Raw genomic sequence first — 53,081 nt, forward strand, 5'->3', positions numbered from 1 at the left:
AAGCTATTTATTTTTTCCATTTTTAATTTTACTTACGAAGTCATCATTGATATATTTTTTATTCAACGGATGTGTACTCCTTACCCTATTGAGCATATCTTCATCTAAAATATGAGTATAGATTTCCGTTGAATTTAGAGAAGTGTGGCCAAGTAATTTTTGTAATTCGACAATATTGCACCCATTACTCAAGAGCAGCGTTGCGAATGTGTGCCTTAGCTTATGTGGGCTCAATCCTTTCTTATAAATCCCACTTCTTTTCGCAAGGTCGATTAACAGCATATACATCCCTTTCCCGGTTTCATCAAAAGGCTTTCCATACTTATTTAAAAATACAATATTTGTACCCAATTTAGGAACCCTGCCCTTTTTAGCGGGGTCTTTATTATCTCCACAAGATAGATACAGTTTTAGAGCCTCCGCAGCACTCTCTGTCAGCGCAACCAGTCTCTCTTTGCGCCCTTTCCCGTATAGCTTTATTATCCCCGCGTGGAGGTTTACTTGATTCAGCTCTAATTTGGCTATTTCTGTGAGCCTTGCTCCTGTGCTAAGAAAAACCTGAAATATCGCGTAATCTCTTGTAGCGTACCTACTGAAAAACTTGATCCCATAAAGAAACTGCTCACATTGTTCTGCAGATAAAAATATCGGTATCGTCTTTTCTACCTTCTGTCCCTTTATATTGAGCATTGGTGTAGATTTAATTTCCGGAAATTCCTTCGAGATAATCAGATGATTAAAAAAGCCCCTTAAAATTGTTGTCTTCCTATTAACCGTTCTGGCCTTATTCTTGTTAACTTCCACTAACTTATAGAGGTATTTTTTAATCACTTCCTCATGTTCGCAAAGATATACTATGTCTTGTTCCGGCCATTTTGACTTAAAAAATTCCATAAAAGCTTCGATCTCTTTTTTATAATTTCCTATAGTTCCCTTTGATAAATTACGTTCGATTGAAATGTGATAAATATAAGACTCTAAATACTTTTGCATAATACATCAACCTCCTATGCCCAAAATTATAATCGTATTTCGGGTATAGGAAAGCATAATGCTATTTTTTTGACTGAAAAAAGGTACTAAACGATTTTACCCAGTAAGTATAGGGACTACCGGCTCAACATTGCTGTCTTCAATGTGAACATGCGCCGGATTATTAACTAAATTGCATAACCGCACAATATCCTTTTCCCTAAGGATTGAACAAGGTACTTTACAAGTTTCAAAGGCTGTCTTGAGACTGTTGACTCTTCGGGAAATATCTTGTTCGCAATCCGGCTCATACTTTTGCCAGATGGGTAAATAGAACTGCCGTTCAATCACTTCTCCGGATAAAGCATAATTAGAAAGTGATGAAATCTCCTTGCGGAGCAATTCTTTTTGTTTTTGATTTGTAGTTGAACCTAATAAATCAGTGTATTCGTTGATTAGAGGAGAGATATCTACCGGACGGGACACTGCAATTAGTTTGATTGTCTCCTGATCTCCAGACAGCTCAGCAGTGAGCCTTCGTGTCAGGGATTCTTTTTCCCGCTGACTGAGGAGATCAATGCTGACCGGATCGATTTTTAGATATTGAAAAATAAAGTGGTCACGTGTATACAGATATTTGTCCCGAACGTCTTTGACGTTAGTAAATTCTTGAGCCGTTACTTGATCTTGAGTCTCCGCTTTACGTTGTTGCTTCTCCTTTTTATTAAGCACAAAAAAGACCGCCCCTGCGATGAGTACGGTCAGTAAAAGAATCCATATGGATAAAATGGGGTTCATCTTAAGTTTTCACCTCTCTATACTTTTACTACATCATTCTATTATATATCAGCTTATTGCTTTTATAGTATAACTAAAGCAAATTTGGTAATAAAACACAGAAATTTTGTGATAGACTATAAGAAACTAAAGGAGTGTGTTGAATTTGCTAAAAATGTCACGGCCATATTTTTCACGAAGGATCAGTTTGTTGATCGTAGCCTTTATCAGTCTAGTATACTATCTTTTTTTACCTCTTCTTATTTCTTATCTCTTTAAAGTAATCCCTCCTCAATTTTTACAAATAGTTTATTGGGGAATTGCTCTTTCAATTTCATTTTTTGCTGTTCTAATTGGTCTCTACTTCCCAACATATCGTGCCTCACAGCTATTTAACCTAGAAAAGATAAAAGGGGAGCTTACATTCTGCATGCGACCTATCTCTTTTGCTCGTATGGGGAGAAAATGCAAGGGAGATAGAGACGAGATAGCTAAATACTTTCTACGGGATTTTACCAACGGAGCCGTGAATGCTGCTGAGAAATTCCCTCCTGGTACAACATTCCATACCACGACATGGTTATTTGATGAGCTGAAACAAAAATTCTTGATAAAGAAAGGCTTTATTGTAGAGAAAGCAGATCAAGGTAAGGTTTCACGCTTTGTAATCGGCCTCTCCGCATTTATGGTCTACGGAAATTGGAACGAGTTGAGAAAAATTCGGGAAACTCAATTTTATAAATTTACTTGGACTAAAGAGACATTAAAGGGCTTGAGAATTACCAATACACCTCACTTTTGCCGGTCGCCCTGGCTGGCAACGTTATCGGCCATGAGCCAAAGGGACCGAACCCAATATCAAAATCATGAGTTAAAGTTATTGTAAACTCGTCCCCAAATTGAATTCGGCTCCCATCGATAGTGTTGGCATCAATGTGTACGTTTGGATTCAATTTGGTATCCTCTTTAAGGGATTGTATTTCCGCTTCCATTTTGCTCCCTGTTTGTCCGGTAATTTCCACTTGCCGTTTCAAATCATCGGCAAATCGATTCAGCTCAAATTTGCCAATGACTACAGGATATACGGCCAGAGCTAATGCCAAAACAATGCAGGATGCTAAAACTTGAATGGCCGTATCCAAATAACCTTCCCCTCGTTTATCTCGTAATACCTTCATATTACATTCTCCTATACTAGAAAAAGTTTCCCAGAGTAGTGAACAAATGCATGCCGATGGCCACCACAAAGATTGTGATAAAGCACCCCAGTAAAGCAAATGAATATTTCCGCATCTGACCCGGCCGCTTCTGAGCCGCCATCTTCAAATGCTGAAATTCAATGTGTTTAAAATCATGGGCCAGACGTTGAAAATACATAATATTATCATCCCCCCGGAGTACACCAATCAGTCCGCGAATGACCTCAGAGAGCATAGGACTCCCTACCCGAGCGTCAAGCCTGGTTAATGCTTCCTCCGGATTCCCGGTTTTCATATCGGCGACAGCAATCTTTAACTCTTCAGCTAATCCCTTGCCTGCCTTTTTTCTATGTTTATCCAGTATAGCAATCACATCCCGGGAAGCTTTCAGCTCTTGTTCAATATTGAGAACGAATCGTGGTAATTCACTATCAATTCGTTCTCTTTTTAATTTTAATAGACGTTCCACTCTGCCAATTTCGTTAAAGTAAAGAACAATCGCGAGAACCACAAAACCCAAAGCAAGGGGAGGAAATACCACTAAAGCTGGGATGATGCCTAAAAGGCATATCCCAGCTTTAACAAGTGCCTGAGCCAAATACGCTTCCGGAGTCAGAGGAATCCCAGCCGATTTGAGGGAACCCTTAAGCTGGCGTTGCCGATACTCATTAATTTTAATCCTGGTGGATAGATGAGCAACCAACTGCCAAATAATAACTTCAGTCGCTTTAGGTTTCTTAACCCCTTGCTTTTTATAGCTTAATATGGCCTTTGTTGCTGAATGACTGGGAATCTCCAATTGAGCCGACAGCAAAAAGTAAATACCGGCCGAGACCATACCGGCAAAAACGACAATGACATTTATCAATTCAATCACCTACCTTTTGTACTCAATCGGCCTGGACGAACGTACCATGCCGGCCAAAGCCCAAAATATGACCAGGACAACCCCCGCCAAGGTCGCTTTCCCAATACTGGTATGCATAATATTGTTGTACCAGCTTTTATTAAGAAAAAAAAGCAAAGGAACGCTGCCCAAGACCAATGCTGTCATGGAGACAAAATCCTTTATCGGACCGTATATGAGATACTCCAGATCCAAGCCCACAGTCCTTATATCCGATAATTTTTCTACGATGGGATAAAGGGTAAACTTAAGACTTTTATCTTGCTGACAAGCGATCACCTGATCGACCCATTCCTTAAAGACCTCATTGTCAATTTTTTCGCGTAGGCGCTCTAATGCCAGTTTAACATTAGAGGTAATTAATTTGTTTTCATTGAGGAAAGCTCTAAAGGGATCAACCAGGGGAGGATTCAAGATGTTTATATTTTCCTCAACGGCTCTGATGAAGTCATTTGACCGGACATAAGAAGTCGTTATGATCGACAGTCCTGTTTCAAGTTCTCCATTAAGCTGTTTTTTGTAAGCATTGGCTGTAAAGATCACATACCAGAAAGGCAACAAGAAAAATCCGCAGGAGAGGATCGGGATGAGAAAATAGTTCTTGGTCATCAGCCCGATCAGTATTCCTGCGAAGAAAAAGATGACAGCCAACAGAGTTAAAATTGAAAACATATTCGTCTTCTGTGTAACCACAAGAATATCCCAGGTTTCGTTAATAAGTTTCCTAACCCCGCGCTTCCGCTTTCCTTCTGCAGCTTCAACCATCCCTCTAAGCGTCTTCTTTTCGGTCTGCAGCTTCTGAATGATATCAGCGGCCATTTCCCCCAGCGACAATTTTAGGAGCAAAAAGCTCCCCACCACCAACGCTAGAAATGCTATTAAGGACAGTATCATAAGGCGTTCCTCCTCCCAAGAAAAATTGATTAAGCATTGATTGAGTCATTCCATTTTGGATCAGGCGTTTTTGCATTTTCTCAGAGATGGTTTCGGCTTTTTCAAAATCCCCTTTAATGACCGTTTTTCCATCCTCAATAAGGTTCTCTTCCACATTGAAGCGCCATAAAGTATGCAATTTTTTTTCTCCATTGCGAAGAACCTCGCATTCGGTAATCTCCATAATTTTCCGGGACTTGTCTTCCAATTGTTTTTGGAAGGCCACAATCGGAAATCCTTCAGCAATCATTCCATCAAGAGTTTCGTCTTTAAGATCATACTTCTTCTTGCATAGAGTTCTTATTCTTGGATAAGTCGCTTCACAGGAATTAGCATGAGTCGTCGTAAGGACGGCAGTTCCCGTGTTTGCCGCTTCCTGGGCACCATAAGCCTCTGAGCTTTTCATCTCTCCGATACAAACAATATCCGGGTTGCTTGTGAGGGCATACTCCAAAAGTTTTTCCACATCGATAACCCGCTTTGGATCATCACTGCGCCGAGTAACCGTATGCACTACATTGGTTATAGTTTTGCCATGCTCATCTTTCTCAACCAAATCGAATTCCCGGTTCTCTACCTCGATGGTAAAAATACGTTTATGCCGCCGTACTGCTTCCAAGAGCAAGGATAGTGTGGTTGTTTTTCCACAGCCAACTGAGCCAGAAATGCAAATGCTGATACCATAGCGAAGGAATAAAATTAGCTGTTCCAACATCAAAGGCTCTGCTGTACCTTTCCTGACAAAATCGTCTTTGCTTAAGTGTTGCGGATTGATAATACGAATGGATGCCGCCACCCCTGCTTTAGCGTCGATAACCGGAGGAGCATAAGCCGTAATCCGTATATTGTTGCGTAAATGGCCTCTTACCATAGGGGACTCATCATCTAAAATCGCGCCTGATGGCCTTAATAAACGCTTAATAACATCTAAGGCATGTTGAGGTGAATTGAAATGCTCATCGAGAGTATGGATATCTCCATCCCACTTGGTAACTTTAATATCGTCCCAGGCGTTCATATTGATCTCTTCGGTCTCTTTAGAATCAAGGTATTCCGTCAAAAAGGAAGCCTCTTTCATCTCGGAATAGATCTTATCCACCAATTGCATTGTGGTCAGATCCTGAACCCCAAGATTCTTCTCCTCCAAGTATTGCTTAATATAGAGCTTAATCTGAGCCGCTTTTCGAACACTGTCTCCTTCAAAGGCCGAGGCATACCTGGTGGACATGTACTCCTGGACTTCATCTAAAACCAACTTATAATCCCTGATATTACTGGTACGTTTAAACGGACTACTCATCAAATACCTCCTTCGCCAGCTTTTTAATTCCTTCCATAAACAGCTTTCCTTCCTTGCTTTTCACGGGTTCAAGCAACTCACCGCCCCAAAATTGATGTTCAAGTTCCGCTGCATAGGGAAACTGAAAGTCTACCCCACCATAGGCTTCCGCAACCTCAGCTTTCGGAGAAAATGGCTTGTATGCGGATATCGCTTTGAGATGCTTATCTACTCCATAGGTATGATCCATGGCCATCACCGGCAATTGAGCATCAAAAAAGGACAGTCCCTTTAAATCGGCTGTCCCGCATCGGAGTACTTGGTCCGCATTACGCAAGGCGGCAACGGATAAATTATCATCGGTTAGATCACTGGAACAATCCACAATAACATAATCTACCCGGTGCCGTAACAAAACCAACAGATCCAAAGCCTGTTCCATCAGGTATTGGGGATAGGTGATGAAGTTTTCTCCTTTCTTATAGCCTACCACTCCTAAATAATCCCCCTGGGGCAGGGTTAAATGAGCAAGCAAGGCACCCTGATCCAAATCTGGATTACTCAACAAAGCCCCTAAAGACTTCTCCTTAGGATCGACCTTCGGTAAAAGCACGGGAAGACTCGGGCATAAAAGATCGCAAAGAACTAATACCACAGTTTTCTGTTTACCGGCCAACCATCTCGCCAGCTTAGCACTGATCGTGGTTTTTCCGCTGCCAGGACTACCCCATACAGCAATCAACTGATTATTCATGATCGTCTCCCTCCTGCACTCCATCATCATTAGCCTTTAGAGTCTGTTCGAAATACTTTTCTTGAGTTTCCAACAACTGACTCTTCAGTTCCTCATTTCCCCGGCATACCAGAGTCATATGCAACTTGCCATTCTCTTCGTACTCAGCCAACTTCAACGCTTGGGTAGGATTTACAGATAAAATAGCCGTGGCAATTTCATCTTGCTCCTTGGAATCCGACTGATCCTTTTGGGTATTATCTATCCCCTTTTTCGTTACCGCTGCCAAAACCTCGACATAGGTTAGCTCAGGCAGCTGCAGGGCCTTTTTTTCTGCACCCTGTCCATCCAAGGCAATGATGGAAATGATATCTCCGTTTTGCAACTTTCCGGAAAGCCCATTGGCCTGACTTTTGAGGGATACCGAAATCGCCACTTTACCTTCAGGAAGGTTATACAAATAAGGGCTATTGAAAAAAGAGTCTGAAGAGACCTTGGAGCTGAGGATATAATCGCCTTTTTTTAAGCCCATTGTCGCGTACTGCCCTAACACTTCCTCAGTGCTTTTGATGACATTGTCCGGAAGATTATATCCTCCTACCGTCACCTTCTCAAGTTTATCGGCAGTAATTCTTTCCCCTGCTTCAATATCCTTGCTGATCCTGACAATCGTCGTCTGAGCCGTAGCTGCTTTGTTGATCAGAGGCGACAGCCCAAAAACGATCATAAAGGCAAGGGCAATACATGCAATCCCTATAGCCGTCCGGTTCTTGAACTGATCCAGGTTCAGCTCCAACTTGCCCTTTGGTTTCGATTCTTGCTCCGACTTGAACTTCGCCTTTTCCCTCCCCGATGATGGCTCCTTTTGCACCTTTACAACCTCTTTGTCTTTCTTTTTAAATATCTTAAACATCACACAGTTCCCCCTTATAAATCTTCTGCATCAGTGTCCCTTCTCGATTTAAGGCATAAATTTTTATTGTTCCTTCCTTATCAGTGAGCTCAACACAACAATCCGCGCAATATGACCGATTTTTGCTAATAAGACCAATTGCCCGGCTTTGACATACCGGGCAACATCTCATTCTATTTTTCTTTTCAACATCCTCCTTCACAGAATTCACGTTCAACCATCTCCCTTTAAAATTTGGCCATATAATCTGACGAAACCACTAAATCAGTCATCATTACATCCACTTGATTTCCCATAAACAAGACCGGGACTTCTAGGGTAATCCGTGACATAATAAAAAGAGTCTTGTCCCTCTCAGTGTGCTCCGGAGTAAATGGAGCGTTCACCACATCGACCATCAGCCCGTAGACTTCAAATTCCTTCCAGTCATCAGCTATTTTGACATGGTGCCCTCCCTGCGGTTTTGTACCAAGAATCCGGTCTATTTCTGCGTAGATATCTCCCGTATTAAGACTAGGTAACCATACTGTATCTGAACGCGCATACCCGCCTGAATAACCGTTTTTTATACCACCATAAGCCATCTCAGCATTATCATTAGCTACAGTCAATGTTGCTGCTTGAACCGCATTGCGCACTCCGGAAGCTATAATCTGTATCCGCATGTATTCATAGCCTACCATCATCAGCATCATGAGCGACAACACTATGGCAGCGACCAAAGGATAACTTAGTCCCCGTTTATCTCTAATCAGCGTTCTCAACTTCGACAAAAGCTCCCCCCTCCTAACGTCGCTTCAACATATCAGCCGGGTCGGCTGGTTTAATATGCCAGTCGTTAATCGCTGCACCTTTCAACACAATCGTGTTGGATTGGGCAGCTGTCAGCATCCCGGCCGGGGTCCACATATCCAGGATAACAACTTGCGGCTCGTAGTTATCCATATTTTTCGGGAACCAAATAGGCGTGTAATGGACCCGGTCTGCATAGTGGCTGTCCGGATTGACCTTAAACCAAAACTCCGCATTAAAGCCGCTTATCTTTAAATCCAACACCCGATTGTATTGGGTGTAGTCAAATTCCGGGAAATACATCATGGCATTTTGGGCTCCTGTTACCATGTTGGAATTTCCTGTGTAGTAACTAATGGCCCTCAGCTCCAAGTCGATACCGTATCCGGCCGGCATTTGCCACTTATCAAAATAGGCTTTAGCCGTCGGGCATCGTTTGTTGGGCAAAATATCTAACGTAACATCCAGCTCAGCCGAATATGTCAGCCATTCATATTCCCAATCACCCAGATCCACCCAGAAACCGCCCCCATCTTCTGTAGCGAAGAAGACCCAATTAGGGACCCAATAGCAATTCCACTCACCCCATGTTGCAGCCTTTCGCTCATTTCTTAACGGAGGATTCATCGGCCTCCACCAATCCGGTGTGCGGGCTTCTCCTTCCGGATTCAGATCAAAAAGCTGAGTATCTGGAGGTGTCTTCTCCTCCAGTTCCACCACATTAGCCTGAATCGTCGCCGATGAGCTGCCGGCGATTCGTGCCGAGCTGTTTCCCGAAATGGATATAGAAATCGTGACATTCTGCGGTGTACTGGGTGTCCTCCACTTAAACCAGGCCAGCTGAGATCCTCCCGCCGGAATGACCAAAGGATGAGTGCCACTTTGGCCAGTGCTCGTAGTGAAATGAACATAAGCCCTAGTATTTGGAGTTATGCGGTCAAAGGCACGAACCTCTACTGAGGTAATAACATCCGTATTTGTTCGGTATTCCTTATCATAGCTGGTGGGCGGGGATTCTGGCTGTCCGGTAGCATTAGCGGAAAGAAAACGCATCCCCCAACCTCCCCCCATGATGATCCGTTCATTAGCCCAATTCACTCCCTCGGCCAAAGGCGGTGTGACCGGAAAACCAAACCAGCTGTATTCCAAGGTGATGGAATTAGGCAAGCCCCGGTGAGTCATAGCGGTAATCATTTGCCCATCTGTTCCGCCGCCAAAATTAAAATACCCCAGCTTTTGAGCTAGGGCATATTCCGTGGCAGTAAAGGCCAATTTAGTTGTGCCGTCCTTAAGGTAAGCGATAATGACCGGTTCATAGACCACCAACCAGGGCACTTCGTTTTTGTAATTGCCGTTACCATCTTTGACCGGAAGAATACGATCAGGGGAGCCGGTGACTGTTTCGCCTTGGATAGTGAATTGGAGGCCAGAGACTAGACCTTCCCGGGTAGTGCCTTTTTGGTCGGCGAAGGCATCTATGAACGCATTAAGAGTTTCGGTATCACCAAAATAGTCTTTAACTGCGTTTATATTGCCTCCACTGACAACCGGTGGTGCTGGTGGATTATGAGCTATTCTATGTGGCGAAGATGTTGGAGCAAGTGCCAATCCATTTTGATAATCTATTTTACTGCCATTTCCGTACATTATTCCGCTAACTGGGGGAGTGAAATGACTTGGCCTAACATAGATCGGAGCATTGCCGATCATTTTAAATCTTGACAAGGTTGAATCAGAGGTTTTTACTTGGTCAGACAAACCCACATAAATAGAGACCTTATACATATACTCACCAGAATTGTAATGGGCATAGCCTTCTTCAGAACCACCAACCCCTCCCTCCCCGCCCTCGGCATTATCATCAGCTAAAACTACTGAGGGGATAAACAAGCATAAGCTCAGCAAGGCAAATAACATTGATAACCGTCTCATTACAAGCCTCCTTTACATAAAAATAGAGACAGCCCTTATCAGACTGTCTCTCAAAATATAGTTTTTAAAATTTATCTCCTGTTCCAGGGATATGATCACTAATATCTTCTATTTTAACATCTTTCACATTCGTTGCTGCTGCTCCAGGCTGTAGGAACGGATTCTGCTCAGGAGGAACTAAGTTGCTACCGCCATCATTCCCACCGTTGCCATTATTACCATTATTACCATTATTACCATTATTACCATTATTACCATTATTACCATTATTACCGCCAGTATTTGAGCTGTTATCATTATTATTGTTAGAGCTTCCACCATTGCCCGTATTGCTGCTGTTTCCACTATTATCGATGATATAACCGCCGTTGTTTTCTGCTTCCTTCAATTGCTCTTCAGTCGGCATAGGTGGAGGATTCTTGGCTGCTTCTTCCCTGGACTCATATCGTGGCGCATACTCTATTTCAGGCTCAGGAGTCGGCTCATTGACCAACTCTACTTCTTTCCCATCAACAGTTTTGTATTCATCCTTTTGTGCCTTTACTAAACTATTAAGGTACTCTGTATATTTATCTGCAGACTTATCGTTTGATGCTCCAGATTCAACAGGAACTGTAACCGCATCTTTGCTTGTATCATCTAAACTCAAATTCTTGTCAGGGCTGTTCAAAGAATAGATTCCCAACCCCAAGGCAATACAAAGAACCATGGCCACACTACCTAAAATAACTTTTGTCCGTTTCATTGGCTAGACCTCCTTTGATAGCAAAGTCTATTCCCTCAATACTATTATACCCCATTATACCATGAAATGTCAAGCAATAGAGAGCATTGATAAGATATTGAGAGAAAATCCTTCATAATTAAGATTTTGTTTTCAGTATCACGATAGAAAAAAGACAGCCCCGCCTGACTGTCTTCCCAAGTATTTTAATTAGTTAGCTTATATTTCCTAATCTTCTTCGAGTTCATTTGCAGGTTGTTCTAATAACATACTGTTTTTCAATGATACTGACACAATAATCTTTTAATTCTTGAATCCTCTTCGTTGAGGTATTCCATAGAACGTCAACATCAATTTGTCCATATTGGTGAGCAACAATATTTCTCAATCCTTTAATGCTTTTCCACGGGGCACCATCATAGGCTTGCCTGAAATCATCCGATAAGCGACCTGATAATTCTCCAATCTGAAGAACACATAAGGCAATTGCATTTTTATAAGCCACATTAGATTTAAATGTCTGAAATGACCTGGAGAAATGTATATGCGTTTCGTCTACTTCATCGCAATACTGAATAATATGCCTCAAAATATCTATATTTCTTTTGTCACTGCTCATAAAGTAGAACCTCCTCTCCGCGAATCCTTTGCAGAAAACTATCACTTAAAGAACCAGTGGTTAATAAATCAACTTTAGCATTTAATTTCTCTTCTAACTCAAGCCTCAATCCAGCTAATTCAAAGTAATCTTCAATCCGTCCTCTATCAATCCTCAAATCAATGTCGCTACCGGGCTCAGCTTCTCCCCTTGCATAAGACCCAAAAAGGACAACCCGTTCCACTCCATACTGTTTGGCAACATCTGAGACAACGGCCTTGATTTCATCAATCGTATAGCATTGTGTTAACACAACGATCACCCTTTCTACAGTCTTCATTCAAAACCCATTCTATGGAAATAGTATACCACAGATTATTGAACATTTCCCATGGTGAACGTTATTTCTTCATATTCATTCTCAGCGTTCCCACTCTTCTGTAGATTGTGTTTCGTCCTGCTGAATCTCAAGATTTTGGATTTGTTCACGTAATTGCCCGTTTATGTGGCGAAGCTCGACAACCTGCTCCCGGAGCCCGGCATTTTCCGTAATCAGCCTTTGCCAGTTCTCAGACATAGCATAGATTTTATCCACGGCCTCCTTCACTGCAAACTGCTGAGGGTCCAGTAGACGCTCTCTTGTTTCCCGAATCTCCTTTTCCATCTCAGCTCGTTTGTCGATTGCAGTAACGACTTTTTGCACCTCACCGAGAGCTGCCTTATTATCCGCGGTCCTCTCAAGCAGAATTTTTTGTTCTGCAGCAAGTGTCTTATGTTCTGCCGACAGTGTTTTATTCTCTGCCAACAATACCCTTTCTGCCTGGTCTGTACGATCGACCGCTTTTGTTGAAATACTATTGTTTTTAAATAAAGTAAACACTGCTCCTAGCAAAGTAATCGCCGCAGAAATGGCTATAATCATGCTGCCATAATCCATCCAAAACTCTCCAATCCAATCCAACATCTTTTACACCCCCAGTGTAGCATTTCTTTACTTATTATGACAATATGACATATTCTCCTTATAGCGAATTAAAGCCATCTCTGTTGCCGAATAGCTTGGATCGGCATAATCGGAAATGTCTTCACCTGCAACTAAACCTGATAAAATCTGCTCCATCTGCAATTCATCATATTCCGGCTTGGCATAAATACTCACGTCTATTCCATGTATTAAACCTTGCTGAATCTGCAACATTTGCTCCAATGAAAATTTCGGATTCGCATAGAGAGAAACATCCAAACCCTGATTTAAGCCTTGCCTAATACGAGATAACTGAAAACGGTCAAATAGATTTTCATCAATAACACAATTCTCATTAATTTTTAAGAACTTAGGGGTTTTTAGCTCAGAAAGTTCGGGAATCACAGAAGGCTCAGAACGCTTCAAAACTTCTTTTCTTTTCTCTTTCCAGTCATAATAATGCTCAGCTATTGTTAGGATGGTCCAATTAAAAAGAGAAGCTGCCACAAACGTCGCAAGAAAAATAAGCACATAGATAAACACTTCCATAAGCAACCTCATTCTCTATCCATGCTATGCAAATACAAACATTATCATTGCCCCTGCAGCCAAATAGGGACCAAGGGCAAAGGATTCTCTTCGTTTACCCTTTAACAAATTGACTAAAATAGCAACGCTTAACCCTAGGATTCCTGCGCTTAATCCCCCTATCACACCCAAAACACTGCCTATTCCGGCCATGAGTTTCACATCCCCACCACCCAAGGAATCCTTAACGGCAACCGCGACTATGAGAAAAGGCAGCGGTACAAGTATAAGCCCCCACAAGGAATCCCAGGTCCATCCCAAAAGACTGATAAGAATAAGCAGGACATGAACCTTATCCGGAATAATCTTCGTCCTCGCGTCATGAACTGCAGCGTAAAGTAATACCAAAAAGAAAAGCCCTCCTTTAAGAACAACAAGGGTATCCATCATTTCCATCATTTGAATCTCCACTCATCTAAGGCCACATAAGGATATTCCTTCTGTGACTTTGCGTAATGGAGCATATTTTTCATTTGATCCACAGCCGATAGATTCGTCCTATCTTTGATCGTCATCATCACGCTCCCTGCAGCAATCACCATCATGGACACAATGCTTACCGAAATATTCCCCGTGACCAGAAAAAACACAATATCCACCACTCCCCCTACCAGGCTGATGAGGCCAGCCTGTTTCCGCTCATCTTTGCCGAAGCCGTCAAAGTATTCCGGCTTACTTTTAATCCCCACAGGGATGTAGAGTGTGCTTTTAGCATTCTCCTTCTCCATAAATTACCTCCTATTTAAAGTAGTAAAAAACAATATCTCTCAGCTGCCAGACCGACTCGGCAATGATATAAAAGATAGCCGCATTAATGGCTCTTTTTCTGTACATCGGCCCATCTTCTTCGTTACCCATCATGCGAAAAAAACAAAAGGCAATCCTCATAATAACGCCTGCTCGGATAAGGACTATAACGGCTACCGTCAAATCATCGATCTCCACTCAATAGACCTCCCTACCTTTTGAAAATCCGTATCATCTGTGTAGCATAATAAGCCTTACCCATCACATTTCCCCCCGGCCCGCTAGGAATAACAAACTCTTGCAAAAATCTCGGCGTACTATGAGCCATCATCATAGCTACTATAGCCCAGATGAGATGACCAGTCACAATAAGGATAAAACTGAGTTTCAGTAAAACAATCTGGAGCATAACAGTAATTATAGCTTGAAAGAATTTTTGTATATATGTCTTAAAAACTCCTTGGTCCGAATCAATTAACCCCACACAGGCTATAGGGACACCCAGCTTCAAAATCAATATTTCTAATGACGTTTTTAAGAATTTGATATAGAAATAAAGAAGACTGCCGAAGTAAATCAGGCCCATAATAGCTGTCAGAAGCCCTGCCGCCATAATGGATTCCACTATCAGTTTAAAATCGACCAGAAGACCCTGGTTGAACGCGTCTAAAAGATTATCTGTCAAACTTTGCATAATCGTAGCTAACCAGCCATAAAGAGTAGGAAAGGAAATAGCTACCACTAACGCTTTAATAAAATAGGTGAGAATTACAATCGGATCAGTATCCGCATCTCCGTCAATCCATAAAACATAGGTGTTAAACCCTTTTTGCACAAACTTCAGAATGATGAGAGATATCCCAAACATGAATAGAATTTCATAGAGTTCTGACAACACATTGAAACCCAACATGCTATCCAAAACATTTTCTGCATAAAAAGCTGTAGGTATTAGATTTATCAGAAGTAAATCCATATATTCTAAAAAGCCTGATAATAAAGCCTCAATCAACACCATTAAAAGAGCTTCCAAAGCAAGACCCTCCCCCCTCTCCTGGCTTGCAGGGAATTTCATCCCCCTGCAAGCCAAAAGATGCTTTTATCCACCGTAGTTAAACATGCTTTCAATCCTTGACTTGAGATTAGGTAAGACGGTCCCGCTAAATAGTGCATATAGACCAGCAAGAACTAATCCACCCAACACCACGGAAGTGAGAATTTTTACAGCCGCCGAAGTACTGTCGGATTCTCCAGCCCCCCGTTGGTCAGATAACACAGCGATCAGTTTTTCTTTTCCCATTCTTCCTTGAATATAGAGCCTTATCGTTCCCTCATTTACCTTGTCCATTATTTTTTTCATGCAATTTTCCTCCTCATGCGTAATAATACAAAAAAACGTTAATCAGAACGGACGTAAGTTCTACACCAACGATGGATATCAAAGCCACTATAATGCGTTTATTCCAAGTCTTCTGATCCATCTCATCAGCCGCCCCGCGTCGAAACCAAAAGTAGGCTACAATAGGTACACCGGCTACTGGACCAAGAATCATCAACGCTTTACCTACATCCTCCAGAAATTTCATGGAGCCGGTGAAAATTTTGCTACTTTGAATGTCTTCAGCCAATGCACCAGGAACTAAAACCAATAAAAAAACAGCCATTAACATGACTGTCAGAACGAGGATCTTTTTTTTACTTTTCATCTGCGTTTTTCACCTCCCTTCAATTAAATAAACCCATTCGTACTCTGTGGAGCCGAATGGGCACAAGCATATTGATATTGCTTCCAAATTCCCCATAACTCGATATCCTTAGCACTGGTAATACGCTGCGGCCTGTTTTTCTCCCGCATTTCTCTGACCCAGGTATTATGGTCCATATCTCCCAGCCCAAACATAGCATTAAAGGATGTCTGGGCTAAATCCGGAGCATACATGATCGCCGGAAAACTTCTGGATGTTATCAAACTGTAAGGACGTGTTATCCTTCCCACTTCATCCGAAGTTAATAAGGCCCGGCTCATCAGACTCATGCTTTCCGAATTTGAGGGAGATGAATATTTCCCTTGGGAAGAGCTAAGTGAATATGACGATACAGTATAGTTACCCAGTTTTTCAGATATCTCCTTTCGTGTCTCACCATCATCGGCCTGCAAGTAAATCCAGGTCTCACAATTCCCTCTTATTGTTCTAGCTACCTCCCTACCATATTTTTCTTCTAACTGAGCAAAAGATTGCAAAAATAAATGAAAACGAATTCCTCTGCCACCTCCCACGGTAAGTTTATTATCAAACGCTGGGATTTTAACAAAGTTCCCAAACTCCTCAAGAAAGAAGTTGACCCTGCGTTTTAACCTCCCCCCTCTTTCATCGGCGACCTTCACCAATTGCTCATAGAGCTGGCTCACCAATAAACTGGCCAGAGGATAATACGTTGTTTTTTCATCCGGAAGAATGATAAATACAGCCGTCTTCTTTACTCCTATTGCCCTCGTGTCCAACTCATGGCCAGAAGTCATAGCGTGAATTGAAGGGTTATTGGCAAAAAGCCGCAGCGTACTTAATGCAGCTGTGTAAAAGCTGCCACGGGTCCGGGATGGGGCAATTTCCGAAATAGCGATCAACCCTTTGGCCGGATGATTATCCGGCAGGCGACTGACATACTCCGTCAGTGGCAACTTATTATTAATTGTCTTGGTCATTTCACCGATAAAAGAATTCACATTGGTTAGATTGCGATACTTCTGGTTCTTCTCACTTTTATTGTCATAGACTACCGACATAATCGCGGCAGCTATGGTAGAAGCCTCACCATCGTTCCAAATCCGTTCCCCCTTGGGTTCGCCTACTAAATTCGCGGTTAGATCCCACACTGAATCCACCGCTGCAGCAAGATCGTCTCTATCCACTGCCTCGATGATTGTCTGCAAAAAATTATACTGATTACTTTTCAATGGATTTTTGAAGTCAATAGTGTAAACCTCATAACCCAAACGTCTTAAGAATGGAGCTGTATACTGGTAAAGTTCACCTTTAGGATCGGAACATACCATACTTTCACCGGCAAGCCCGGTTAAGCCAATTGATTCTAAAATGACTGTGCGGGTCTTCCCCGACCGAGTAGCTCCAATGCATTGAGTGTGTGTGTCTTCCCCTACAAAACGAATTTTTTCTGTAAAATTTCTAAAACCAACTTTACGTTCTATTCCCAGGGCAACTCCACCTTTAGAGAAGTAAGTTTGATCAAAAACAATATCTTTAGGCTGGTTACTAAGATCGTCCAGACCTAATGACATAAGACTTTTTATCAGATTATCCTGAGACCTTAATATGTGACGATTAAAGTAACTGTCTTTTTCCCGGTCTGTCATCCAACGCGCCGAACCGTGCTGCTTTTGCCCGGCCGGAACAGGAGTTTCTATGGCTGGCGTGACCTGCATCATGCGGCTTTGATAAGGCTTGTTATAGCTTAGGAGTAGCGATGCCACAAAAAGCAGCCAAAACCCTTCAAAACATAAAAAAAGCATCAGGTGCGCTCTTTCCGATAGAAGACTTTGAATGCATTCCTTGAAACTTGGAAATTCGAATGCCGTAAACTTTGTACTTAGAAGTAAGTGAACTACGGTTGAAAAATACACGCTGACAAACCACCCCAAAACAATGGCAACTCCACCTACAGCCAACCTTCTCCTTATGTTCAAAATAGCCCTCCCCCCCTTTTTATAATTCGAGTTGATCGAATTCATGATCATTTGAATTTAAACTATTAAACTGTTTTTCCTTAGGAACAAGACAAAAACTAATCTTGTTCAAAACGCTTCCAATGGCTTTTAACTCCTCGAACGTTACCTGAGATGGAGTCATGCTTATAAGCTGGGTTAAACCAGAGCGAATGACTAGCATTTCTGATTCGCTGAAGATCCTATCTTGATCGATTAATCCGGCCCTCAGCGCAAAATCTTCGCATGCTTTTACATAGTCGCTGAATCTTTTGTCTAGAATGTAATAATTCATCGTTAAAATTGTGCGATACCCTGTTGCAAATTGATAACCTGATCCATGTATTGACCTCGCTGCTAGAACCTGATCGTTAAAAGCCAAAAGCTTCCGAAAGCCCCTCAGCCGTCTGCCCGAAATGCTGCACTTTATAGGGGATGAAGTTCTATGAGTAAATACATACTCTGCGGTTTCTTCAGCAATTTTCTTAACGATTTTACCACTCCAGTCACCGCTCAAATCCTTATTCTGATCAATCTGGCAAACCAATGCTTCTTCCCAATAGATATTGGCATAGATATCATTGTCGTTGACCAGCTTGACACTATACCCTTCTTTCCGGAGCCTCCTAAAAAGTTCATCATACCAAGCTTGAGTAAAATCCTCTTTTAACTCATCATAATTCATCAGCAAACCTCCTTTCTTCTTAATGATGAACATCTACCAATAGATTAAACCTCCATCTCCCATTCATCTATTGGGTTGGGTTCATCTCTTGCTCTTTTTTCAGGATCATTTGGTCTTTCACCTCGAATCATCTCTTGGTTCCTCATATAACACACTGGCTGCACAAATCCGGCTCTATCCAATAGCATCCCCCTGGGCAACCATGACGCCAAGTGCAACCACAGACTCGGCACCTTTGGACCCTTCTAGACTTTATCTTGTATTTCATCTTTTACCCCCCGATAGTTCTTAACGTTCATAATCCCATTCGGGTTCAATTTCCTCATCATGCTGAATTGGATTTCCCGATAATAGAGCCAATCTTCGGCTCTCCATCTGTCTTGCATTGTATTCCGGATTAGCATAAGAGCTTACGTCAAAACCATCCTCCAGGCCCCAGCGGATCTCCATGAGTTGGTCCACATTGTATATCCCCAGTTTTTCATAATCCTCTATGGTTTTGGGATCGTTTGGTTTCTCATCGCGAATCATCTCTGTTGTTTTCATGATTCTCACAATGTCTGATGCAATCTCAGCCGGCTTCTTATCGTACCGAATACGATCATGCTCCCAAGTTCCCCGGGTATGATTGATCCCATTAAGGAGTTTTATTCCCCTGGCCGGTGGCTGCCATAACCTCAGGTTGTGAGTGTAATCATCCAAGAGACAATCCGTTTCCCTTATGCCTCCAGGGATAAAGTCTTTTTTGTCACATCCACAGGGAGAGAAAACACGATGGGCTGCATCAACTTCCGGTAAATACTGATCCAGCCATTGATTTTTTTCCGTTATGGCATAGGGGTTACCGGCCAAATAAGCTGACAAGATATTGACATCAATCTCAGGATTATTCTTGATCATATGTTTTATAGCATCTACGACATTGTCCATAGGTTTAAGGTTAAAAAAATAACCCCTCTCATAAAGGGTTTCCAAGGTATCGACATGCTTAAATTCAGCAAGAGTGCCGTCCATATCAACAAATAAGCGCTGCTTTTCAATGTGTACCGACATTGACTTAACCTCCAGTAAACGGTAAGTGGTGCTTTTTCGAATTGAAATAGGTCCTATGATTTATTTGCTCTTAAACGCTCACACGTTCTTTCCCAGCGAATCTCATTACAATCCCTTAACTTTTCACCGGGGCATAAATAAAGGGGGATATATCCCTTATTCATTCGAGAAAGAAAATAAGCTACTGGAAGCGCACTTTCTGAGATAGGCTTTTTGATAAGTTTTGCCTGAGTTTTTGTTATCAGGCCATCGGGAACCTTTTCCCGCCAAAAAAATAAGGAAGCCCAGTTGCTTCTACTTCAGCACGATTAAGCGTCACCTTTCTTTCTTCGGACAAGCAAATCACCTCCTTGCTTTATCTCAATCAACTTTGGGAGAAACCCTTATGGCCTCATTACTTAACTCCCATACACCGATCATTCAAGTTCGATTTGAGAATAGCACTATGAAACCCAATAATCATTTCCATTTTTGTGTGTCAATATAGACTTATCTTCTCTTTCCCTACATGTTATCTCCAATTGGGCAATATAAATATTTTCATTTTCTACATCTTCCTTACATTGCGGTATACTATGAAGTCTTCGCAATTCGGCCATTGCCTGATCGACTTGATGGTAAATATCTTTAAACTCAAGTATCTTTCCCCACCCATACCCGTATTCATTTCCGTCATCCCTAGAAAGATAAACAAATAGATTTTTCTTTCCTTCAGGTTTTCTTTTGATTATATACCCATCAAACATATAATCCACTCCTCTAAGCCGTATCACATCCAGATCATAGGCATTGCAACTCACGGATACTAGTCAGTATCCTCTGCAAAAAAATCAGTTCTACTCTACTGAAAAGTTGTACCTCATCTGTCCGAAGTGGTAGGATAAAATCATTTAACAATTTCACTGCTTCTTGAAAAGAAGTTACTTGAAAGCAGAAATCACGAATAATATATATTTCCTGACTCGGGCTGAGATAGTCTCGTAGTTTGCCTTTGTGCGTGCCAAGATTCAAATCTTTGAGCTGTAATAATTCTTCGAAATCTTGCACAGCAGTAAGTACGTCATCATATGGACATTTATTCTCAAGTAGTGTATTAGTTCGATCAAAAATGGACCATCTGATGTTAGATGCCTTTTTTTCGACAGATGAATATATCTCCCTGCATTGGTAAACTAGCTTCATGCACTGCTTACGATCATCATAGTCCTTTGTATACGATAAAATGATCTCGATCTGTGATTGCAATCTATACATTTCTTCAATAAATGTATCCATGTGAAGAATGAGGTCTTCACTTGCAGCCAATGTTTTCAAAGATTTAATACAATCTAAAAGTATGTTGTCTTCATAATGCTCATTGGTTCCCCATAAAGTACCTTGGATCAGTCTCCCGATTGAGTAGGCCTTATATTCTTGCGGGCTAAGTATGCCCCTCAAAAAACTACTTCTTTTTCCTCTGCTGAGCAGGTCGGTATCGGGCAAGCGTTTCTGTTCTATGGCATCCCTCCACATCATTTGCTCGTATCGTTCGTAATCACGGTGAGCCTGGTATGCTCTGATAAGCCGGGTAACGATATTCACGATATACTCCTTTCCGCCCTATATCCCAAGCCGGGTTAATGATTGGATTGAACGTTCTAAAATGAACTAATCTTTAGTAAGGGTATCCAGCTATCCGAATACCCTACCTCTGACGCTTCTTCTTTTTATCTATCGTATCCTTGACCCTTATCCCACTTCATGTTACTACCAAGTTTGAGTTCAAGAATCTTCTCCTTCAGAGCATGTCCTTCAAGTCGTGACAAAGGATACTTGGATGTATTTTGATGATGATTCCCGCTAGTCAATGAAGACATTAGCTGCATGAGATATGGGATATTAATAGAATCCATTTCCTTTAAAAACACCTGGGCTAATTCATTGCCTTGCTCTGCCGATAGGGTGAAATAGTTTCTTGCCAGCTCCTTATCACGTGGGACATCTTTTCCGGATAGATACACGATGCCTAGTTTGAACTGCGCAAATTGGTTTCCTTGTTCTGCCGACTCATTGAGAAGCTGTAAGCCAACTTGAACATTCTTAGGAACATCATCACCCTCGATATAGAGCTTTCCCAACCGGTATTGTGCGAACTGGTTTTTCTGTTCGGCCGAAGCAATCAAATAGCGTAAACCTGTCTGAATATCCTTGGTCACGTCTTGGCCATCAAGATAAAGCTTAGCCAAACTATACTGTGCAAAAGAATTTCCAAGATCAGCTGAGGTCGTTAACCATTTAATCGCTATAACTATATTTTTGGGTATTTCAGTCCCATCTAAATGCATCTTGCCCAGAGCATATGCTGCAAATTGATTCTTCTGCTCGGCCGATGAGTTCAGTAGTGCCAATGCTCTGGTAATATCTTTTTCCACATGTTTCCCTTCAATGAGTATTTTACCGAAAGCATACTGGGCTTGAGCATTGCCGCCGTGTGCAGCTTTCTCCAATAGCATTAACGCTTTACGAATTTTATCAGGCTGAGCATTCTCTGTTTCCAAGTAAATTTTTGCGAGTAAATATTGTGCATTGACATTACCAGTATTCGCTGATTTTTCTAAGTAATTAATGGCTCCGGGTATGTTCTTATCCGTGCCAGTTCCTGTATAAAGCATTTGCCCTAGCCGATATTGTAGCTTATCGTCACGGCTATCTTTTTCCATTGCGGAAAAGCTCGCAAAGGCACGTCGGAAATGCTCGTCAGCTTTACCTGTATCTTTTTCAGTCCCGATCCCGTCCCGTAACATTTTTGCAAGCTCATAATCCGCATAAGAATTACCCTGGATAGCAGATTGGCGGTACAACTCGAACGCTGATCCATAATTCTGGTCAACTCCCTGACCGCGATAATACAAACCGGCTAACGTATATTGAGCATATTTATGATTTTCTTCAACGGCTTTCTCTAACCAACTTGCCGCTGCAGAATAGTCCTGAAGGGTTCCCAATCCTGTAGCATACATTTTACCTATGCGGTACTGAGCATAGGTCTTTATATAAGGCCTACTTTCCTCACCCTCCACGGCGTTAAACGCGGTGAAGGCTTTCTCGTACCATACTTGAGCCTGCGCAAGATCAATTTCTACTCCAAGCCCATCTGCATGCATCCGGCCCAGGTCATGCATGGCTAAGGCATTGCCAGTAAGTGCTTCTTCCGTGAATAATTGATGTGCCTTGCCAAAATCCTGCTTAATTTCATTTTTACCGTAAAGGTATGTTCGTGCCTCCTTGTAACGAGCACTCCAATCAATACGGTATTCCTTGTATGCATTATCACTATGACTGCTTTCTGGATGAGCCTGAACGTGTATATCCGAATCCCCAACCTCAACCGGCTCTGGCTCGCAACTACCTTCCTCGATAGGAACCTCTTCTTTATTGAGCTCAGCCTTGCTGCCTTCATCCCTCAGTTCCATCTTTCCAATTTCGGCGGCCATGACCTCCCTGTCCTTATGCTCCTTGTTAATCTTAAATGCATCTGTAAGGGCTTCCTTGGTGAGATTCTGATCCAACGTGCTATTACGACGCTTTCGGCCCTCTGGTGTTATGAATGTTATGTCTTTCCGTGTATCTCTCCAGTTCACCTCATAGCCTAATTTCCTCATATTTACTATGAAGTCAGCTCGGCCAACCGAATTTTCCATGCAAGTATTAATAGCTTGGCGTAGTTTATCTTCCCAGCTTTTATTCGATTCGTTGGTGTCGTTCTTCTCATCAATTTGCTGCTCTGCTTCTTGCGCTGCAGCTCCTGCTTTTGCTATTTGGGTGGCAAGCCCTAATTTTTTGATCTCACCGGCCATGTCTTCAGGAGCTTTAAGCTCCTGATTGAATTTAAAAGTTTCTTCCAGAACTTCTTTAGTCCACTCCTTATTCAAGTTGTCAAGGCGGCATGGTTTACCTTGTTCTCTGAAGAAGGTAATATCCTTCCTTGTGTCTGTCCACTTCGTCTCATAACCCAGCTTCCTCATATTGTTCACGAAGTCATCACGACTGACGGAATTTCTCATGCATGCATCCACCGCTAAACGCAACTCATGTTTCCAGCTTAGCCCTTTTTGCTTTGCCCGATATTCACCGGATGATTCTCTGTTTTTCCCTTTATGTTCAATCGTGCTGAGGCCATACTCTATGCAAAGTTGGTCGGAAAAATTTTTAGCCATCTGCATCTGTGCCGGACTTTGTTGCCATTTCAGGCCATGTTCCATATTCACGGTATTCATCACAAAATGATTATGAAGGTGATCCTGATCCAGATGCGTTGACACAACCATTTGAAAGCCCGAAAAGCGCTCAAACTCCTTGGCTAGTCGAACACCAATTTCATGTACTTGCTCCGGCGTTACCTTTTCCTCCGGATGAAACGATTGAACGAAGTGAATAAATTGCCTGCCGTCTGTTTTATTGTAGGCCGTTTTAATCATTAACATTTCTTCGAAGGCTGTCTCGGGTGTGCAGTTGATCCCGGTAACAAGCTCCGCTTTTTCAGGATTCATAATATAATCCAGTACCAATTTAGATGTGTCGGATTTTTCATCTCTAAGAACCCGTTCAATAGCCATCTTTTCTGTATCATAGTCATTGGTTTTGATTTTCTCAGGATTGGTAATGTAATCAATCGCCTTCTTCAGGCTTCTTATTTCTTTGTTCTCGCGATTAATAAACTCAAGGATCGCAATATCTTTTTCACCCCCTTCATATTGGCTTCCAGCTGCTTAAGTATTTCCGGTTCTTTAATTCTCCCCATATGACATAAGTGGGTAAGCTGGTTCAGGTTGTTCCCCATACCGCCAAGCTGGCGGAGCAGGTTGGGTACATCCTCTACTACATAGATAATTCCTTTTTCCTCCATCGTCAGCATGTATTCTGCTACAGTCATGTTTAGCTTCTTCGCTTTATCTTTGATGGCGTTTTTTCGCTCGGCCGTGGTTCGAATCACGATGCGCTCAGGATTGGCTCTCACGGAATCCCTCCTTTTCCTTAAGCGTTAAATTTCTAAGTCGTACTCATCTTCCACCGGTTCCTGCTGCAAGCTCTGACAAAGATTCTGATAATCATCTCTGAGAAACTTGCTGGAAACAACACATTGTTCTGAGTAGATTTTGATAGCCTCTTTCAAATCCTCCATATTTTTAGGCGTGGCAAATCGGGGGAAATCTTGATAAAATTTTATCTTCTGCGATATCCCTGAGTAAAGGAAATCGGAAACTTTGAACCAGCTATCTGTATTTGACATATACCGGACTCCTTTCCATTTTTCTTTCAGTATCCGCTCTTAGGTGACTTACCCCAGCAGAGGGGTTTGGGGACGCAGTCCCCAAGGAGGGTTTGGGAGGGACTCCCAACAAGCTATTTGGGTGCCATGGGCACCCAAATAGGAAGCTTGCCGGGACTTATGACGAAATCTGGGGCGGGGGATATTGAAAAAGAAATGCCCTACAGCTCGTGATCCCATTCATCTTGAATTTCATCTTGAATCTGCTCGGCACCGTATTCCGTTTTCATGAAGATACCTAACTCCTCCCTTGTTTTTACCGCGTCTAACTCCTCAATGACCTCTGGAAGCTTTCGCTCTCCCCAATCCTTTCCTGATTCAAGCTTTTCTGCCAAAAGACTGCCGATATTTACAATCGAACCATCGGAAAGCTTTTTGAATGCTGCACACTCATCTAGAATGTTCACCCGATGGATAAATGCTAAACTGTTGAATACTGCTCCTTGGTCTATCGGCCAATTGTCCTCCCGGATCTCTTTAAGAAATTGTTCAGCCGATTTGCATTCGGTGAAAACGTAATCTTTTGTAAAAGGATCTTTAAGCCCGAGAGATTCTGTTATCTGCTTATATTCTTCGGGAGAATCTCCGTCAGGCAGGTAAGGGTCATTAAGCACTCTAAATTGCCTTAACCACTCCTTTTCATGGCACTGTTTAGTCAGTTCTTCTTGTGTAAATAAACCAATTTCCATCAAAATCCACCTTTCATAATTCAGCCTCTTCAGACTGAGCCTCTTCCAACTCCACTACCCTCCTCTCCGTCTCCTTGATAAAAGATATTAGATCTTCGTTCCAGTCCTTACCCTTGGGGAAATGATGGGCTATGGAGTATTCTGACTTATACTTATCTGTCCAGCGTTCCACCGCTTGATGGCCCCATTTGTCATTGTCTACACAGAAAATGATTTGTTTGATTTCGGGATGGTCCTTAAGATATTGCTCTAATGCCGCATCCCCTAGGCAACCTAGAGCTAACATGTGATCCTTATTATCGATTCCATAATGCTTGAAAAATGTAGCATAACTTAACGTATCAATCGGAGCTTCAAAAACTCGAATCGCCTGGCTTGTCCCCTCAATCCGGAAAGCCCAGGTCTTATTTGAATTAGCAACATCCCCCCGGTATGAGCTACCAGTTGTGTTAGTGCTACGAACCGAAGCATATTTGGCGGCACCATCATGGTTATAGCCAACAAAAACACAAGAACGATGACTGTTTTCATAAAGTTTTTTTTGCTTGACCATTAATGAAACAATGTCTTTATCAATCTTCCGAGTCTTCGTAAGATAGGCAAAGATGTGCTTATAAGTGTTATTTTTTTCGGGAAGAATAAGCTCCCCTTTTACCTCTTCGGGCTTTTGCGGAGGACGGTATAGAGACCTTTGAGATAGATCCGAAACTGCCGGTAAACCTAGTAGTTGCTTAACAGCCTCTACCCAGGACTTCTTCTCCATGTACATAACAAACTGAATCGGCCCTCCGCCATAAACTGCCTCACCGCCTTTCTGTGCCGAAAAGCAATTCCATTTATGGCCGTTCCCATCGATGCGGAGACCACCATGTTTTAGTATCTTAAATTCCCTGGGAGAAATCTTCTCCACAGGATACCCAGCTCTCCGAGCATATTCCAGGATGTTAATACTATTAGCCATATCAATCTGCTCATCCGTGAAGAGTTTCCGCTTCCCCATGATTTCTCACCTCCTTTTTTCTAATATCTTTTTACTCAAATTTTTTGCCACATAGAGGACAATGACTCCATTTATGGTGCACACAACGATCACCAGAATGCTTTAAATGCCTATTAAGTTTTTTTGAATATGGCATCGCCTCCATAACAGTTATTCCCCAGTTAGGCACTTGAATTATCGGCTCTACCTCTTCAACCGTATAATCCTGAATAATGTCTTGTTCTATTTTCTTTAAGCAACTACACACGATAGACATGCAATATCCACCTCCCTTTTTCACATATTTAGGGCAATAAAAAAAGACGCGTTATATTTTCACGTCTTGATCCCCTAAAAAATTGTTACAGTTCCTTCTCCAGCTTGTACTAATCTTCGCCACTTCATAGATCACGCCAATTTATCTAATATCCGGTTTCCTTTTGCGCAATACCTGATAAAATTCCACCAAAGCTGCTTTAGCCTGAAGATTGGTTTCTTCATCCACATCATTAAACCAATTATCATAGGGTTTTATGATTGCTTTAAGCTCCTTATCCAATCGTCCCACCTCCTTCGTGCACTTAAAATTTTCATGCAAAAAAAGCCGGGCTTGTGAACCGGCCTGCCGCATTAATCCGCCCATGATGGGCGGCCACTCTGCGATTAAAGTTCAAGATCCCACTCATCCTCAGTAATATGTTCATTATCCCAGCACTCAACTTCTGTAGCCGCACTTTCAGTTACAAGCGTTGGCTGAAGATATTTTATTCTGTTGGCAGCATACATCGCATTATCGTTAAGAAGCCTCTGCCATGCTCCACAGCTGGGAGCCCAGCGAAAGCCGTTGCTTTTCAGCTCTGCTCGCACCCCTTCATTTGGCTTGCCGTCAAAAAAGATTTGCAGACGATTATCTTCCTGATTGGCTTCTACCCGGCCGCCATTAAACGACCAACCTTCATAGCCCACTTCTGCTCTCTTAGTCAATTCCTGGATACGATCCTTTATTCTGTTCATTTCCGCATTGTTACCGGACAACGCCCAAGGTCCAAAGGGCCGCCAGTTAGTCCGAGTACTCTGGGACATATCCGCCTTTAGCGTATCTATCTGCTCCGGGGGAAGATGAGGGCATCCGTCAAGGGTCTTGTATCTCCGGTAAAAAGCATTGACTGCTTTCATCGTCTCTTGGGATTGTTCCAAGTTGGATAACTTTTCTTGCAGCTTTTGTAAAGCGTTTGGATCGTCAGCACGGATTCCCCCCATGCCGGTACCGCGAATCTTATCTAAAAGGCCCTGAACTTTTTTCCATTCCTCCATATTATTGTCCCGGGCACGATTCTGTTTTTCCTTTTGACGCACCGGAAAATTGCCGGCCCCAGATATCATAATCGATGGCACCCGGGCATCAATCACAAATCCCCGGTTCATATTGTCTGCCAGCTTACGGGAATAGGTATCCAGCAGCCGATCAATCCTTTCATGATGGGCGGGATCGACTTGACGTTTTTGCTCTTCTGCTATATTGGTAGCTTCATCCACATATTGACGATATTCAGTGGTTGCGCTTCCGGGTTTGTACTCATAAAAACTGTTTGCTACTTTTGCGCGGCGGGCTGCTTCCTCGTCGATAGGGTAATACTTATTTTTTATTGGCTGGTCCTGTAAAAATTCCGGAACTTGCTGGTAACTGGAACTATCTACATAGTAAGCAGTATCCTTATCGCCCCGATGAAGCACCACCACATCAGACACGGATAGGCTATGACCTGTAAAATCTTTCGGATGGTCGATATTGAACTTCTGATAAATTTCTCCCAAGCTCATATCTGCCGTAAGAGGCGCGGAATAGATAAGCTCATAATTTGCCCTGTCGACGGAAAGCCCCACGGCCTGTAAACGCTCGTATGGCTCAAAGCGAACATCCCGCGTTTCGTCGCCCTGCTTCAGCTGATAAATTAAAAAGGTATCTTCTCCTTGCGAGGGTGTCTGCTCCGGCTCAGAGAACTGTTCCTGCTCCATAACCTGCTCCTGCGTCTTTTGGCTTTCCACAATATGCTCATCGATGGTATCAATAAACTCAGCTGCTGTTGAACGAATCGTTTCCAGTGAAGATTGAAGCTCTTTAACCTCATGCCCCGAACTCCAGGCTGCCACATAGCCAAAGGAATAATCCGAGGTATCGATCCCGTAATGCTGGCACACGACATAGGCCACACTCTCGGCTTCGACCTCACGAGTACCACGATCTTCTGGGACCTCCAGCTCTCCATACCGATCATGAAGTCTAGCATGAGCTATCTCATGGATGGCTGTTTTTACGGTTTGGACTTGGCTCATGTTCTCCTTGATGGTAATTTCCCTTGTTTCGTAATTACAGCGGCCTTTGGTACTTTCTGAATTAATTTCTGCGAATTGAATCGAGAAAGGCGACACCTGAGTCAGGCTATTGAAAAAGAGAGTATAGTCTTCAAGCTCTCCATCCAGCTCATTGATCAGCTTAGGCAGCGGCTCCCCATCTGTCTGTGAAACGTCAAAAACAGTTACCTGTTTAAATGCCGTTCTGGAGACTTCAACCATTTCCGTGATCGATTTACCTTCCCCATTGGTCAACGGCTTTTGAGTCACAGGGTCCATTTTCTCCATTTCGACCGTTTTCTTATACGGAGCCGGTGCAAGAATCCGGATACCTGTCTCACCACGTTTGACATGCCGGTTGAACTCCTTTTGCCAGGTTTGGTAGCCAGCTACGTGAGTTGCACCCGGGTTTTGTAAAAAAATCAACATGCTATTTCTGAAACTGTAACTATGGAATTTAGCCATGGTTTTCAGATAGTCCTTATATTGGTCACTTTGGAATACGGCCTGAACACCTTCTTCCAGTCGATCCGTCAGCTCTTTCACTTTATCCTTTTGAGACATTTACTTTTTCCCTCCAAACACAAAAGAACGTGATTGTTCACGTTCTGCTCATACATCCTCCCATTGCCATATGATCAACATTCGCAGGGCATTCAGTTTATTCAATTGCTTCACCGGCAAGTCCACATAATCCAGATTATTAAAAATTTCTGTCCCAAAAAGTTCAACACAATCTTTCAATTCTTCCAGCTCTTTTTCCACCGGCTCAACAATCTGAATCAATAACTCTATGAGCTTTTCCTTTGAATGATCCGGTAGCTGTAAGTTCTCGTAGGCCGCAAGGGTGGCTGCTTGTTTCCTGAATTCTTCGCATTCGGTACAATGAGGTTTTGTACAATCCCGGCAAGCTATAAACGCCCAGTTCTTTCCGTCACGCTCAGTTAGTCTCTCCATCATTTTCACTCCCTCGTTTGTTTTGGAAATATAATTCCAGGGCTTCCTCAATTATTTTTTCAATCTCGGCCGGCTTTTGATCAAATTTAAAGAACTTGGTTACCAGCTTCGGCTTAAGTTTGATTTCAGCTGGTTTTTTCAATTTTTTATCACCTTCGCCAGATAGTATAGAGAGTATTTTTTCATCGGTTAGTTTTCCTTTTTTCTCAAACGAACGCAGAGCTTCAGCTTTTTTAATATCAATTTTGAACTGGTTGACTGAAATAAGATCTTCAATAATTTGTTGCACATTTTTGGTCAGGTACGACAAGTGAACTCCTGGAATAAGAGAAATTTCTTGTTCATCTATCCGATTCAGCAATTCCGGAATAAGCTCATTAAGACGAATATAGCGTTGGATATTGGCACGAGACATCTTGTTATTATCAGCTACTTTTTCAACACTTTTCCCACGGTGCTCAATTTGAGCACCTTTCTCTGAATCCCGGTCGCCATGCGGATTTGGGCCCTGTTCTATAGTGTTTAAAAAGCGCTTGTTTCTTCCAGATTCTTTGGCATGTTCAAGTTGCATTTTTAAAGCTTTTGCTAACTCTGATGGTAGCATATCTTCCGGGGATCTCTGCCATAAATTCGTCCAAACTATATTAAATGCCTCAGAATCATCAACATCACGGATTTCTCCAGGTATCGTTGATTTTCCAGCCAAAAGTGAGCCATTAGCTCTATTTCGACCAGCGAGAACCTCATATTTTTTATCACCTATTGGTCTATACCGAACTATGATAGGTTGAATAACTCCGATGTCAGCAATACTTTCAGCCATTCGTTCTAACCGTTCTCCGGTATATAATCGGAAAGGTTGGTTTTCATAAAAGTATAGATCTGAAATGTTAAGTTCCACTATTCCACCAGCTGAAGGAGAAGAATCTTTTACCGGCTCTGCCGATCCAAAAAGCTCATCAAGGCTTCTTACTTTACGTTTTTCAATCATTGGTCCTCATACTCCCTTGCAAAATTCTTATATGCTGTAGCCACCTTTCCTTTAGGATCGAATTCAACAATGCTTTTCGCATTAAGTACCGCCTCACCGACTTTCACGGAAACAGGAATTTTACTTTCAAAGATTCTAATGTTATTGCCATATGCGTCATTGATAAGCGTGAGGATCTCCTTGGAAAGCTTTGTCCGTTCCGTGAACATCGTAATAAGAATACCGTCAATTTCTATTCGGGGATTGATACGACGTTTAACACGGATGATATTTTTTAGCAAAAGCTCCAGCCCTTTTGCTGATAAATACTGAGGAGCTGCTGGAATCAAAACACGATCACAAGCAGCCAAAGCGTTGATTGTCAACATACCCAATGATGGCATGCAGTCAATAATAATGTAATCATAGTAATGCCTTAATGGATCGAGGATTGATTTTAACGTTACCTCTCGGCTCATTGCATTGACCAGGTTAATTTCTATTGCTGCAAGTTCAATGCTACACGGAATAATGTCAAGGTTACCGAAAGTAAGAATAAACTCCGATCTTGACGGTAATTCTTCATCATCAATAATATTACCCATGAGATGATAAAGCGTGATGGGCAATTCGTCCGGATGATCAACACCAAAACTCATTGTGAGATTAGATTGTGGATCGCAATCCACCAACAGGACTTTTTTTCCCTGCTCAGCCATGGAGTACCCCAGGTTAATAGTTGTAGTAGTCTTGCCGACTCCTCCCTTTTGATTGGCTATGGCTATAACTTCACATTTGCTCAATTTTCTCTTCCTTTCTGCTAAAAAAATTGCATGCAAAAAAGCCGGGCTTGTGACCGGCTCTGCCGCATTAATCCGCCCTTTTGGGCGGCCACTCTGCGATTAATAAGACCTCCCAGATAGCTCGGGAGGTTAGTCTTCCTTATAACGCTTTAGATATTCCAGCACAACCGGATATGTCCTACCCTGTGGGTCCTTAACCTCCACCCCTACCTTACCCGTTTTGGTAGTATAAGGTTCGCTGACAATCTCCAGAATAACCCTAGGTTTGCTTCTATGCTCAACATACTCACCCAATCCAAGAGGAAGCTCTTGGGCATCAAAAACATCTGCTAGTGAGACTTGCTTAAAATTCAAGATGATACCTCCTCCTTTGGCTCTTCCGGTAATACCCGCCAATGCGTGATTGAGTCGGGAAAAAATCCTGTATTATCGGGAATGCCATGCCATTCTCCGTCCACATGTTCAGCTCGAAAAATATTATCCCCATCCCAAATGAGCACCATTGTGTGAGCTTCCGGCAATTTTTCATTTACCGATACCCAGCTATCTTGATGAGGTTTATCCCCAGATACCTTCTCTGACATTTTCTCTATTAATGTTGAAATAGCCCCTTTGTACTTCGTCTGTTCTTCCTCAGCAATTTCGCTTAGCGTATTTAAGATATCCTGAAACCCCTTAACCAACGTTTCAAAGTATGCGGAAAATTTGAGTTTGGCCTTCTCTGCCTGGGTACTTTCTTTTGCAGCATTTTCATATGATTTAGCCTTTGCCCGTAATTCCATAAGCTCCTTCTCAACATCTTCTGGAATTCTTTCGGCTACTGCTGTCGTTACTTCTACTGGCGTTTCCCTAATTTCTCGTTCAAGATCTTTAATCTTTTTCTGAGCTATGGATAACTCAGAATCCGCCTTGGCCAGCTGCCCGGAGAGACGTTCAATATCCTCCACCGAGCCCGAAGTTTTAGCCTCTTCCAGCTCCCGTTTAAGGCGTTCGGCTATGTCATGGTTCTCGCGATTGTTCTTCTCAAGCTTTTCGTAGTCTTCAGCAAGCGTCCTGGCTTTGGCTTCTGCGGCAGCTAGTTCTTCTTTTGCCTTTTTCTTCTCCTCAATAGCTTGCTGAAGCTTCCGGACAGTGGTGTTGAGAGCATCGTTCTCCTGGGCAAATTGTTCGCGTTCCGCTGCGGGTATTCCAAGGAGAGCTACAGCTTTGGTATAAGGCAAATTTCGAATTGATTCGAAATTTGAATTGCCATACTCTCTGTATATTTTCATGAGGTTTGCAGCGGTATCATGGGAGTACTCCACCGACTTTTCCAGCCACGTCCCCCATTCTCCATGAGGCAGCATTTCCTTGGCCTCGCATAGGCGCAGGCCGATCTCAATGCTACCCTGCAGGATCATGTTCCGGGTATGATCCTTGATGCTATTAATCTCAGCCGCGATAACCACAGGGGTTCTAGCGGTAAGTTCATCATTCATGGCAAGACCTCCTTTTTATGCCGATACCGTTATCTGGACTTTATTTTCCTTACGTTTTAAGGCCACTAAAAATTCATTGGCGAATGCTCGCACATTAGAATTTTTTAGCTTGTCACCATACCCGTACAGTTGTCGTATCCTCAACTCCTGCATATCTACTTCCATAGTGACGAACGGCTTTTGGGGTTCTGTTATTTTGCGGACAAAAAATATCATTTGCGTACCGGCAATGTGATCCTTATAATATCTATCTGCTCCGACGCAATGATTTAAAGACTGGCCTTCCTTTATTAGATCGCTTCTCAATGCCGGATAGACAATACAAAATTCGCTATTGGCAAATTGGGGCATTCCAGAATATAGCTTTTTCGCAGCTCGTTTGAATTTCTTATCTTCATTTTTGTGTTTAACCCGGTTAAATCGAAACAGTATTAGGTCATGGGACTCCTTGATGTTGTTCGGAAAGCGTACGGACTTTCTTGACAAGTCTACTTTCAAGGTTTCTGACATACTCAAATAATCTTTATAGAGCATTAAATAATGGCTGAGCGCCTTACTTTTTCCCATTTGTATCTGTTTGTAAAAATAGTTGGCGAATCGCTCAAATGACATTGTTTTCAACAATTCACCAATGTCTTTAACATCGGAGTCTTTGGGACTCAGTGCTCTTAACTTTAGAAAAGATGTCTCTTTAACCCAGTCCATGGACTTGCTAATAATTCTGTGTTCAACCAAAGTCACGTTGAATTTCCTATAGAGCGGAAGATACTGCTTGCTGATGCCGAGTATCTCGGAAAACCCTTTGCCGTTGGACCGCTGTAGACTTCCTAACTCGGTGACTAGGTTTGTCATCCCCAGCTTGAAAAGATATTCAGCAGCCGGAATGGTTTTGAGGTTACCTAGCAAGGCCCTAAAGGACAATTGCCCAGCATTTTTCAACCCGGTCTGCAGATCAACGTGATAATACGATGTTCCAAAGACCGCAGAGAGATTTCGGTTATAAACATATGATTCATCATAGTTGACCATCCCGTTCCTCTGGCGATACCAATCCCAACCGCAGCCAAACCCCCAACTGGCATTTTGAAACTTATATGCATAAATAACTTGGCCCTTGGGTGTCTGTAAATAAAGATTGCGATAGTAATCTTCGAAGGAATAATTGACCTTACTATCATTGAAGGTCCGTTCAATCTTTATCCAGCGAAGCAATAGCTGATTTTGGACCTTATAGGCGATACATAGTTTAGCCTTATTCGTAGGACCGTCGCTTCTCCATCCTGCACGAAGAATGCCTTTCATATTACATTTAGGGCAGGAACTGCCTTCCCCGACTTTTGTTTCCCTGGGCATCAAGAACTGATGCCCACAATGTCCACAGATCGCCTTCCGGGATTCTTTTTGGATTTTGCTAATAAAAATATAAGTAAAGCCAAAGACATCCGTTTCGCAATAATCTTTTAAGTCGGGCGGATAATCAGGAAACATCTCAAAATGCGCTTTCATCAGGGCCTGTTTTCGATATGCAGCCTCTTCATTTTTTTGTGAAGATAAACCAGCAACGAATGAATCCATCTCATCAATAAGCTCTCGCCTGTAGCAGTAGACTTGTCTCTTTTTTAAAACATCATGAGCCTTCTTAATATCGCTTTCAAACGCATCAATATCACACCGATAAGCATATTCTCCTTCTAAGAGCCTAGTCGGCTTCGATTTGAGCCATTTTGTAGCCGGCCATTCTTTGCAAGCTAGGAATGAATTACCGTCCGAAAAAAAGCGGAGCCGCAGCTCCTTGTTCCCCCTGAGAAAGACATCAATGACAAGAGTTTTTCCGGATTTTTCTAAATTCAAAACTTGAACTGTAGCGACATACTTTGCTGCCTTTGTATCCTTGATAGGTATTATCTCTTGGTAGTTCTGTACAGGTACCTGTTCTAATTCCTTTTTATAAAGCATCAAAGCAAACCTCCCCTACGATAACAGATCTTCTAACTTAACATCGAAACTGGAAGATTGTTTTTTGGGTTCTGTCATCGGCTCTGTCGTCACTGGTGAAGTCTGAGGCAGAGATATGCGTTTTCCTTCAATCCCAAAGTATTTGAGCACAATCTCAAATCCCTCCTGATCCGTGAATACAGCGCAATTACCAACCTTCCTCTTTTCCGCTTCTTTTCTCATGGCCGTCATGCTTCCCGAAATAGATTTATTTTTATCAAGGATCTTAGCTGCATCTCCAGGATTTTGCTGAAGATGGTTCAGCAGAAATTGTCCAACGAGTACAATGTGTGGATTATTGCGGTTCTTGCTTATCTCATTATTTATTTTTTCAGTAACCTCTTTCATTAGAAGACCTCCTTAACAACTATTGATGATTCAATCACTATGGTAGCTATCAAGAATTACCCTCCCCGCTTTTCATAAGGTAGTCTCACGTATGAGACTCTCGGACGGTGTTACTATACACCGTCCTCTAAATCACGTTTTTCATACCACCTACAAAGTTCTATTAGAAAACCCATTTCTTCATCATAAACCACGAACATATATTTGCATTTTCTGGGTATAGATTTTGACAATCGGCATTCAGCATCAGGATTGTATGCGCAACATCTTTCTTCCATAGTGGCCTCCTAAAAATAAATAAACATATTGAAAGCAAAAAACAGCAGGAAGTCTGTTCCCACTGCTTCTATAATTCATAATCCCAATCATCGTCCATTTCCTGAGTGTCTAAACTTACTTCGTCTGCTTGAAGCGTTCGCTCCTGGTCCTGGATAATGGGTTTCAAGTGTTCCCGGTATAACTTTGCAAGTTGTGAATTATCCCCTTGAAACGAGTCGATATAAGCATCCATCAGCTGACCTTTATCAATTTCCGAATAACTCAGCTCATACCCGGCGTCCTTCGCCAAACAGCGGATGAATTCCCTGGTTGTGCGGCCATTCCCTTCCCGGAACGGATGATAGGCATTGATTTCTGATGTGTAATATGCTAGCCGTTCACTAAATTGATTGATGGCCAGCCCTTTAAGGTAATTTTCATTTCTCAATTCCTTAAAAAGATCGTTGCATAAAGGCTCAATAAATTGACGAAGGGCAAAAATAGATTTGCCCTTCGCGATATCTTCGGACCGGATTTGGCCGGCCCATTCATAGATGTCCTGAAAGATATGTTGATGAATCTTCTGCAGATGAGTTAAATCAAACTTACCTAAATTTGGCTGTTTCCTCAGTTGCTCTAGCCTAAAAAAAGTGAGGCTTCTTTCCATACCAAAGAGCCTCTCCTGATCCCGAATCCCTAATTTATTTTTCAATACATTGGTTCCTGGATAACAATACTCAAACCGTTGCATTCATAACCCACCTTTAATTCGTTTGATAACCTCCTCTTCTGACAAGGCCCCCTCAAGATATTGTCTAACAAGTTCCTCTTCCTTTTCAGTCACTTCAAAGCCTTCGATGGCCATGCTGGCTTTGCCATCATCCAAAATCTTTTGTATCTTCTCGGGAGACAGTTTTTCATTGGATTTCATCGTATCACCATCCTTATAATTTTTTAGCAATCATCACTCTTCAGGCTCATGCCCTAATTCATCTTCCAGCTCTCTAACATAACTACGCAGCTGCGCATTATCTTTTTCCAGCGAATTATTTTTCATCACAAGCAGCTGATTAGTTGCCCTAAGATCCCTATTCTGATTTTCCAGTCGTGCGTTTTGCTCATAGACCACAGCAATCCCATTTAAGAAAAAGTCTTTATCTAAAACTTGCTTTGATTGCTCACTTTTTTGTCCTCTCTGGAAATTTAATTCATCTACAAGATTTTGAATACCGATTCTTGATTCTTCAACTATTCTTGACATCGGGAGCACATTGTCGCTTACCTTTTTAATAATTTCATTGGTATCTTTGACTATCGGTCTTATCTCGGCGGTGTCTACCTTCACATCCTTGATCGTGCTGGAGTCTTTCTTGAATAAAAAGAAATGCGCTATCAACGATCCGGCAACGGATATTAAAGCTACCACTAAGGCAATAGTATTGCCATCTAAACCAAGCACTTCACCACCTCCATCGTTATACAAAACAGTATAACTTATTACCAATCCAATGGAAATAGTGATTACATTAATGATTAAATGCTTTGTTCTATTTTCCAAAAAGTGTCCCCCCTTGGCACTTATCTTTCATTGTAGATTTTTCATTAGGTTAACAATGCCTTCCAACAAAGCTCTGTTTTGTGGTGACAGGTTTTGAATATCTTTAACCAAGTGATAGCTCTCATCCTTTGCCTCATAAGTTCTGCATATCTGATTACTAAGCGAATTTTCCGTTAGCCCTAGAACGTAATCACTGGATACGTTAAAAACCTGACATAATTTTGCTAACTTGCTTGAACTTGGTTCTGAAGTACCTGACTCCCACCTTACTATAGCTTGTTGTGATATATCTAAATATTTAGCTAACGCTTGCTGAGTCAAGCGTTTTTCTTTGCGCAGTTCTTTGATTCTTTGGCCCACCGTAACTTCTTCATAATAGATCTTAGTCAATTTCAACTTTTTACGTCCAAGAAGATAGTCTGTCGAAACATTAAGATAATCAGCAATTTTATTTAATACTTCACTTGGCGGCACACTCTTATCTCTTTCATAACTAGAGAAGTTTGATTCAGTCATATTTAATTTTTCAGCTATTTGACTTTGGGTTAAGCCGCGCTTAAGCCTATATTCTCTAATCCTTGAACCTAAAGTCATATTATTTCCCTCCATTAAGAAATAACCCCACAGTTATAACTCAAAAATTTTCGAATTCGTTCTACTAATATCTCCCCTTGAGATATAAAAACAACAGGAATGCTCCTACTGTTCAAGGATGGAAAGTATTTTGTTTTTGGGCACTATCAGTTCATAAATATAGTCGTCAATAACGTATCCATATTTGTTTTCGACTTTAAGAACTGTAGCCTGAGTAGCGTTACTTGAATTACTTATAGTGACTTTACCAACAAATTTGCTCTGTGATATGACATCATCTTTAATAAAGGTTATTTGATATTTATCAGTATACAATCTTTGTGTTTTTACAACTTCTGCACTTTCAGAAGATATGACTGTGAATTCCTCAATATCCTTGAAGTCTTTGTAAAACATTCTTCCAGCAATTGATAAAATAAGTAAACCTATTACGATCATAATGATGCCTTCTCTTTTCTTTAGCCCATTAAGACCTGGAGAGGAACCACTAAACGAATCAGCTAATAAGAATATAGCGGATAAAAGAAGTGCAATACCAAATAGTATCCCTATGATCTCCCAAGGAAACGGCCCCGCTAAGAGCATATCATCATAGAAAGGGATATTTATTGTATCCATTGGTTTTACCTCCCAAAAATTAAACCCACACAGAATTGAGCTGCGGGGTTAATTTACTATTTTTTCAATTTGTTTTCGGTTTCACTTTGAGTTATAATGTACGTGAGATTTTTATTTAGCTTCCGGCTTCGGCCGGGGCTTTTTCTTTTTGTTGATAACGCTCTTTATAGTAATTCACGAGATTATGCTTTTGAAGCCATTGATACTTCCTGATAACTGAACCAATGCTCTTTTTTAGGTTATTAGCAACTTCCTTGTTCCCCCTGTCATAGAACATACATAGATATTCCAGCTCCTCCGTAGTGTAGAAATCCTGATTCCCTTTCAGGGTTTCTTTTGCAATCCCCGCGATTCGAAGGGAGCTGCCGGCTATGGTATTAGCAATATCACGTTTTATTGTGCTTTCATCTATGGGAGTCAAGGTGTGTAAGGAATTTGACTCAAGCTGTTGCAAAGGTTCTTTATCCCATGGTTTATCTGCTTCGGGATAACGCAGGTCTTTGGGAATTTGCACATCGGCCGGCAGCTTGTCCGCAGCCCAGGATTCTACCCGGTCGGTATGGTGCTCAATGATCCTATTTTTAAGCTCGGAGTTAGAAAGTTGCTGGCCAGCGGTCAGGTCAGGGTCAGCCCAGCCTCTTTGCGCATTCATTTTCTCGTAAGCATCCTCCACCTCATCACGCAGTTGCTTGAGCTGACGCTCCAATGAATGTATTTCCTCTCGGCTTAAGTTATCCGCTTTGAAAAGCTTTTTATTAACCCTGACCAAATCTTTGGCCTTCACGTAAAAGTTCCAAGCCTCTTCTCCATCCCACGTGTACCGAAGCGCCGTATGTAATTGAATCTTAAGCTCTAATTCCAAAACACGAAGGGCTGATTCCCGGGTAAAGGTATTGCTGGCTACTCGGACATTGAAACTTGGCATGGGATTCGAAGGTGTCACCCCCTCACCAATGAAAATACCTAGAGCTTCTTTGGCTGTCGCCTTGATCCGGCTTTCCATCAACCGAACCGGCTGACTCATCCAATCCTTTTTCTGCAGCTCCAACCGCGACTGACGAGCTGCTTCCTTCTCCTCCTTTTCTTTTGCAATATCCCTTGGGTCCTTCTTCAGTCCAGCTCTTTGTGAGAGCGCTGCCAGGAGAGCGTCCCGGGGGACCTTAGCCAGCTCCGGATTATCGGCAATATTTTGGAGGGCCAGGCGCACGGTTTTAGTCTTAGCGTTAAGGGTAGTTTTGTCTAGGGCTGTTTCCGGCCAGATCGCCTGTGCCAGCTCCGACGAGGAGGCGGTGGCCATGCCGGTAATCAGCTTTTCAGTGACCAGCCGGATCACTTCCAAGCGGTCCGCCCGGATAGTGGTATTTTTTCGGCCCGCCGGCCGCCCGGAGGATTTCTGCTGTTGCATAAGTCCACCTCCTTTTTCGAGACTTATTTACCTATCATGCTGTTATAGCTGTTTTTCCACTCCCTGACTTTCTTCATTTCTTCATCCAACGTTCTGTGCGGATCGCCGCACCATTCCGCAAAACAAGCAAAAGTATCGTCAATGTTCTTTTGCCAAAAGGCTATATCCGCTTTTAAGCCGGCGATTTCCTCTTGAGCATCGCTGTCTTTATCCGGAAATGCTTCCATTTCGGCCAGCCATTCTTTTCCCTGCTCAATGTCCTGTTCGTTGAATAGAATACCGGAGAGTTCGTCTCCTTCCAGCAAATAGCGTAGAAAGGTTTTATCCGGGAACATACCAAACCAGCACCGGTCAAACCACTGGTTTGCATACATTCTTTCGTCGCTTCCGTTGGCATAAGTTCCATAGACAAGATCACCGATAAAAGAAGTCAATAACTCCCCTATCGTCAAACCAGCAATTCCCGCCTTTTCTGATAGCCTCAAAACATCAGCATCCGAAAGCCGGAGTTTTACTTCCCTATCCCTGATTGTGGCGATCTCCTGTTCCTGCTGCTCTCTTTCAGTCATAGAGTTTTCTCCTTTCGTTTCTGAAGATTAACTTATTTATCTGTACAGCTTCATTTTTTGTAATCCCTTTGGACATAGCTTCGCCCACATCCTTCCGTTCCGTTTCACCGAACTAAATTCCAGAGCAATTAAAGGAATTATTTAACTGTTTATAGAAGTTGAATCTAATACTAATTTGCGGCTTTATTAGGTTCCCGCGACCTCCCCGGCAGCTCTGCCGGTTCATCAGTTTCGGTCCGTCCCCAGCGGACCCAAGGCGCGTCTGCGCTCATCAGGCGGGCGGTGCAAAATGTTCATCTTTTCCATATATCAATATCATCCATTGCACTTTGAACTGTGTCATAATACCTTCCTTGAAAATTCGCATGATTGATAAGATATCCAAGCTTATCACCAGCGGCTGGACGTTCTCTCAAGGTATAAATGCCAATTCCGCGATGCATATGAACACAAGCATGACGAGAGTTAATATCTGAATTGGAACTTGCCAAAGTTGACCAAACCTTCTCCTGAAGGTCACGCCTTTCCGAAGCCAAGTCAAGGATAGATTTGATATCAACTTTTTCAAAAGACTCTCTTATCAATTCACGGTCAGCTTCGTTAATCCCATAATCGCCAGTTTCCCAGAAATGACTTAGAACTGCTTCACAAATCAACGCAAACTGACGGTCGGTTAGTTTCTCGATATTAATGCTATTTTTCTCGATTGTTATGTACATATCGTTGTTCCCCCCTTAATCAAACATTTTTATAGCTCTTCCCCTTTTTCAAGCAGCTCTATCATGAGTTTTTTACATTCTTCTTTAGTCTGGTTTTTCTTTCTCCTGTTTTCATAGATGTAGCTTTCATATACATCTTGGTAGTAGTCCTCATCCTTAAGCAGTTCAGCCATATCTCCCAATGTAAAGTCATTGTTGTACAGGTAATGAATAAAATTGCTGTGGTCTTCACTTTCGCCAAAAGTTCTTTCGAACCACTTTTCTGCAAGGTCGTTCTCATCTGAACCGTTTCTATGCCAGCCTGTTAAATCGCTAACGAAGGATGATAAAAGGTCTCCTGGATTTCTGAACCAGACCTTATAGGCCAGCATTTTTAAGTTGACATACTCTCTATCTGTAAGGCTAATCTTTATATCCTCTCTGAGTATTTTTGTATCAAGATCCTCTTTGGATTCCTGTGCTTTGAGCACCCAATGCCCCTTCATGCTGTACATGCTTTTACCTCCTTTCACCGGGTATTGGTGTCGCTCCCTTCGTGAGAGCGTGGATTTAAATATATGTCCACCCCTTCCCTAGCTTTCACAGCAATCTTCAATTCAACGAGTTTCTTGCAGCGCTTACAGAGAATTCTTATGGACATCGACCCTTGAAGCTCATACTCAGCCAGGAGTTTGCCGCACGATGGACAACGCACTTGATTCACTTTGCCATCCTCCTTCAACCGGCTTATTGATCTCTTCCCCCATCCACTGACGAAAAGCATCACGAGAGATTTTAATGATTCTTCCGAAGCGCCTAGCCGGAAAATCTTTAGTCCGGGCCAGGTTATAAATCTGGTGCTCCCCTACTTCAAGCAGTCCAGCTAATTGTTCAACGGATAGGATCAAGGGCTGATTTTCCCATTTGATTTCAGCGTTTTTGGGCTCTACTGTGGTTTGAATTTTTTCCATGAGGAATCTCCTTTCGCTCTAATAATATTGATTCACAAATGTTATTGTTGCCTATCGCCACCATACTGATTAAAAAAAAGAGTCCATTCAAAGTTAAGTGCCTTAGCAATCTTTTTGGCAGTATTCACACTAGGATTCCTAGAACCATTTTCTATTTGAGAATAAAACGACCTATCTATTCCGGCCTTTGAGGCCACCTCTTGTTGATTATTAGCGCCCCTTTTTTCTATTAACCAAAGTCTAGGCTCACTCTTTATCATCTATTCACCTCCATTTTAGTGGCGATATGCAACTATTTAATTTAATTATACGTTGCATATCGCCACAAGTCAATGGTTTTGTTGATATTCGCCACATATATATCAATGTTGCAATTTGCAACTTATAATAATAACAAGAGGTGATCATGTGTTAGGGAAAAGACTCACTGAATTAAGAAAAGGTAAACATTTAACTCAGGAACAATTTTCCTCATTAATAAATGTTTCCAGAGCAACATATGCTCAATACGAAATTGATAGAAGACAACCTGATTATGAAACCTTACAGAACATTGCCAATTTTTATAATGTCTCAACTGATTATCTTTTAGGACGAACACATGAAGTTATTGGAGAAACTCTAATCAGTTACAATGACCCTACAGAAAAAATAAAAGCCGCCATCACTAGCGATCCCGAATTGGCTGAGTTTTGGGAAGAACTTTCCCAGCGAGAAGACCTCCAGCTGATGTTTAAACAAACTCGTGACCTCTCTCCCCAATCCATAAAAAAGGTCATCAAAATCATAAAAGCGATTGAAGACGAAGAGTCCGAAGAATAAGAACTGCTCTCTTGAAAAAGAAGGGCAGTTCTTGTCATTTACACCAATTTCGACATAAAACATCAGGATGTGAGCGAATGGGCATAATTATCGATTTCATGTACGAAAATCCTACAGAAGCACTAGCTGCTTATGATATCAGGGTTCATAGGGAGAACTTAGATGCTGATATTGCCGGCTTCGTCTACAAGTCCAGAAAAAATATCTACCATATAGTCATCAACAACAACCTAAATTGGAGAGCTCAGACGGAGGTCTTTCTTCATGAGCTGTCCCATATTAAAGATGATCTTCCGGAGACCGGCTATATCATCGGATTAGACATGCGCCATCATCATGTTGAAGAGCTTGCTGATTGGGCTGCTAAGGAAACTGCGAGGGCTTATGGATATTGAAATAGAAACCCTCCAGAGTATTTCTTTTCAATATCATTTTTAAAAGGGAGGATAAAATGACAACTTACAGAGAACAACAGGAGAATTGGGAAGAACAGTTTTTAAGCCCTAATGCAAAAAAATCTAAATATGCAGGACGCTGGCAAAAGGAAGAACCAGATGCCTATCGAACGAATTACCAGCGCGATATCGGAAGGATTCTTTATTCTGATGCTTTTCGCAGACTACGTTTAAAAACTCAGGTTTTTTCGGCGACAGGGCTTAATCAACATAATAGAACGCGGCTAACCCACTCTTTAGAAGTAGCACAAATCGCAAAATCCATTGCCCGGCCGTTAAATCTTAATACTGACTTAACGGAAGCCATTGCATTAGGTCACGATCTTGGGCACACTCCTTTCGGCCATGCCGGAGAAGACGCTTTGCAAAAATGCTTAGAAGGAATAACGACATTTAACCATAATGCGCAAAGCGTATGGATTCTCCAGAAAACCCTATGCCACAGAAAAAATCTCCAAGGAAAACCATATCCTGGATTTAATTTAACCTATGATGTCGTTGAAGGAGTCTGGAAACATACCTCTTATCAAAAAACTGTTGGAGAGTTTAAAGAGTTAGAAAATCTTAACCCTGAGCAGCCAGCTTCACTAGAGGGACAAGTAGTTGATATCTCCGACGGAATTGCCTATTTAATGCATGATATAGATGATGGCATTCGAAATAAGTTACTAAGGCTAGAAGAATTGAAAGACGTTTGGCTTAAAAACACGGATCTCCCCTTCAACGATAATTGGGGTCATGTCTTTATTTACGATAGTATTTCTTATAATCAAAACAAAGACGAAATCCAGTTCAGTCCACATGTCAGTGAACTCTATGAAGTCATTAAAGCTTTGGCCCTTGAAAAGATTATCAAATCAAGTGCTGTTAAAGAAGCAGACCAGTATGGAAAGGATATCGTTTCAACGATATATGAATACTGCCTTCATCACCCCGAATATGTCTTAAACAAATTTGAACGCAGGAACCGTTACATATCCGACAAATACGGGATTGAAAGAGTTATTGTTGACTATATACAGTGGCTTGGGGATGAAACAGCAGAAGCTGTTTATAACAAAATTATCAATGGTAAGTCACCTGAGTTTGAACCACATAAACAAATTTATGAAGAAGAAGTGGCTATTCTGTAATTCAACCAAAATATAAAATAGAAGGAGAAACAAGATGGCTTTATTTAATGTTGAAACTACTTTTGACAAATCGCACCCACTATTTGATATTCTAGGTATTAACGAAAAAACTTTAAACATAAACGGGATTAATGTTGTTTTAGGTAGAGAATTTGATAAAGATAACAAAATAATTCGCAATGTAATTCATGCTGAATTAAGTTCAGATTCCCTAAATAATGCAATATCTTTATTCTCAGATGCCATAAAACAGGTTTGTGAAATGATTGTATTTTTAACCAACCACTTGGTAAAAATTAGTCCTATAAATTGTACAAATGCCTCTTGCGGTACGTCTCAAATAGAAAATCAAATTGATGTTACCGCACGTGTAGACCTGCCTGAGCCTTACATCGTTCTAGATAATATTGATGTGATTTCAAATTCTAACCATCTGAAAAATGCATTCAATTATTATGAGTTGGCTATGTCAACTCATAGTACTAATGAAAGGGTTCTCTATTTATATAAAGTAGTCGAGTCAATTATCGGCTATCCCGGAAAGTCTAAACAAAAATTTAAAGACGCTTTGAGAAGACTTGGAATCAAAGATGAAGATGAAAAACACTTTAAACAACTCTATGAGCTTAGGAAAATCAGAAATGAAAAGAATGTCGGGCACTCCGCCGGTGGCGAAATAAATGGAAATACCTATTACAAGGATGTAGAAATCCCAATGAATATAGTTAAAAACGGAAGTATAAGTGTAGTTAAATTAATTTCAGCCACAATTTTGTATCTTTCACAAGGCAATGACATTAAAGAAGTGTTTGTACCAAAACAAAAAATGACTGCCCGTAAGAATTCATCCCTTTAGATTCTAAAGATTTCCAATATCTAAAACAAATCACATCCGGAACACTTGTTCTTTTTTCAATATCTGCTATACTTGACGTATAAAAAAACTGCCAGAGGTTCCGTGCTATTATGCCAGAAGCCCAGAGCATTAAAATTATCAGAGGGCCAAGAGCTCCGTATCTTTTCTATGGAAAAGTACGGAGTTTTTCTGTTCAGAGCTCCCCTAAATGGAGATGTTCACATGTCTCAAGAGAAAACCAAGCCAAAAAATCCTTCAAAGAAAAAGAAAGGCCAACGAGCCGATGGGCGGTTAGAAAAAAAATTAACCGTCGGATATGATCCACTCACCGGTAAGCCTATACGAAAATCTATCTACGGCAATACCAAGTCAGAGCTTGATGATAACTTGACTGATTTCAAATATAAACTCAAAAACGGTGAATACAATATTGCCATAAAAGAAACCAAAGATGAAACCTTTGGTGAGTGGCTTCTGACCTACCTACGCCTCTATAAGAAGCCCAAAGTCCGTCCTGAAACCTATACCGACTATGTAGACCTTTCTAAAAAGCATATCATTCCCCTTCTCGGACACTTTCTTTTGACCAAAATAGAAACCCTTACCCTCCAAGAGTTCTTCAATTACAAGGCAGAAAACGGCCGCATAGATGGAAAAGAAGGAGGCCTTTCAACTCGCCGTCTGCATATGATGTATCAACAAATCAATGGCGCTCTGGCCAAAGCGAAAAGGCTCAAAAAAATACCATCAAATCCTGCTGAAGAAATTGAGCTGCCATCCCTCGTCTATCAAGAATTTGATACGTATTCCCCTGATGAAGTGGATCTCTACCTTGCAGCACTCAAAGAAGACCGGCTTTATGCCCTTTTCCTGCTGGAGCTGACCACCGGCCTAAGAAAAGGCGAACTCTTAGGAATCCCAGATCACTGCTTTGATCCCAATAAAGGAACCGTTAAAATCATCCAAACCATCAAACGCAAGAAGCTGGATGGTGAAGAAAAGTCCAGGCTTATTTTTTCCGAGCCGAAGTCCACAAAAAGCAAACGCGAGCTTCCCTTGCTCCCAGCGGTGGTTAAACAAATCAAGCGTTTCCAGGCCATTAAGAGGCAAGAGAAACTTCTGTTAGGCCCAGAGTATACCGACAGCGGATTACTCTTCACAACGCCCCTAGGAACGCCTATAGAGCCACGTAACCTGAATAAGAAGCACAGCCGTATTATTAAGGCTGCAGGCATCAAATCAATCCGTATACATGATTTGAGACATACTGTAGCCACAATTTTACTGGACGACGGAGAAAACCCTGTTAACGTGAGCAGCCTCCTGGGGCATGCTAAAACCAGCACAACATTGGATATATATGGCCATAGTTCACTGGAAGGAAAGGCCAAAGCCGTATCCCGATTGAGTAATAAAATAAAAGCTGTAAAATAACCAGGTCATTGTGATATTCTGGTAGATAAATTTTTGAATGAATTGGTAATATTTATTGACAACGTTCATATAATATAATACATTGTATTTAAATATAAAAATAAGGAGTGAAGAATATGGCTCAAACAACACTTAACGTACGTATAGATGAATCAGTGAAGCAGCAATTTGACGCCTTTTGCACGGATGTGGGTATGAATTCTTCTGTCGCGGTCAATTTGTTTGTCAAAGCGGTTCTTCGTGAGCGCCGTATTCCCTTTGAAATCGCAGCAAGTGATGATCCTTTTTACTTTCAGGCCAATCAGGAGAGGCTCAAAAAATCCCTTGAACAACTTAACACTGGTAAAGGAACTGTTCATGAATTGATCGAGGTGACAGGTGATTAAGGTTTGGTCTGATGAAGCTTGGGAAGATTACCTATATTGGCAGACACAAGACAAAAAAACGCTGAATCGGATCAATAGGCTGATACAGGATATTGACCGCAACGATCATGCCGGTATAGGAAAGGCCGAACCCTTGAAGCATGAGTACCATGGCTGCTGGAGCAAGCGTATCGACGAAACAAACCGCCTAGTTTATCGCATTGAGAATGGCCGACTAGAAATCCTCCAGTGCCGAACACATTACGGCGACAAGTAATCGAAAGAAAAGGAAACCGATCGGAATCCATAGCATATGTGGGGGCTGGTCGGTTTTTATGTGCTTAACTATCTGATAGCTTTTGCCATCTGATACATGATGCGGTCATAGCAGTTAGGGTACAAATTGTACCCTAATTTGAATTTAGCTTCTTATCGTGTGAGTGCATTTTTTCCTTTTAAAATTAAAATGTCGTCAGAATGTCGTCAAGGCAATTTTGGGCATAAGAAAACAAAAAGAAAAAACGCTGCAAACCTTTGCAGCGTCTTACTTTCATTGGAGCGGAAGACGGGATTCGAACCCGCGGCCCTCGGCTTGGGAAGCCAATGCTCTACCACTGAGCCACTTCCGCTTAGAACAGTATTAATTATAGCAAAAAATATTAAACCGTCAAGTTTTTTTATACAGCACTTTAACATATCGCCAATTCTTGAATGTCGCTCAGGCTCCTGAGATGGTCATGGGAATCTCGACCATGGCAAACCCGTCTTTGAACTATTTCCGACACATACTTTATTGAGCTGTATGATTTTGTTCGTACTTTTTCCTTTCGACAAATCTACCCATTATGAAAGTGATTATGCCGACACCGATCCCCGTCTGAACACAGAATAACAAACTTTCGATTTCGCCTGGCAGCTCTCCGCCAATCCAGCTTTCCATCGGAGGTGTAAACCAGGGTTCATATTCGCCGCCTGTAATCTCGTCGACCATCTCGCTGCCCGCAGTGTCAGATCCTCCAAACTCTGCGCCCTGAAGGACAAATAGCGGCACAATGGCAATTAAAAAAACAATCAGCAATAAAATGATAACTGTAGGTTTTTTACTTTTCATATTTTAAGCCTCCTTTTAAAAAGCCAAGGGCAGTCAATTCAGATTTTGCGTATGTTTCAAGACCCATAATGATCAGAACGGTTAAAATGCCTTCAACAATAGCCAGGGGTACCTGGGTGGGGGCAAAAACGGTTAGGAATTTAATGGCGGAGGCTGCAACACCGCCCTGTGCGGATGGAAATGCCAAGGCCAACTGAATGCTTGTGACGCAGTAAGTGAATAAGTCGCCGATAGACGCCGCGAGAAAAATTCCCACGTATTTATTGATCTTCAGCGCCTGACACAGTTTGTAGATACCGAAGGCGACGAATGGACCGGCGATACCCATGGAAAACGTGTTGGCACCAAGTGTTGTAAGGCCGCCATGAGCGAGTAGAATAGCCTGGAAAATCAGCACGATGATGCCCAAGATGGCGACAGCGCTTGGCCCGAATAAAATCGCGCCCAGCCCTGTTCCAGTCATATGTGAACAGCTACCGGTGACCGAGGGAATTTTTAAAGATGAAATTACAAAAATGAATGCCCCTGCTATGGCAAGGATGGTGATCGATCTACGGTTCTCTTTTAATGTTTTCCTAATGGAAAACCAACCCGCCACTAAGAACGGTAGGGCTATAACGCCCCAAAGAATAGCGTATGTTGGCGGTAAATAGCCCTCCATAATGTGCATCGCCTGGGCTGACGGCGTGATCCCAAATAAGAGGGAAACGAGAATAGAGAGACTGAGAATAAATTTTTGGTTTCTTTTCATATTCTTTCCTCCTTGTATGTATTTTTAAGCTAAATTGCTTAAAACCATATCATGGTTCTCCAAGATTGCTTTTAGTTCCTGGGCGTTTTTCGGATAAGCCTGCGTGTCCGGCAGAATCTTTTTATCGACAAGCAGTTTATAGACCTCCAGCATGGCTGGCTGTTTCAAATTTGCCTGTTTTAAAATCTCCAAATTACAGAATATTTCCAGGGGCGTCCCATCAGCAATGATTTTCCCACCGCAGAAGACAAGAACACGTTCAGCCCATCTGTAAGTAAAATCCACGTCATGGGTGGAAATCAACATAGTCTTACCTTCAGCGCTCAGCTTTAACAGCACTTCTTCCAGCATCATGGCGTTCAAAGGGTCCAGTGATGCGGTCGGTTCGTCGAAAATCATTACCTCTGATTTCATCGCCACAATATCGGCAATGCTTACGCGCTTCTTTTCACCACCGCTCAAATAGTGGGGCGGTCGATCCTCGAAGCCCGAGAGGTTCATATAGGCCAGAGCCTCTTGCACACGTTCAATGACCTCTTCTTTCGGAAGCCTTAAATTCATCGGGCCGAAGCCAACCTCCGCCCGGACTGTGGAGGCGATGATCTGATTGTCTGCGTCTTGAAAGACGATGCCGATGTTTTTACGCAGCTCGTTCAGAGTTTTTTTATTGACGGGCAGTTCCCGATAGATAATTTCTCCAAGAGCAGGGGTGTAAACACCGTTTAAGTTGAGAAAGAATGTTGATTTTCCCGACCCGTTGGCACCCAGTACAGCAATTTTTTCTCCTGCAAAGATTTCCACGTTGACACCGTCCAACGCGGGCTTTCCGTTTCCATAGACATAGTGGAGATTCTCCACCTTCAGAATTCTGTTCTTCATAAAACGCCTCCGCTTATCTTGTCAGGTACCAGAGCAGCAATAAACACAGGATGTAAATCGCCCCCGAAACGATCAACCTGATTTCGATTTTCTTATCTTCCTCCAGAAACATCAATTCCCCGTCGTAGCATCTGGCCTCCATCGCATCATAATAAGCGTTCGCTTTTTTCAGTGACAGGACGAACATGTTGCTGGCGACGCTGCTGAACGTAAAATAGGATGTCTTTAAATCGCGATAGCCCAGTCGTGATTCTGCGGCGTTTTTCATCTTTGCGAACACCTCCAGTAAAATGAAGATGTACCGGTAAATCATATTCATCAGAGCGATAAAGTCCTTAGGCAAATGGGTCTTTTTCATCACAGCTATAATTTCGGAAGAGGGAGTCGTCAAGATCATCAGTTGGAGTCCGCTAATTGATGCGATAATCTTCAGCATCAGGAAGACGCCGTTTTTAAGCATATCCGTCGTGGTATAGAGATAAGTGAAGCCAAGATACAAGTTATATTCGCCCGATGGTTGGCCTGAAAAATCAACCACAACGGCAAGGATGCTGATTAGAATAAACGTCAAGGGAATGGTCAGTACCGACAGATAATCATGGAAGGCAAGTCCTCCGACCTCAATGACCAAATAAGCCATTGAGAGAATTACAACGACAGAAACATACACATTGTTAAGTGCAATGCACAGAAGGATCGTCAATAAAGCAAGAATGACCTTGAAAGTGGGATTCCAGTGCCTGATCTTAGAGGAATAAGCCAAATAATCGATAGAAAGCCACCCGCCATGCTCATGCCGGAAGCCACGGTGGTGTTCGTGTGCTTCTTCTTCGCCCTGCCGGTGGATATCCCGGTGCTTCTGTTTCACTCTTCCATCCCCTATCATTTTATTGCGCTCACCAATTTATCCTTATGAAATCGCGCTTGATTCATCTGGAAAACTCCCTCCGACACCCAAAAGTTACTTTAAAAAATATAAAAACGGTTACTGCAACTTTTGTTGTAGCAACCGTTTTTCTACAGAATAGGAAATAAGAGCTCTGACATCCACCAATCGATAAACAGAGCAATTCCAAGCAGGTCTTCTGACTTACGCTTATGGAGTTTCCTCCTGCGGCTTCGCTCAGCCTTCCCAGTTTCCCAGTGACCGATTTTCATCGACGAGCGCAGCCTCAACGCATACAGCGGCGGTTCCGTTCGGGACTCTCACCCGATTCCCTATCCTTCCTCTAAGACTGTACATCTTAGAAGACACTTGAGACATTATTTGATTTTTCTTACTATAGTCGACGATATCATAACCTTATTTTAAGGTCAATAGTTTTTTGGGCTTTTATCATATTTTCTATTAATTACTTGTGAGTCAGCTTTAACTAACTTCCCCTTCTGGCTTTCCTAAAAAAATTTGATATAATTTGTTTACTTGCAAGTAATATAGGATATAGAAATTAATCCAAGGAGGAAAAAATATGCAAAACGATATTCAAGAATTCTTAGAGCAGGAGATCTGGGCAGTAGTCGGGGTCTCTAAAGATCCGACCAAATTTGGCACAAAGGTCTACCATAAACTCAAACAATGCGGCTATACGGTGTATCCCATTAATCCTAAGCTCTCTGAGCTGGAAGGAGAGCCTTGTTTCCCCTCTTTAAGCGCCTTGCCTGTTCGCCCCGACGTGGTCAGCCTCATCGTCCCTCCTCAGATATCGGAACAAATTATTGACCAATGTGCCCAATTAGGTATCAAAAGAGTCTGGATGCAGCCTGGCGCCGAAAGCAATGAAGCCTTGCTGAAGGGGCGCGCAAACCAAATGCAGCTGATTGCTCATGAATGCGTACTGGTTGAAGCCCGGTCCCGGCGCTAAACATGAAAATAAGCAAATAAGCAGCAAAAAACCGTACTGAGATCAGTACGGTTTAACCTGTCTATGGAGCGGGTGATGGGAATCGAACCCACGTAGCTAGCTTGGAAGGCTAGTGCTCTACCATTGAGCTACACCCGCAGGTGTGGTAGCAGGGGAGAGATTTGAACTCTCGAATGAGCGGGTATGAACCACTTGCCTTAGACCACTTGGCTACCCTGCCATGGCTCCCCGAGCAGGACTCGAACCTGCAACCTACCGGTTAACAGCCGGTTGCTCCACCATTGAGCTATCGAGGAATATTGATTTATACTGGCGGAGAAGGAGGGATTCGAACCCTCGCAGCAGTTACCCACTCTAACGGTTTAGCAAACCGTCCTCTTCAGCCACTTGAGTACTTCTCCGTAATCCTACTTTTTGGTGCGGAAGATGGGACTTGAACCCATACGGTGTTACCCACACGCCCCTCAAACGTGCGCGTCTGCCAGTTCCGCCACTCCCGCATTGTTTTATGGAGCCGTTAACCGGATTTGAACCGGTGACCTCATCCTTACCAAGGATGCGCTCTACCAACTGAGCTATAACGGCATCGAGGATTTCTTCTGATTTAAATGGTGCGCTCGAAGGGATTCGAACCCCTGGCCTTCTGATTCGTAGTCAGACGCTCTATCCAGCTGAGCTACGAGCGCATTACTTGGAGCGGGTGACGAGATTCGAACTCGCGACTTTCACCTTGGCAAGGTGACACTCTACCACTGAGTTACACCCGCATGTCCCTGACATGCTCTAAAGAAAATGGTGAGCCATCCGCGACTCGAACGCGGGACACCCTGATTAAAAGTCAGGTGCTCTACCGACTGAGCTAATGGCTCATAAATGGCAGGGATGGCAGGATTCGAACCTACGAATGCCAGAGTCAAAGTCTGGTGCCTTACCGCTTGGCGACATCCCTATGCTTTCTATTTAAATCAACTGCTGCTGATTTAAAGCTTGGTTGCGGAGGCCGGATTTGAACCGACGACCTTCGGGTTATGAGCCCGACGAGCTACCGCTGCTCCACTCCGCGATGTTTAGTGGTGGGTAGAGATGGATTCGAACCACCGTACCTTTCGGAACAGATTTACAGTCTGCCGCCTTTAACCACTCGGCCATCTACCCACAATGTGTTGCGCTATAAAGTTAAAATGGCGACCCCGATCGGACTTGAACCGACGATCTCCTGCGTGACAGGCAGGCATGTTAACCACTACACCACGGGGCCGGATTTTGGTGGGCGATGACAGGATCGAACTGCCGACATCCTGCTTGTAAGGCAGGCGCTCTCCCAGCTGAGCTAATCGCCCGAATTT

At 42.4% G+C, this 53,081-nt stretch carries 63 protein-coding genes, 15 tRNA genes and 1 riboswitch; of the genes, 8 read left to right on the forward strand and 70 right to left on the reverse strand.

Annotated features, from left to right (window positions below; translation table 11 throughout):
• Window positions 1-3: 3 nt before the first annotated feature.
• From BUA14_RS25080 to BUA14_RS25345, 51 genes are all read right to left on the reverse strand, one after another.
• Entirely contained in the window at window positions 4-993 is a 990-nt protein-coding gene (locus BUA14_RS25080) for a tyrosine-type recombinase/integrase (RefSeq protein ID WP_072775093.1), read from the reverse strand.
• A gap of 96 nt (window positions 994-1,089) precedes the next feature.
• Window positions 1,090-1,770, reverse strand: a complete 681-nt coding sequence (locus BUA14_RS25085; RefSeq protein WP_072775094.1) for a hypothetical protein — start codon at window positions 1,768-1,770, stop codon at window positions 1,090-1,092.
• A gap of 758 nt (window positions 1,771-2,528) precedes the next feature.
• Window positions 2,529-2,927, reverse strand: coding sequence for a DUF4320 family protein (locus BUA14_RS25090; RefSeq protein ID WP_072775095.1), 399 nt, complete (start codon window positions 2,925-2,927; stop codon window positions 2,529-2,531).
• Between the two features lie 16 nt (window positions 2,928-2,943).
• Window positions 2,944-3,816 (reverse strand): hypothetical protein, encoded by an 873-nt coding sequence (locus BUA14_RS25095; protein WP_072775151.1) that lies wholly within the window; start codon window positions 3,814-3,816, stop codon window positions 2,944-2,946.
• A gap of 9 nt (window positions 3,817-3,825) precedes the next feature.
• The gene (locus tag BUA14_RS25100; RefSeq protein ID WP_242954763.1) at window positions 3,826-4,701 is read right to left on the reverse strand and encodes a type II secretion system F family protein; all 876 of its coding nucleotides are present in this window, start codon (window positions 4,699-4,701) and stop codon (window positions 3,826-3,828) included.
• Complete coding sequence (locus BUA14_RS25105; RefSeq protein ID WP_072775097.1) at window positions 4,664-6,088, reverse strand: CpaF/VirB11 family protein; 1,425 nt, start codon at window positions 6,086-6,088, stop codon at window positions 4,664-4,666. The genes BUA14_RS25100 and BUA14_RS25105 overlap by 38 nt, the downstream gene beginning before the upstream one ends.
• Window positions 6,081-6,821 (reverse strand): nucleotide-binding protein, encoded by a 741-nt coding sequence (locus BUA14_RS25110; protein WP_072775098.1) that lies wholly within the window; start codon window positions 6,819-6,821, stop codon window positions 6,081-6,083. Before BUA14_RS25110 ends, BUA14_RS25105 begins: the two co-directional genes overlap by 8 nt.
• Window positions 6,814-7,713, reverse strand: coding sequence for a Flp pilus assembly protein CpaB (gene cpaB / locus BUA14_RS25115; RefSeq protein ID WP_072775099.1), 900 nt, complete (start codon window positions 7,711-7,713; stop codon window positions 6,814-6,816). The genes BUA14_RS25110 and cpaB overlap by 8 nt, the downstream gene beginning before the upstream one ends.
• 227 nt (window positions 7,714-7,940) lie before the next feature.
• Window positions 7,941-8,486, reverse strand: coding sequence for a TadE/TadG family type IV pilus assembly protein (locus tag BUA14_RS25125; protein ID WP_072775100.1), 546 nt, complete (start codon window positions 8,484-8,486; stop codon window positions 7,941-7,943).
• A 13-nt stretch (window positions 8,487-8,499) separates the two neighbouring features.
• A complete protein-coding gene (locus BUA14_RS25130; RefSeq protein ID WP_072775101.1) occupies window positions 8,500-10,437 on the reverse strand; it encodes a DUF8195 domain-containing protein in 1,938 nt (645 codons plus the stop codon).
• A 64-nt stretch (window positions 10,438-10,501) separates the two neighbouring features.
• Entirely contained in the window at window positions 10,502-11,182 is a 681-nt protein-coding gene (locus BUA14_RS27335) for a hypothetical protein (protein ID WP_084078859.1), read from the reverse strand.
• Window positions 11,183-11,405: 223 nt separating this feature from the next.
• Complete coding sequence (locus tag BUA14_RS25140; RefSeq protein ID WP_072775103.1) at window positions 11,406-11,780, reverse strand: HepT-like ribonuclease domain-containing protein; 375 nt, start codon at window positions 11,778-11,780, stop codon at window positions 11,406-11,408.
• Window positions 11,770-12,099 carry a nucleotidyltransferase family protein gene (locus BUA14_RS25145; protein ID WP_072775104.1) on the reverse strand — a complete coding sequence of 110 codons (330 nt, stop codon included), beginning with the start codon at window positions 12,097-12,099 and terminating at the stop codon, window positions 11,770-11,772. Before BUA14_RS25145 ends, BUA14_RS25140 begins: the two co-directional genes overlap by 11 nt.
• Window positions 12,100-12,180: 81 nt before the next feature.
• The gene (locus tag BUA14_RS25150; RefSeq protein ID WP_072775105.1) at window positions 12,181-12,723 is read right to left on the reverse strand and encodes a hypothetical protein; all 543 of its coding nucleotides are present in this window, start codon (window positions 12,721-12,723) and stop codon (window positions 12,181-12,183) included.
• 27 nt (window positions 12,724-12,750) lie between these two features.
• Window positions 12,751-13,272 (reverse strand): hypothetical protein, encoded by a 522-nt coding sequence (locus BUA14_RS25155; RefSeq protein WP_072775106.1) that lies wholly within the window; start codon window positions 13,270-13,272, stop codon window positions 12,751-12,753.
• A 24-nt stretch (window positions 13,273-13,296) separates the two neighbouring features.
• Complete coding sequence (locus BUA14_RS25160) at window positions 13,297-13,710, reverse strand: prepilin peptidase (RefSeq protein WP_084078861.1); 414 nt, start codon at window positions 13,708-13,710, stop codon at window positions 13,297-13,299.
• A complete protein-coding gene (locus BUA14_RS25165) occupies window positions 13,707-14,039 on the reverse strand; it encodes a hypothetical protein (RefSeq protein ID WP_072775107.1) in 333 nt (110 codons plus the stop codon). Before BUA14_RS25165 ends, BUA14_RS25160 begins: the two co-directional genes overlap by 4 nt.
• Before the next feature lie 10 nt (window positions 14,040-14,049).
• On the reverse strand, window positions 14,050-14,256 hold the full coding sequence (locus BUA14_RS25170; RefSeq protein ID WP_084078863.1) for a mercury transporter: 207 nt from the start codon (window positions 14,254-14,256) through the stop codon (window positions 14,050-14,052).
• Window positions 14,257-14,269: 13 nt separating this feature from the next.
• On the reverse strand, window positions 14,270-15,091 hold the full coding sequence (locus tag BUA14_RS25175) for a conjugal transfer protein TrbL family protein (RefSeq protein ID WP_072775155.1): 822 nt from the start codon (window positions 15,089-15,091) through the stop codon (window positions 14,270-14,272).
• 66 nt (window positions 15,092-15,157) lie between these two features.
• Window positions 15,158-15,418, reverse strand: a complete 261-nt coding sequence (locus tag BUA14_RS25180) for a DUF6133 family protein (protein ID WP_072775108.1) — start codon at window positions 15,416-15,418, stop codon at window positions 15,158-15,160.
• A 13-nt stretch (window positions 15,419-15,431) separates the two neighbouring features.
• Entirely contained in the window at window positions 15,432-15,764 is a 333-nt protein-coding gene (locus BUA14_RS25185) for a hypothetical protein (RefSeq protein ID WP_072775109.1), read from the reverse strand.
• Between the two features lie 23 nt (window positions 15,765-15,787).
• On the reverse strand, window positions 15,788-17,761 hold the full coding sequence (locus BUA14_RS25190; RefSeq protein ID WP_072775110.1) for a VirD4-like conjugal transfer protein, CD1115 family: 1,974 nt from the start codon (window positions 17,759-17,761) through the stop codon (window positions 15,788-15,790).
• 19 nt (window positions 17,762-17,780) lie between these two features.
• Window positions 17,781-18,464: a hypothetical protein gene (locus BUA14_RS25195; protein ID WP_072775111.1), complete on the reverse strand. Its 684-nt coding sequence runs from the start codon at window positions 18,462-18,464 to the stop codon at window positions 17,781-17,783.
• A 288-nt stretch (window positions 18,465-18,752) separates the two neighbouring features.
• Entirely contained in the window at window positions 18,753-19,517 is a 765-nt protein-coding gene (locus BUA14_RS25200; RefSeq protein ID WP_072775112.1) for a 5' nucleotidase, NT5C type, read from the reverse strand.
• 443 nt (window positions 19,518-19,960) lie between these two features.
• Window positions 19,961-20,263, reverse strand: a complete 303-nt coding sequence (locus BUA14_RS25205; RefSeq protein ID WP_072775113.1) for a hypothetical protein — start codon at window positions 20,261-20,263, stop codon at window positions 19,961-19,963.
• Between the two features lie 34 nt (window positions 20,264-20,297).
• Entirely contained in the window at window positions 20,298-21,098 is an 801-nt protein-coding gene (locus BUA14_RS25210; RefSeq protein WP_072775114.1) for a hypothetical protein, read from the reverse strand.
• 125 nt (window positions 21,099-21,223) lie between these two features.
• Window positions 21,224-24,112 carry a relaxase/mobilization nuclease domain-containing protein gene (locus BUA14_RS25215; protein ID WP_072775115.1) on the reverse strand — a complete coding sequence of 963 codons (2,889 nt, stop codon included), beginning with the start codon at window positions 24,110-24,112 and terminating at the stop codon, window positions 21,224-21,226.
• Window positions 24,113-24,186: 74 nt separating this feature from the next.
• Window positions 24,187-24,513, reverse strand: coding sequence for a MobC family plasmid mobilization relaxosome protein (locus BUA14_RS25220; protein WP_072775116.1), 327 nt, complete (start codon window positions 24,511-24,513; stop codon window positions 24,187-24,189).
• A gap of 24 nt (window positions 24,514-24,537) precedes the next feature.
• On the reverse strand, window positions 24,538-24,786 hold the full coding sequence (locus BUA14_RS25225) for a hypothetical protein (RefSeq protein ID WP_072775117.1): 249 nt from the start codon (window positions 24,784-24,786) through the stop codon (window positions 24,538-24,540).
• A gap of 200 nt (window positions 24,787-24,986) precedes the next feature.
• Complete coding sequence (locus BUA14_RS25230; RefSeq protein WP_072775118.1) at window positions 24,987-25,514, reverse strand: hypothetical protein; 528 nt, start codon at window positions 25,512-25,514, stop codon at window positions 24,987-24,989.
• 13 nt (window positions 25,515-25,527) lie between these two features.
• Entirely contained in the window at window positions 25,528-26,475 is a 948-nt protein-coding gene (locus tag BUA14_RS25235; protein WP_242954764.1) for a DUF3991 and toprim domain-containing protein, read from the reverse strand.
• A gap of 436 nt (window positions 26,476-26,911) precedes the next feature.
• Window positions 26,912-27,052: a hypothetical protein gene (locus BUA14_RS28225; RefSeq protein WP_178371807.1), complete on the reverse strand. Its 141-nt coding sequence runs from the start codon at window positions 27,050-27,052 to the stop codon at window positions 26,912-26,914.
• Between the two features lie 104 nt (window positions 27,053-27,156).
• Window positions 27,157-29,409, reverse strand: coding sequence for a YodL domain-containing protein (locus BUA14_RS28900; protein ID WP_072775122.1), 2,253 nt, complete (start codon window positions 29,407-29,409; stop codon window positions 27,157-27,159).
• A gap of 48 nt (window positions 29,410-29,457) precedes the next feature.
• Window positions 29,458-29,805, reverse strand: coding sequence for a hypothetical protein (locus BUA14_RS25255; protein WP_207649566.1), 348 nt, complete (start codon window positions 29,803-29,805; stop codon window positions 29,458-29,460).
• Window positions 29,786-30,793, reverse strand: a complete 1,008-nt coding sequence (locus BUA14_RS25260; protein WP_072775124.1) for a ParB/RepB/Spo0J family partition protein — start codon at window positions 30,791-30,793, stop codon at window positions 29,786-29,788. Before BUA14_RS25260 ends, BUA14_RS25255 begins: the two co-directional genes overlap by 20 nt.
• Window positions 30,790-31,575 carry a ParA family protein gene (locus BUA14_RS25265; protein WP_072775125.1) on the reverse strand — a complete coding sequence of 262 codons (786 nt, stop codon included), beginning with the start codon at window positions 31,573-31,575 and terminating at the stop codon, window positions 30,790-30,792. Before BUA14_RS25265 ends, BUA14_RS25260 begins: the two co-directional genes overlap by 4 nt.
• 129 nt (window positions 31,576-31,704) lie before the next feature.
• Entirely contained in the window at window positions 31,705-31,929 is a 225-nt protein-coding gene (locus tag BUA14_RS25270; RefSeq protein WP_072775126.1) for a hypothetical protein, read from the reverse strand.
• The gene (locus BUA14_RS25275) at window positions 31,926-33,053 is read right to left on the reverse strand and encodes a DUF3102 domain-containing protein (RefSeq protein ID WP_072775127.1); all 1,128 of its coding nucleotides are present in this window, start codon (window positions 33,051-33,053) and stop codon (window positions 31,926-31,928) included. Before BUA14_RS25275 ends, BUA14_RS25270 begins: the two co-directional genes overlap by 4 nt.
• Before the next feature lie 15 nt (window positions 33,054-33,068).
• Window positions 33,069-35,009 (reverse strand): PcfJ domain-containing protein, encoded by a 1,941-nt coding sequence (locus BUA14_RS25280; RefSeq protein WP_072775128.1) that lies wholly within the window; start codon window positions 35,007-35,009, stop codon window positions 33,069-33,071.
• A 15-nt stretch (window positions 35,010-35,024) separates the two neighbouring features.
• Window positions 35,025-35,396, reverse strand: coding sequence for a hypothetical protein (locus BUA14_RS25285; protein WP_072775129.1), 372 nt, complete (start codon window positions 35,394-35,396; stop codon window positions 35,025-35,027).
• Between the two features lie 346 nt (window positions 35,397-35,742).
• Window positions 35,743-36,405, reverse strand: coding sequence for a Fic/DOC family protein (locus BUA14_RS25290; RefSeq protein WP_072775130.1), 663 nt, complete (start codon window positions 36,403-36,405; stop codon window positions 35,743-35,745).
• Window positions 36,406-36,585 (reverse strand): antitoxin VbhA family protein, encoded by a 180-nt coding sequence (locus BUA14_RS25295; RefSeq protein ID WP_072775131.1) that lies wholly within the window; start codon window positions 36,583-36,585, stop codon window positions 36,406-36,408.
• A gap of 33 nt (window positions 36,586-36,618) precedes the next feature.
• Complete coding sequence (locus BUA14_RS25300) at window positions 36,619-37,212, reverse strand: hypothetical protein (RefSeq protein ID WP_072775132.1); 594 nt, start codon at window positions 37,210-37,212, stop codon at window positions 36,619-36,621.
• Window positions 37,213-37,239: 27 nt separating this feature from the next.
• A complete protein-coding gene (locus tag BUA14_RS27345) occupies window positions 37,240-37,806 on the reverse strand; it encodes a helix-turn-helix domain-containing protein (protein WP_178371811.1) in 567 nt (188 codons plus the stop codon).
• A gap of 105 nt (window positions 37,807-37,911) precedes the next feature.
• Window positions 37,912-38,424 (reverse strand): hypothetical protein, encoded by a 513-nt coding sequence (locus tag BUA14_RS25315; RefSeq protein WP_072775133.1) that lies wholly within the window; start codon window positions 38,422-38,424, stop codon window positions 37,912-37,914.
• Window positions 38,425-38,539: 115 nt separating this feature from the next.
• Window positions 38,540-39,829, reverse strand: a complete 1,290-nt coding sequence (locus tag BUA14_RS25320) for a hypothetical protein (RefSeq protein WP_072775134.1) — start codon at window positions 39,827-39,829, stop codon at window positions 38,540-38,542.
• Window positions 39,830-39,852: 23 nt separating this feature from the next.
• Window positions 39,853-40,398, reverse strand: coding sequence for a hypothetical protein (locus BUA14_RS28230; RefSeq protein WP_072775135.1), 546 nt, complete (start codon window positions 40,396-40,398; stop codon window positions 39,853-39,855).
• A gap of 293 nt (window positions 40,399-40,691) precedes the next feature.
• Window positions 40,692-41,117, reverse strand: a complete 426-nt coding sequence (locus BUA14_RS25330; RefSeq protein ID WP_072775136.1) for a hypothetical protein — start codon at window positions 41,115-41,117, stop codon at window positions 40,692-40,694.
• A gap of 29 nt (window positions 41,118-41,146) precedes the next feature.
• A complete protein-coding gene (locus tag BUA14_RS25335) occupies window positions 41,147-41,611 on the reverse strand; it encodes a hypothetical protein (protein WP_072775137.1) in 465 nt (154 codons plus the stop codon).
• A gap of 165 nt (window positions 41,612-41,776) precedes the next feature.
• Window positions 41,777-42,067 carry a helix-turn-helix domain-containing protein gene (locus BUA14_RS25340; RefSeq protein WP_072775138.1) on the reverse strand — a complete coding sequence of 97 codons (291 nt, stop codon included), beginning with the start codon at window positions 42,065-42,067 and terminating at the stop codon, window positions 41,777-41,779.
• 41 nt (window positions 42,068-42,108) lie between these two features.
• Window positions 42,109-42,327, reverse strand: coding sequence for a helix-turn-helix transcriptional regulator (locus BUA14_RS25345; protein ID WP_072775139.1), 219 nt, complete (start codon window positions 42,325-42,327; stop codon window positions 42,109-42,111).
• A gap of 148 nt (window positions 42,328-42,475) precedes the next feature.
• Between BUA14_RS25345 and BUA14_RS25350 the strand changes: the two genes are divergently transcribed.
• From BUA14_RS25350 to BUA14_RS25380, 7 genes are all read left to right on the forward strand, one after another.
• A complete protein-coding gene (locus BUA14_RS25350; protein ID WP_072775140.1) occupies window positions 42,476-42,889 on the forward strand; it encodes a helix-turn-helix domain-containing protein in 414 nt (137 codons plus the stop codon).
• A gap of 77 nt (window positions 42,890-42,966) precedes the next feature.
• Window positions 42,967-43,284, forward strand: coding sequence for a hypothetical protein (locus BUA14_RS25355; protein WP_072775141.1), 318 nt, complete (start codon window positions 42,967-42,969; stop codon window positions 43,282-43,284).
• 56 nt (window positions 43,285-43,340) lie between these two features.
• The gene (locus BUA14_RS25360; protein WP_072775142.1) at window positions 43,341-44,477 is read left to right on the forward strand and encodes a deoxyguanosinetriphosphate triphosphohydrolase family protein; all 1,137 of its coding nucleotides are present in this window, start codon (window positions 43,341-43,343) and stop codon (window positions 44,475-44,477) included.
• Window positions 44,478-44,511: 34 nt separating this feature from the next.
• Window positions 44,512-45,333: a hypothetical protein gene (locus tag BUA14_RS25365; protein ID WP_072775143.1), complete on the forward strand. Its 822-nt coding sequence runs from the start codon at window positions 44,512-44,514 to the stop codon at window positions 45,331-45,333.
• Between the two features lie 222 nt (window positions 45,334-45,555).
• Complete coding sequence (locus BUA14_RS25370; protein WP_072775144.1) at window positions 45,556-46,767, forward strand: tyrosine-type recombinase/integrase; 1,212 nt, start codon at window positions 45,556-45,558, stop codon at window positions 46,765-46,767.
• A gap of 116 nt (window positions 46,768-46,883) precedes the next feature.
• Window positions 46,884-47,153: a type II toxin-antitoxin system RelB/DinJ family antitoxin gene (locus BUA14_RS25375; RefSeq protein WP_178371812.1), complete on the forward strand. Its 270-nt coding sequence runs from the start codon at window positions 46,884-46,886 to the stop codon at window positions 47,151-47,153.
• Window positions 47,146-47,409 carry a Txe/YoeB family addiction module toxin gene (locus tag BUA14_RS25380; RefSeq protein ID WP_072775146.1) on the forward strand — a complete coding sequence of 88 codons (264 nt, stop codon included), beginning with the start codon at window positions 47,146-47,148 and terminating at the stop codon, window positions 47,407-47,409. The genes BUA14_RS25375 and BUA14_RS25380 overlap by 8 nt, the downstream gene beginning before the upstream one ends.
• A 277-nt stretch (window positions 47,410-47,686) precedes the next feature.
• Here the strand turns inward: BUA14_RS25380 and BUA14_RS25385 are convergent.
• The 5 genes from BUA14_RS25385 to cbiQ all read right to left on the reverse strand — a co-directional run bounded on the left by BUA14_RS25385 (window position 47,687) and on the right by cbiQ (window position 50,741).
• Window positions 47,687-47,761 (reverse strand) — tRNA-Gly (locus tag BUA14_RS25385).
• 161 nt (window positions 47,762-47,922) lie between these two features.
• Window positions 47,923-48,243 carry an energy-coupling factor ABC transporter substrate-binding protein gene (locus tag BUA14_RS25390; protein WP_072775147.1) on the reverse strand — a complete coding sequence of 107 codons (321 nt, stop codon included), beginning with the start codon at window positions 48,241-48,243 and terminating at the stop codon, window positions 47,923-47,925.
• Window positions 48,233-48,994: an energy-coupling factor ABC transporter permease gene (locus BUA14_RS25395; RefSeq protein ID WP_072775148.1), complete on the reverse strand. Its 762-nt coding sequence runs from the start codon at window positions 48,992-48,994 to the stop codon at window positions 48,233-48,235. The genes BUA14_RS25390 and BUA14_RS25395 overlap by 11 nt, the downstream gene beginning before the upstream one ends.
• 24 nt (window positions 48,995-49,018) lie before the next feature.
• Window positions 49,019-49,873 (reverse strand): energy-coupling factor ABC transporter ATP-binding protein, encoded by an 855-nt coding sequence (locus BUA14_RS25400; RefSeq protein ID WP_072775149.1) that lies wholly within the window; start codon window positions 49,871-49,873, stop codon window positions 49,019-49,021.
• Window positions 49,874-49,886: 13 nt separating this feature from the next.
• On the reverse strand, window positions 49,887-50,741 hold the full coding sequence (gene cbiQ, locus BUA14_RS25405) for a cobalt ECF transporter T component CbiQ (RefSeq protein ID WP_242954765.1): 855 nt from the start codon (window positions 50,739-50,741) through the stop codon (window positions 49,887-49,889).
• Between the two features lie 190 nt (window positions 50,742-50,931).
• Window positions 50,932-51,147: riboswitch (cobalamin riboswitch) on the reverse strand.
• Between the two features lie 195 nt (window positions 51,148-51,342).
• Between cbiQ and BUA14_RS25410 the strand changes: the two genes are divergently transcribed.
• Window positions 51,343-51,735 carry a CoA-binding protein gene (locus BUA14_RS25410; protein WP_072775150.1) on the forward strand — a complete coding sequence of 131 codons (393 nt, stop codon included), beginning with the start codon at window positions 51,343-51,345 and terminating at the stop codon, window positions 51,733-51,735.
• A gap of 64 nt (window positions 51,736-51,799) precedes the next feature.
• Here the strand turns inward: BUA14_RS25410 and BUA14_RS25415 are convergent.
• The 14 genes from BUA14_RS25415 to BUA14_RS25480 form a co-directional block, all read right to left on the reverse strand.
• A tRNA-Gly gene (locus BUA14_RS25415) sits at window positions 51,800-51,873 on the reverse strand.
• 5 nt (window positions 51,874-51,878) lie between these two features.
• Window positions 51,879-51,955 (reverse strand) — tRNA-Ile (locus BUA14_RS25420).
• A gap of 1 nt (window position 51,956) precedes the next feature.
• Window positions 51,957-52,031 (reverse strand) — tRNA-Asn (locus BUA14_RS25425).
• A 14-nt stretch (window positions 52,032-52,045) separates the two neighbouring features.
• Window positions 52,046-52,136, reverse strand: a tRNA-Ser gene (locus BUA14_RS25430).
• 14 nt (window positions 52,137-52,150) lie between these two features.
• Window positions 52,151-52,235: transfer RNA gene (locus BUA14_RS25435), tRNA-Leu, on the reverse strand.
• A gap of 9 nt (window positions 52,236-52,244) precedes the next feature.
• A tRNA-Thr gene (locus BUA14_RS25440) sits at window positions 52,245-52,320 on the reverse strand.
• Window positions 52,321-52,344: 24 nt separating this feature from the next.
• Window positions 52,345-52,421: transfer RNA gene (locus BUA14_RS25445), tRNA-Arg, on the reverse strand.
• Between the two features lie 6 nt (window positions 52,422-52,427).
• Window positions 52,428-52,502: transfer RNA gene (locus tag BUA14_RS25450), tRNA-Gly, on the reverse strand.
• A gap of 26 nt (window positions 52,503-52,528) precedes the next feature.
• Window positions 52,529-52,604: transfer RNA gene (locus tag BUA14_RS25455), tRNA-Lys, on the reverse strand.
• A 5-nt stretch (window positions 52,605-52,609) separates the two neighbouring features.
• Window positions 52,610-52,684, reverse strand: a tRNA-Gln gene (locus BUA14_RS25460).
• Window positions 52,685-52,723: 39 nt separating this feature from the next.
• Window positions 52,724-52,798, reverse strand: a tRNA-Met gene (locus tag BUA14_RS25465).
• 8 nt (window positions 52,799-52,806) lie between these two features.
• Window positions 52,807-52,890, reverse strand: a tRNA-Tyr gene (locus tag BUA14_RS25470).
• A gap of 27 nt (window positions 52,891-52,917) precedes the next feature.
• Window positions 52,918-52,993: transfer RNA gene (locus BUA14_RS25475), tRNA-Asp, on the reverse strand.
• Between the two features lie 6 nt (window positions 52,994-52,999).
• Window positions 53,000-53,075: transfer RNA gene (locus tag BUA14_RS25480), tRNA-Val, on the reverse strand.
• Between the last annotated feature and the right edge of the window lie 6 nt (window positions 53,076-53,081).

This window comes from Desulfitobacterium chlororespirans DSM 11544, from assembly GCF_900143285.1.
Classification (GTDB): Bacteria; Bacillota; Desulfitobacteriia; order Desulfitobacteriales; family Desulfitobacteriaceae; genus Desulfitobacterium; species Desulfitobacterium chlororespirans.

Bases quoted from the DNA above. Each gene is read 5' to 3' on its own strand.
- BUA14_RS25080 (WP_072775093.1), bottom strand. From the start codon at position 993: ATGCAAAAGTATTTAGAGTCTTATATTTATCACATTTCAATCGAACGT.
- BUA14_RS25085 (WP_072775094.1), bottom strand. From the start codon at position 1,770: ATGAACCCCATTTTATCCATATGGATTCTTTTACTGACCGTACTCATC.
- BUA14_RS25090 (WP_072775095.1), bottom strand. From the start codon at position 2,927: ATGAAGGTATTACGAGATAAACGAGGGGAAGGTTATTTGGATACGGCC.
- BUA14_RS25105 (WP_072775097.1), bottom strand. From the start codon at position 6,088: ATGAGTAGTCCGTTTAAACGTACCAGTAATATCAGGGATTATAAGTTG.
- BUA14_RS25110 (WP_072775098.1), bottom strand. From the start codon at position 6,821: ATGAATAATCAGTTGATTGCTGTATGGGGTAGTCCTGGCAGCGGAAAA.
- cpaB (WP_072775099.1), bottom strand. From the start codon at position 7,713: ATGTTTAAGATATTTAAAAAGAAAGACAAAGAGGTTGTAAAGGTGCAA.
- BUA14_RS25130 (WP_072775101.1), bottom strand. From the start codon at position 10,437: ATGAGACGGTTATCAATGTTATTTGCCTTGCTGAGCTTATGCTTGTTT.
- BUA14_RS27335 (WP_084078859.1), bottom strand. From the start codon at position 11,182: ATGAAACGGACAAAAGTTATTTTAGGTAGTGTGGCCATGGTTCTTTGT.
- BUA14_RS25140 (WP_072775103.1), bottom strand. From the start codon at position 11,780: ATGAGCAGTGACAAAAGAAATATAGATATTTTGAGGCATATTATTCAG.
- BUA14_RS25145 (WP_072775104.1), bottom strand. From the start codon at position 12,099: ATGAAGACTGTAGAAAGGGTGATCGTTGTGTTAACACAATGCTATACG.
- BUA14_RS25150 (WP_072775105.1), bottom strand. From the start codon at position 12,723: ATGTTGGATTGGATTGGAGAGTTTTGGATGGATTATGGCAGCATGATT.
- BUA14_RS25155 (WP_072775106.1), bottom strand. From the start codon at position 13,272: ATGGAAGTGTTTATCTATGTGCTTATTTTTCTTGCGACGTTTGTGGCA.
- BUA14_RS25160 (WP_084078861.1), bottom strand. From the start codon at position 13,710: ATGATGGAAATGATGGATACCCTTGTTGTTCTTAAAGGAGGGCTTTTC.
- BUA14_RS25165 (WP_072775107.1), bottom strand. From the start codon at position 14,039: ATGGAGAAGGAGAATGCTAAAAGCACACTCTACATCCCTGTGGGGATT.
- BUA14_RS25180 (WP_072775108.1), bottom strand. From the start codon at position 15,418: ATGAAAAAAATAATGGACAAGGTAAATGAGGGAACGATAAGGCTCTAT.
- BUA14_RS25185 (WP_072775109.1), bottom strand. From the start codon at position 15,764: ATGAAAAGTAAAAAAAAGATCCTCGTTCTGACAGTCATGTTAATGGCT.
- BUA14_RS25195 (WP_072775111.1), bottom strand. From the start codon at position 18,464: ATGAATTATGATGAGTTAAAAGAGGATTTTACTCAAGCTTGGTATGAT.
- BUA14_RS25200 (WP_072775112.1), bottom strand. From the start codon at position 19,517: ATGTCGGTACACATTGAAAAGCAGCGCTTATTTGTTGATATGGACGGC.
- BUA14_RS25205 (WP_072775113.1), bottom strand. From the start codon at position 20,263: ATGTTTGATGGGTATATAATCAAAAGAAAACCTGAAGGAAAGAAAAAT.
- BUA14_RS25215 (WP_072775115.1), bottom strand. From the start codon at position 24,112: ATGGCTATTGAACGGGTTCTTAGAGATGAAAAATCCGACACATCTAAA.
- BUA14_RS25225 (WP_072775117.1), bottom strand. From the start codon at position 24,786: ATGTCAAATACAGATAGCTGGTTCAAAGTTTCCGATTTCCTTTACTCA.
- BUA14_RS25230 (WP_072775118.1), bottom strand. From the start codon at position 25,514: ATGGAAATTGGTTTATTTACACAAGAAGAACTGACTAAACAGTGCCAT.
- BUA14_RS25235 (WP_242954764.1), bottom strand. From the start codon at position 26,475: ATGGCTAATAGTATTAACATCCTGGAATATGCTCGGAGAGCTGGGTAT.
- BUA14_RS28900 (WP_072775122.1), bottom strand. From the start codon at position 29,409: ATGTCTCAAAAGGATAAAGTGAAAGAGCTGACGGATCGACTGGAAGAA.
- BUA14_RS25255 (WP_207649566.1), bottom strand. From the start codon at position 29,805: ATGATGGAGAGACTAACTGAGCGTGACGGAAAGAACTGGGCGTTTATA.
- BUA14_RS25260 (WP_072775124.1), bottom strand. From the start codon at position 30,793: ATGATTGAAAAACGTAAAGTAAGAAGCCTTGATGAGCTTTTTGGATCG.
- BUA14_RS25275 (WP_072775127.1), bottom strand. From the start codon at position 33,053: ATGAATGATGAACTTACCGCTAGAACCCCTGTGGTTATCGCGGCTGAG.
- BUA14_RS25280 (WP_072775128.1), bottom strand. From the start codon at position 35,009: ATGCTTTATAAAAAGGAATTAGAACAGGTACCTGTACAGAACTACCAA.
- BUA14_RS25285 (WP_072775129.1), bottom strand. From the start codon at position 35,396: ATGAAAGAGGTTACTGAAAAAATAAATAATGAGATAAGCAAGAACCGC.
- BUA14_RS25290 (WP_072775130.1), bottom strand. From the start codon at position 36,405: ATGCAACGGTTTGAGTATTGTTATCCAGGAACCAATGTATTGAAAAAT.
- BUA14_RS25295 (WP_072775131.1), bottom strand. From the start codon at position 36,585: ATGAAATCCAATGAAAAACTGTCTCCCGAGAAGATACAAAAGATTTTG.
- BUA14_RS27345 (WP_178371811.1), bottom strand. From the start codon at position 37,806: ATGACTTTAGGTTCAAGGATTAGAGAATATAGGCTTAAGCGCGGCTTA.
- BUA14_RS25315 (WP_072775133.1), bottom strand. From the start codon at position 38,424: ATGGATACAATAAATATCCCTTTCTATGATGATATGCTCTTAGCGGGG.
- BUA14_RS25320 (WP_072775134.1), bottom strand. From the start codon at position 39,829: ATGCAACAGCAGAAATCCTCCGGGCGGCCGGCGGGCCGAAAAAATACC.
- BUA14_RS28230 (WP_072775135.1), bottom strand. From the start codon at position 40,398: ATGACTGAAAGAGAGCAGCAGGAACAGGAGATCGCCACAATCAGGGAT.
- BUA14_RS25330 (WP_072775136.1), bottom strand. From the start codon at position 41,117: ATGTACATAACAATCGAGAAAAATAGCATTAATATCGAGAAACTAACC.
- BUA14_RS25335 (WP_072775137.1), bottom strand. From the start codon at position 41,611: ATGTACAGCATGAAGGGGCATTGGGTGCTCAAAGCACAGGAATCCAAA.
- BUA14_RS25340 (WP_072775138.1), bottom strand. From the start codon at position 42,067: ATGGAAAAAATTCAAACCACAGTAGAGCCCAAAAACGCTGAAATCAAA.
- BUA14_RS25345 (WP_072775139.1), bottom strand. From the start codon at position 42,327: ATGATAAAGAGTGAGCCTAGACTTTGGTTAATAGAAAAAAGGGGCGCT.
- BUA14_RS25355 (WP_072775141.1), top strand. From the start codon at position 42,967: ATGGGCATAATTATCGATTTCATGTACGAAAATCCTACAGAAGCACTA.
- BUA14_RS25360 (WP_072775142.1), top strand. From the start codon at position 43,341: ATGACAACTTACAGAGAACAACAGGAGAATTGGGAAGAACAGTTTTTA.
- BUA14_RS25365 (WP_072775143.1), top strand. From the start codon at position 44,512: ATGGCTTTATTTAATGTTGAAACTACTTTTGACAAATCGCACCCACTA.
- BUA14_RS25370 (WP_072775144.1), top strand. From the start codon at position 45,556: ATGTCTCAAGAGAAAACCAAGCCAAAAAATCCTTCAAAGAAAAAGAAA.
- BUA14_RS25375 (WP_178371812.1), top strand. From the start codon at position 46,884: ATGGCTCAAACAACACTTAACGTACGTATAGATGAATCAGTGAAGCAG.
- BUA14_RS25390 (WP_072775147.1), bottom strand. From the start codon at position 48,243: ATGAAAAGTAAAAAACCTACAGTTATCATTTTATTGCTGATTGTTTTT.
- BUA14_RS25395 (WP_072775148.1), bottom strand. From the start codon at position 48,994: ATGAAAAGAAACCAAAAATTTATTCTCAGTCTCTCTATTCTCGTTTCC.
- BUA14_RS25400 (WP_072775149.1), bottom strand. From the start codon at position 49,873: ATGAAGAACAGAATTCTGAAGGTGGAGAATCTCCACTATGTCTATGGA.
- BUA14_RS25410 (WP_072775150.1), top strand. From the start codon at position 51,343: ATGCAAAACGATATTCAAGAATTCTTAGAGCAGGAGATCTGGGCAGTA.